The 57,671-nt window shown below is 41.8% G+C and carries 46 protein-coding genes, 2 pseudogenes and 2 riboswitches (1 of these 50 cut by a window edge); of the genes and pseudogenes, 32 read left to right on the top strand and 16 right to left on the bottom strand.

Annotated features, from left to right (window positions below; genetic code table 11):
• Positions 1-595 precede the first annotated feature (595 nt).
• The 5 genes from qoxA to ACQKFG_RS17935 all read left to right on the top strand — a co-directional run bounded on the left by qoxA (position 596) and on the right by ACQKFG_RS17935 (position 5,184).
• Positions 596-1,525, top strand: coding sequence for a cytochrome aa3 quinol oxidase subunit II (gene qoxA / locus ACQKFG_RS17955; protein ID WP_192207718.1), 930 nt, complete (start codon positions 596-598; stop codon positions 1,523-1,525).
• A 73-nt stretch (positions 1,526-1,598) separates the two neighbouring features.
• The gene (gene qoxB / locus ACQKFG_RS17950) at positions 1,599-3,545 is read left to right on the top strand and encodes a cytochrome aa3 quinol oxidase subunit I (RefSeq protein ID WP_427561240.1); all 1,947 of its coding nucleotides are present in this window, start codon (positions 1,599-1,601) and stop codon (positions 3,543-3,545) included.
• Positions 3,545-4,141 (top strand): cytochrome aa3 quinol oxidase subunit III, encoded by a 597-nt coding sequence (qoxC, locus tag ACQKFG_RS17945; protein WP_141992696.1) that lies wholly within the window; start codon positions 3,545-3,547, stop codon positions 4,139-4,141. Before qoxB ends, qoxC begins: the two co-directional genes overlap by 1 nt.
• A gap of 1 nt (position 4,142) precedes the next feature.
• Positions 4,143-4,427: a cytochrome aa3 quinol oxidase subunit IV gene (gene qoxD, locus ACQKFG_RS17940; protein WP_076370787.1), complete on the top strand. Its 285-nt coding sequence runs from the start codon at positions 4,143-4,145 to the stop codon at positions 4,425-4,427.
• A 307-nt stretch (positions 4,428-4,734) separates the two neighbouring features.
• Complete coding sequence (locus ACQKFG_RS17935) at positions 4,735-5,184, top strand: YfmQ family protein (RefSeq protein ID WP_427561235.1); 450 nt, start codon at positions 4,735-4,737, stop codon at positions 5,182-5,184.
• A gap of 368 nt (positions 5,185-5,552) precedes the next feature.
• Here ACQKFG_RS17935 and ACQKFG_RS17930 read toward each other — a convergent pair whose 3' ends face one another.
• On the bottom strand, positions 5,553-5,843 hold the full coding sequence (locus ACQKFG_RS17930; RefSeq protein WP_427561232.1) for a BA3454 family stress response protein: 291 nt from the start codon (positions 5,841-5,843) through the stop codon (positions 5,553-5,555).
• Positions 5,844-5,935: 92 nt separating this feature from the next.
• The gene (locus ACQKFG_RS17925) at positions 5,936-6,793 is read right to left on the bottom strand and encodes an EamA family transporter (protein ID WP_228467604.1); all 858 of its coding nucleotides are present in this window, start codon (positions 6,791-6,793) and stop codon (positions 5,936-5,938) included.
• A 130-nt stretch (positions 6,794-6,923) separates the two neighbouring features.
• Positions 6,924-6,969: riboswitch (PreQ1 riboswitch) on the top strand.
• 104 nt (positions 6,970-7,073) lie between these two features.
• Between ACQKFG_RS17925 and queF the strand changes: the two genes are divergently transcribed.
• Together queF and ACQKFG_RS17915 are read left to right on the top strand one after the other, a co-directional pair.
• Positions 7,074-7,574, top strand: a complete 501-nt coding sequence (gene queF / locus ACQKFG_RS17920; RefSeq protein ID WP_061461394.1) for a preQ(1) synthase — start codon at positions 7,074-7,076, stop codon at positions 7,572-7,574.
• A 203-nt stretch (positions 7,575-7,777) separates the two neighbouring features.
• Positions 7,778-9,124, top strand: a complete 1,347-nt coding sequence (locus ACQKFG_RS17915) for an aspartate kinase (RefSeq protein ID WP_349729788.1) — start codon at positions 7,778-7,780, stop codon at positions 9,122-9,124.
• 670 nt (positions 9,125-9,794) lie between these two features.
• Here ACQKFG_RS17915 and ACQKFG_RS17910 read toward each other — a convergent pair.
• Complete coding sequence (locus tag ACQKFG_RS17910) at positions 9,795-10,355, bottom strand: nitroreductase family protein (protein WP_192207723.1); 561 nt, start codon at positions 10,353-10,355, stop codon at positions 9,795-9,797.
• 450 nt (positions 10,356-10,805) lie between these two features.
• Here ACQKFG_RS17910 and ACQKFG_RS17905 point away from each other — a divergent pair, with 450 nt between their 5' ends.
• From ACQKFG_RS17905 to ACQKFG_RS17860, 10 genes are all read left to right on the top strand, one after another.
• A complete protein-coding gene (locus tag ACQKFG_RS17905) occupies positions 10,806-12,554 on the top strand; it encodes an ABC transporter ATP-binding protein (RefSeq protein WP_427561228.1) in 1,749 nt (582 codons plus the stop codon).
• Positions 12,529-14,319, top strand: coding sequence for an ABC transporter ATP-binding protein (locus ACQKFG_RS17900; protein WP_427561225.1), 1,791 nt, complete (start codon positions 12,529-12,531; stop codon positions 14,317-14,319). Before ACQKFG_RS17905 ends, ACQKFG_RS17900 begins: the two co-directional genes overlap by 26 nt.
• Positions 14,320-14,658: 339 nt before the next feature.
• Positions 14,659-16,713: a carbon starvation CstA family protein gene (locus ACQKFG_RS17895; RefSeq protein ID WP_427561222.1), complete on the top strand. Its 2,055-nt coding sequence runs from the start codon at positions 14,659-14,661 to the stop codon at positions 16,711-16,713.
• A 13-nt stretch (positions 16,714-16,726) separates the two neighbouring features.
• On the top strand, positions 16,727-16,930 hold the full coding sequence (locus ACQKFG_RS17890) for a YbdD/YjiX family protein (protein ID WP_342615002.1): 204 nt from the start codon (positions 16,727-16,729) through the stop codon (positions 16,928-16,930).
• A gap of 304 nt (positions 16,931-17,234) precedes the next feature.
• Entirely contained in the window at positions 17,235-18,449 is a 1,215-nt protein-coding gene (locus tag ACQKFG_RS17885; RefSeq protein ID WP_427561219.1) for an ammonium transporter, read from the top strand.
• A gap of 13 nt (positions 18,450-18,462) precedes the next feature.
• On the top strand, positions 18,463-18,825 hold the full coding sequence (locus tag ACQKFG_RS17880; RefSeq protein ID WP_192207727.1) for a P-II family nitrogen regulator: 363 nt from the start codon (positions 18,463-18,465) through the stop codon (positions 18,823-18,825).
• Positions 18,826-18,885: 60 nt separating this feature from the next.
• Positions 18,886-19,068 carry a hypothetical protein gene (locus tag ACQKFG_RS17875; protein ID WP_260286534.1) on the top strand — a complete coding sequence of 61 codons (183 nt, stop codon included), beginning with the start codon at positions 18,886-18,888 and terminating at the stop codon, positions 19,066-19,068.
• Between the two features lie 340 nt (positions 19,069-19,408).
• Positions 19,409-20,059, top strand: a complete 651-nt coding sequence (locus ACQKFG_RS17870; protein WP_192207728.1) for a LytTR family DNA-binding domain-containing protein — start codon at positions 19,409-19,411, stop codon at positions 20,057-20,059.
• A gap of 131 nt (positions 20,060-20,190) precedes the next feature.
• Positions 20,191-21,717 (top strand): acetyl-CoA hydrolase/transferase family protein, encoded by a 1,527-nt coding sequence (locus ACQKFG_RS17865; RefSeq protein ID WP_260286537.1) that lies wholly within the window; start codon positions 20,191-20,193, stop codon positions 21,715-21,717.
• A gap of 316 nt (positions 21,718-22,033) precedes the next feature.
• Positions 22,034-23,140, top strand: coding sequence for an AI-2E family transporter (locus ACQKFG_RS17860; protein ID WP_192207730.1), 1,107 nt, complete (start codon positions 22,034-22,036; stop codon positions 23,138-23,140).
• A gap of 68 nt (positions 23,141-23,208) precedes the next feature.
• Here the strand turns inward: ACQKFG_RS17860 and ACQKFG_RS17855 are convergent, their stop codons facing one another.
• The 5 genes from ACQKFG_RS17855 to ACQKFG_RS17835 form a co-directional block, all read right to left on the bottom strand.
• Positions 23,209-24,627, bottom strand: a complete 1,419-nt coding sequence (locus ACQKFG_RS17855; protein WP_427561212.1) for an NAD-dependent succinate-semialdehyde dehydrogenase — start codon at positions 24,625-24,627, stop codon at positions 23,209-23,211.
• A gap of 209 nt (positions 24,628-24,836) precedes the next feature.
• Positions 24,837-26,105: a dicarboxylate/amino acid:cation symporter gene (locus ACQKFG_RS17850; protein WP_427561210.1), complete on the bottom strand. Its 1,269-nt coding sequence runs from the start codon at positions 26,103-26,105 to the stop codon at positions 24,837-24,839.
• 188 nt (positions 26,106-26,293) lie between these two features.
• Positions 26,294-27,205, bottom strand: a complete 912-nt coding sequence (locus tag ACQKFG_RS17845; protein WP_349729781.1) for a 2-dehydropantoate 2-reductase — start codon at positions 27,203-27,205, stop codon at positions 26,294-26,296.
• 158 nt (positions 27,206-27,363) lie between these two features.
• A complete protein-coding gene (locus ACQKFG_RS17840) occupies positions 27,364-27,924 on the bottom strand; it encodes a 3D domain-containing protein (protein ID WP_427561205.1) in 561 nt (186 codons plus the stop codon).
• Positions 27,925-28,573: 649 nt separating this feature from the next.
• Positions 28,574-29,638, bottom strand: a complete 1,065-nt coding sequence (locus tag ACQKFG_RS17835; RefSeq protein WP_427561203.1) for a M20 family metallopeptidase — start codon at positions 29,636-29,638, stop codon at positions 28,574-28,576.
• A 124-nt stretch (positions 29,639-29,762) separates the two neighbouring features.
• Between ACQKFG_RS17835 and ACQKFG_RS17830 the strand changes: the two genes are divergently transcribed.
• On the top strand, positions 29,763-30,308 hold the full coding sequence (locus ACQKFG_RS17830) for a general stress protein (protein ID WP_427561200.1): 546 nt from the start codon (positions 29,763-29,765) through the stop codon (positions 30,306-30,308).
• Positions 30,309-30,358: 50 nt separating this feature from the next.
• Here ACQKFG_RS17830 and ACQKFG_RS17825 read toward each other — a convergent pair whose 3' ends face one another.
• The 3 genes from ACQKFG_RS17825 to ACQKFG_RS17815 form a co-directional block, all read right to left on the bottom strand.
• Complete coding sequence (locus ACQKFG_RS17825; protein ID WP_427561197.1) at positions 30,359-32,353, bottom strand: methyl-accepting chemotaxis protein; 1,995 nt, start codon at positions 32,351-32,353, stop codon at positions 30,359-30,361.
• A gap of 209 nt (positions 32,354-32,562) precedes the next feature.
• Positions 32,563-34,026, bottom strand: a complete 1,464-nt coding sequence (locus tag ACQKFG_RS17820; RefSeq protein ID WP_342615006.1) for a PH domain-containing protein — start codon at positions 34,024-34,026, stop codon at positions 32,563-32,565.
• The gene (locus ACQKFG_RS17815; RefSeq protein WP_349729777.1) at positions 34,026-34,520 is read right to left on the bottom strand and encodes a PH domain-containing protein; all 495 of its coding nucleotides are present in this window, start codon (positions 34,518-34,520) and stop codon (positions 34,026-34,028) included. The genes ACQKFG_RS17820 and ACQKFG_RS17815 overlap by 1 nt, the downstream gene beginning before the upstream one ends.
• Before the next feature lie 313 nt (positions 34,521-34,833).
• Between ACQKFG_RS17815 and dacB the strand changes: the two genes are divergently transcribed.
• Entirely contained in the window at positions 34,834-36,255 is a 1,422-nt protein-coding gene (dacB, locus tag ACQKFG_RS17810; RefSeq protein ID WP_427561278.1) for a D-alanyl-D-alanine carboxypeptidase/D-alanyl-D-alanine endopeptidase, read from the top strand.
• A gap of 21 nt (positions 36,256-36,276) precedes the next feature.
• On the opposite strand, the gene ACQKFG_RS17805 is transcribed toward dacB, so the two are convergent.
• Positions 36,277-36,456, bottom strand: coding sequence for a hypothetical protein (locus ACQKFG_RS17805; protein WP_427561193.1), 180 nt, complete (start codon positions 36,454-36,456; stop codon positions 36,277-36,279).
• 67 nt (positions 36,457-36,523) lie between these two features.
• On the opposite strand from ACQKFG_RS17805, the gene ACQKFG_RS17800 reads away from it, so the two are divergent.
• Together ACQKFG_RS17800 and bluB are read left to right on the top strand one after the other, a co-directional pair.
• Positions 36,524-37,129 (top strand): uridine kinase family protein, encoded by a 606-nt coding sequence (locus ACQKFG_RS17800; protein ID WP_427561190.1) that lies wholly within the window; start codon positions 36,524-36,526, stop codon positions 37,127-37,129.
• A gap of 94 nt (positions 37,130-37,223) precedes the next feature.
• Positions 37,224-37,865 carry a 5,6-dimethylbenzimidazole synthase gene (gene bluB / locus ACQKFG_RS17795; protein WP_427561187.1) on the top strand — a complete coding sequence of 214 codons (642 nt, stop codon included), beginning with the start codon at positions 37,224-37,226 and terminating at the stop codon, positions 37,863-37,865.
• A 180-nt stretch (positions 37,866-38,045) separates the two neighbouring features.
• Here the strand turns inward: bluB and rpoN are convergent, their stop codons facing one another.
• Positions 38,046-39,407 (bottom strand): RNA polymerase factor sigma-54, encoded by a 1,362-nt coding sequence (gene rpoN / locus ACQKFG_RS17790; protein WP_427561184.1) that lies wholly within the window; start codon positions 39,405-39,407, stop codon positions 38,046-38,048.
• Positions 39,408-39,772: 365 nt separating this feature from the next.
• Between rpoN and ACQKFG_RS17785 the strand changes: the two genes are divergently transcribed.
• The 3 genes from ACQKFG_RS17785 to ACQKFG_RS17775 all read left to right on the top strand — a co-directional run bounded on the left by ACQKFG_RS17785 (position 39,773) and on the right by ACQKFG_RS17775 (position 44,316).
• Positions 39,773-41,098 (top strand): aspartate aminotransferase family protein, encoded by a 1,326-nt coding sequence (locus ACQKFG_RS17785; protein ID WP_427561181.1) that lies wholly within the window; start codon positions 39,773-39,775, stop codon positions 41,096-41,098.
• A gap of 18 nt (positions 41,099-41,116) precedes the next feature.
• Positions 41,117-42,550, top strand: coding sequence for an aldehyde dehydrogenase family protein (locus ACQKFG_RS17780; protein ID WP_192208138.1), 1,434 nt, complete (start codon positions 41,117-41,119; stop codon positions 42,548-42,550).
• 245 nt (positions 42,551-42,795) lie between these two features.
• Complete coding sequence (locus ACQKFG_RS17775) at positions 42,796-44,316, top strand: aldehyde dehydrogenase family protein (protein WP_192207745.1); 1,521 nt, start codon at positions 42,796-42,798, stop codon at positions 44,314-44,316.
• 145 nt (positions 44,317-44,461) lie between these two features.
• On the opposite strand, the gene ACQKFG_RS17770 is transcribed toward ACQKFG_RS17775, so the two are convergent.
• Entirely contained in the window at positions 44,462-46,510 is a 2,049-nt protein-coding gene (locus ACQKFG_RS17770; protein ID WP_427561178.1) for a molybdopterin oxidoreductase family protein, read from the bottom strand.
• A 156-nt stretch (positions 46,511-46,666) separates the two neighbouring features.
• Here ACQKFG_RS17770 and putP point away from each other — a divergent pair, with 156 nt between their 5' ends.
• The 4 genes and pseudogenes from putP to megL all read left to right on the top strand — a co-directional run bounded on the left by putP (position 46,667) and on the right by megL (position 52,285).
• Positions 46,667-48,136, top strand: coding sequence for a sodium/proline symporter PutP (gene putP / locus ACQKFG_RS17765; RefSeq protein WP_192207747.1), 1,470 nt, complete (start codon positions 46,667-46,669; stop codon positions 48,134-48,136).
• A 252-nt stretch (positions 48,137-48,388) separates the two neighbouring features.
• Positions 48,389-49,576, top strand: a complete 1,188-nt coding sequence (locus ACQKFG_RS17760; RefSeq protein ID WP_427561174.1) for an ATP-binding protein — start codon at positions 48,389-48,391, stop codon at positions 49,574-49,576.
• A gap of 47 nt (positions 49,577-49,623) precedes the next feature.
• On the top strand, positions 49,624-50,760 hold the full coding sequence (locus tag ACQKFG_RS17755) for a DEAD/DEAH box helicase (protein ID WP_192207749.1): 1,137 nt from the start codon (positions 49,624-49,626) through the stop codon (positions 50,758-50,760).
• A gap of 348 nt (positions 50,761-51,108) precedes the next feature.
• Positions 51,109-52,285, top strand: a pseudogene (gene megL / locus ACQKFG_RS17750) (methionine gamma-lyase).
• Between the two features lie 13 nt (positions 52,286-52,298).
• Here the strand turns inward: megL and ACQKFG_RS17745 are convergent.
• Positions 52,299-53,030, bottom strand: coding sequence for a TspO/MBR family protein (locus ACQKFG_RS17745; RefSeq protein WP_427561170.1), 732 nt, complete (start codon positions 53,028-53,030; stop codon positions 52,299-52,301).
• A gap of 202 nt (positions 53,031-53,232) precedes the next feature.
• Positions 53,233-53,363, top strand: a riboswitch (FMN riboswitch).
• Positions 53,364-53,509: 146 nt separating this feature from the next.
• On the opposite strand from ACQKFG_RS17745, the gene ribE reads away from it, so the two are divergent.
• The 4 genes and pseudogenes from ribE (at position 53,510) to ACQKFG_RS17725 (ending at position 56,797) form a co-directional block, all read left to right on the top strand.
• The gene (ribE, locus tag ACQKFG_RS17740; RefSeq protein ID WP_342615015.1) at positions 53,510-54,148 is read left to right on the top strand and encodes a riboflavin synthase; all 639 of its coding nucleotides are present in this window, start codon (positions 53,510-53,512) and stop codon (positions 54,146-54,148) included.
• An 18-nt stretch (positions 54,149-54,166) separates the two neighbouring features.
• Positions 54,167-54,805, top strand: a pseudogene (gene ribB, locus ACQKFG_RS17735) (3,4-dihydroxy-2-butanone-4-phosphate synthase); the annotation flags it as partial.
• A 79-nt stretch (positions 54,806-54,884) separates the two neighbouring features.
• A complete protein-coding gene (gene ribH, locus ACQKFG_RS17730; RefSeq protein WP_048685088.1) occupies positions 54,885-55,355 on the top strand; it encodes a 6,7-dimethyl-8-ribityllumazine synthase in 471 nt (156 codons plus the stop codon).
• A gap of 275 nt (positions 55,356-55,630) precedes the next feature.
• Complete coding sequence (locus tag ACQKFG_RS17725) at positions 55,631-56,797, top strand: oligoribonuclease (RefSeq protein ID WP_349729761.1); 1,167 nt, start codon at positions 55,631-55,633, stop codon at positions 56,795-56,797.
• Between the two features lie 61 nt (positions 56,798-56,858).
• Here the strand turns inward: ACQKFG_RS17725 and ACQKFG_RS17720 are convergent, their stop codons facing one another.
• Positions 56,859-57,671, bottom strand: the 3' portion of a protein-coding gene (locus ACQKFG_RS17720; protein ID WP_427561165.1) for a YihY/virulence factor BrkB family protein. The gene runs 54 nt beyond the window's last position; the window shows 813 of its 867 coding nt (coding positions 55-867); its start codon lies off the right edge, out of view — the gene reads right to left on this strand; it ends in the stop codon at positions 56,859-56,861.

Here is a 57,671-nt window from a genome sequence, read left to right as displayed (position 1 = left end):
AAAAGTATTGGGAGGAGAAAAAACACAATTACATTTCACACACGTTGTTTCCTTATATATATATAATATTGACCAGTGTTGGATCATAAGGGTATTGAAGCATGATAAAAACATCGTGTACAAGGCGGCTACCATTTATCAGCTTCCATGGCCGAGTGAAAAAAATCCGCTATAAATCATGTTTTTCAACGAAAGATAACTAATTAACAGGATAGGTAATATAATTCATATTCTTTAGAAGTTTTGAGGCAATATAAGTGGTGAATATAATGTGAAGATTTTATTTCATTATACTAGAGTAATATTAAACGGAAAGTGACCGGTATTATCTGCAATCCTGTACGGATAAGTGAATTATCCAAAGGTAATTTATTAAACAATTATTATATTTCATTTGCTGGAGATTTTCGAACATTTCTGTTCATTTACCATCTTCTTACTGCTCTTTATTGAACTTTATGTGACAGATGTCACTTTATATTGTCTTTTTTTACACTTGGGATTAATATTGGTATGTCGGGGTTTGTGAACATGGTAACACTTTGTCCGAATAATTACCAATTGGAATTTTATTATGTAAGAAAGGGGTAGTACTATGAAAATAAAATGGGCTCTATTAACTATACTTTTTACAATTGCCACTGTGCTAACCGGTTGCGATAACCCATTAATGGTCTTGGACCCTAAAGGGCCAGTAGCTGCAACACAAGCAGATGTTATTATGATTTCGATATGGACAATGTCCTTTGTCGTCCTTGTCGTTATGGTACTGTATATCGTCATGATAATGAAATATCGTGCTTCCAAACAGCGTGATGATTATGAACCACCTCATATTGAAGGAAGTAAGGTTCTTGAAATAATTTGGGTTGCAATCCCGATTTTGATCGTCGCTTTCCTATCCGTTGTTACTGTTAAAACAACAAATGAAGTTGAGGCAACACCTAAAGGGTACGGAGATCAAGAACCTTTAGTTATCTACGCTTCATCTTCCAACTGGAAATGGCATTTTAGTTATCCGGAAGAAGATATCGAAACGGTCAACTATCTGTTTATACCGACTAACCGACCAATTGAATTTAAACTTTACTCATTCGGTCCAATCTCAAGTTTCTGGATTCCACAACTTGGAGGACAAAAATACGCGATGTCGGACATGGTTAATACGTTGCACTTAGCAGCTGATGTACCAGGTGAATATATGGGTCGAAATTCAAACTTCAGTGGTTCAGGTTTTGCTCAGCAAACGTTCAATGTTAATGCATTGTCAGCAAAAGATTACGATAAGTGGGTAGATGAAATTAAAGCTACTGCTAAACCGATTACTGAGGAAAAATTCAATGAATTATTAAAACCTGGTCATGTGGGACAATCCACTTACACTGGAACTCACTTAGAGTTCTCACCAGCTCCTGAAGGGGAAAATGCTGGTCATGACCACGGATCTTCTGATACTGAAGAAAATGATTCCAAGGATTCACACGAGGAACATTCAGAACACAGCAACATGAATCATGATCACTAAGAATTAATTTCGTTCGATAAAACAACTAGGTTTACAAGATAAGGAATATTTTCCTGAAAGGAGTCACAAAAGTATGGATTACTTTGATCGATTTGCCGTACCTCATCCAAGTCCTGCGATTTATGCATCCATGGTTGCCATTGGTTTAACCATGATTGCGGTTGTTGCCGGAATTACCTATTTTAAAAAATGGGGTTACTTATGGCGTGAGTGGTTAACAACGGTTGACCATAAACGTATTGGTATCATGTACATCTTGTCAGCACTGCTTATGCTTTTCCGTGGTGGCGTCGATGCTCTTATGATGCGTGCTCAAACGGCTATTCCAGATAACGGTCTTTTGGATGGACAGCATTATAATGAGGTATTTACAACACACGGGGTCGTCATGATCCTGTTCATGGCTATGCCATTTATCATTGGGTTAATGAACATTGTTACACCATTACAAATTGGAGCGCGTGACGTAGCATTCCCACGTCTGAACGCAGTAAGCTTCTGGTTATTCTTCATGGGGGCAATGCTATTTAACATCTCTTTCGTAGTCGGTGGTTCTCCTGATGCAGGCTGGACATCTTACTTCCCGCTGGCAAGTAACGATTTCAGTGAATCAGTAGGTTCGAACTATTACGCGATTGCAATTCAAATCGCTGGTATTGGTACATTAATGACTGGTATCAACTTTATCGTAACCATCTTGAAAATGAGAGCACCTGGCATGAACTTAATGAAAATGCCAATGTTCACATGGTCTATCTTGATCACAAACTTCATCATCGTTTTCGCTTTCCCTGTATTGACAGTGGCACTTGCGTTGATGACAATGGATCGTCTATTCGGAACTCAATTCTTTACGATGGCCAATGGCGGTAGCGATATGCTTTGGGCGAACTTGTTCTGGGTTTGGGGACATCCTGAAGTTTATATAGTAATTCTTCCAGCTTTCGGTATTTACAGTGAAATCATTTCGACATTTGCACGTCGTAACCTGTACGGGTATAATTCGATGGTTATCTCCATGGTAGCTATTTCTACACTATCTTTCATTGTATGGGCTCACCATTTCTATACAATGGGTCACGGTGCAATGGTTAATGGTATCTTCTCGATTACCACGATGGCAATTGCCGTCCCGACTGGTGTTAAGATCTTCAACTGGTTGTTCACACTTTGGAAAGGTAAAATCGTATTTACCGTTCCAATGCTATACTCTTTAGCCTTCATTCCGATTTTCACGCTCGGTGGGGTAACAGGGGTAATGCTTGCCATGGCAAGTGCTGACTACCAATACCATAATACAATGTTCTTAGTAGCTCACTTCCACTACGTTTTAATCCCTGGTACTGTATTTGCCGTACTTGCCGGTTTTACGTACTGGTGGCCAAAAATGTTCGGTTTCATGTTGAGCGAAAAAATTGGGAAATGGTCGTTCTGGTTCATTACAATCGGCTTTAATGTAACATTCTTCCCGATGTTCATCACTGGTTTAGATGGGCAGGCACGTCGTATGTATACGTACTCTGAATCAACAGGGTATGGTCCATTGAATATGCTCTCTTTCGTTGGAGCGATTGGTTTAGCAATAGGTTTTGCACTTATTGTGTACAATATCTATTGGAGTACTCGTTATGCATCAAGAAATATCTCGAACGATCCATGGGATGCACGTTCTCTAGAGTGGGCTACACATACACCAATCCCTGAATATAACTTTGCAATTGTACCAACAGTTGATTCTACAGAAGCATTCTGGGATTCAAAGAAAAAAGGCTTCAAATTATTTGGCGGTAAAGTAGAAAAGATTCATATGCCAAATAACAGTGGCGTGCCGTTTATCATGAGCTGTATCTTCTTCGTTTGGGGCTTTGCATTGGTATTCAGCATGTGGATCATTGCAATCATTGCAACGATCGGTATCTTTGCTTGTATGATTCACCGTTCATTCGAAAAAGATCACGGACGTTATATCTCTGTTGAAGAGATCGAAGAAACTGAAAATAAATTGCGAGGTGCTAAGTAATGAAAATAGATAACTCGCTGCCACTAGAATATAGCACGGAAGAAAATCGCTTAAAGATTTTTGGATTCTGGATTTTCCTAGGAGCAGAAATAGCTCTTTTCGCTACACTGTTCGCCACTTATTTTGTCTTAGTTGATGGTACTGGAAATGGTCCAACAGGGGAACATCTTTTTAAAGTCCCTACACTAATGTTTCAAACAATCTTTCTTTTAACTAGTAGTTTTACCATAGGTCTTGGAATCAATGCAATGAGACTTGGCAGGCAGAAAGCAACGATTGGTTTCTTCATTATCACCCTTATTCTTGGTTTAGGCTTCTTAGGAGTCGAAATTTATGAATTCGTGGAGTATGTACATGAAGGAGCAACGATTCAAACAAGTGCTTTCTTATCTAGTTTGTTCACATTACTAGGTACGCATGGAGCTCACGTTACACTTGGTTTATTCTGGGGAACCTTCATCGTCATGCAGATTAAAAAGCGCGGTATGACTCCACAGACAACAAACAAGGCTTTCATCTTTTCACTTTACTGGCATTTCTTGGACGTTGTCTGGATTTTCATCTTCAGTTTCGTCTACCTGAAAGGAATGATGTAATATGAAAGAATTATTCCCACGGGGCCAAGTTATGGGATTTGCCTTTTCGCTAGTCCTGACTTTGGTCGCACTATCAGTTATTGTGTTTGATCTCTCGCTTAAAATGGCTGTGATCATCCTACTTGTTACAGCTTTCATGCAAGCTGCACTTCAATTTGTTATGTTCATGCATGCAGGAGAGTCTGAAGATAAAGCTTCGATTTACACAAACGTTTATTACGGATTGTTCGTTGCATTGGTTACAATTTTCGGTACATTGCTTACAATGGTTTGGGGATATCAATAATCCATTCCAGAAAAACTGGGCGTCTTGATGACGCCCGGTTTTTTTTGTATTTAATTAATAATATATCGCTCTATCCACTTCATACTTTTAAGATGGGGATGAACCCATTTTGTTTAGTATAACCATTTCGGAACATTATATGTATAAACGAAAAATTTTCCCTTTCGAAGCGCGGCCGTGTATTCAAGTACAATGTTGTACAAAAGTAAAACGTTAATAGAACGTACACATTTTCAAAGAAAAACTGTCGGACCTTTTGATATAATAAGCGATATAAGTATTTATAAACGCAGCGGAGATGATGAAATTGACATTGCCGGTCTTGATTTTGACCATTATCTTAAGTTTGTTAAAATTATTGGTTACCTGCCTTCCAACCGATGCAGTTAATTGGATTATCAACAAATTTAAAATACACTCAGAAATTAGTGACGAGAATGCGATCGTTACCTTTGACGGAAAACGTTTGGAAGGTGAGGAAAAAATTCAAGTCATTAATTATTTTAATAACGCTAGATTTTTGAAAAAAAATCATATATTCCCAGGTAACGAGCAATTATTTTTACATCCAGAGAACAGTGGGATTCCATTGGTCATTGATACTAAAAGAAGTAAAAAGGATGTTAGGTTATTTGTATACATTTACAATGACCACGTCGATGTAGTTAAACAGTACAAGAAGAAAGTCATTTCTTATAGTCTGCTTTCAGATAGTCTCCAAGAGTGTTCTGTGCCATTAATAAGTAAATTAGTTTAATAGAAAAAGACGGTCTCTTTAAGGACCGTCTTAGACTTCCAGGCACTCGCTTTCCGCGGGCGGTCCCCGTTGAGCCTCCTCGGCGCCTTTGCGCCTGCGGGGTCTCCCTTGGACTCGCTTTTCTAAGCAGGAGTCTCGTACCCTCCGTTCCAATTAACGTTATATAGAACCCTTTTGTCTACAAACTGAGAGCGGTTTTTAATGAATTTTTAAAAAAATCTAGTACACAAACTGACGTCTTAATTTTAGTTTCTTTTGGAAAATGCAATTAAAAGTGAGGGAATTGCTGTAAGAGGTTCTTTCATCGTGCATATGAAATTATTTAAATGGTAATAAAAAAGCAGGTATCTATTGCGATGCCTGCCTTTTTATGCTTTCCATTGTTTTTCAACTTGATGAAGCGCTTGTTGTAAAATTACTTCATGATCTGTATCCGGTTTAGTAAGGACGTTAGTTTGATAAGACTTTCCTTGAAAATCAACCGTTACCGTAACTTTTACCATTATGCATCTTTCCTTTCCTAATTCAGAATTAAATGGGGTGGTTGTACCTATTTCTTTAATACCCGTGACAGAGGATATTTCAAACATTTCAAAAGTAGTGAAACGTAAAGAATTAATATTCAAAATTATCTGATATTTTCGAGGGTGTGTCAACACTTTTTTTTGACCACCCTATTTCCCGGCATAATAAAAAAAACGGCCTGGCTTGTACTCATGGCTGCCAGGTCGTTTTTGTAAATGAACTATATTCATATTTTAGTCAAGATAATGCCGATTAATGCTGCAAGTACGCCGGCAACTTGATAGTTTTTTAGTTTTTCCTTGAATAAATAACATCCTGCGAAAACGACAACTAAACAGTTCAGGCTGACGACAGGGAAGATGATGCTTGCGATGCCAGTGTTCAACGCAAAGAAATAACATCCATAGCCTATAGTGCTTAAAAGGCCTACCAAGGAACCGATTTTGACTTCCTTTAGCTTGATTTTTTCCTTTTTAAAGGCCAGAGCCGAAAGAAGATAAAGAGTTCCCCCTCCATACATTGATACCAGGATATCAAGGGAATTTAAATGAAGACGTGTTGATGTCGTCATAAGAATGCCTAGCACACCAAAAGATAAAATGGATAATAATGTGTGCATCATCCAAGGGACATATTGATGGTTGCCTTTAGCATTAGGTGTATACTGAATGACTAATGTAGCGAGAAACATGCAGACGATTCCAGTCCACTGCAAAGTAGAAATATGTTCGTGAAAAATTAAAGCTGCACAGAGAATGGGGAATATTGCATTCGCTGCGATTAAAGGAGATGTCAAGCTTGCCGGTCCTTTTTCAAAGGCGCTTGCCATCTGGATATTACCATTAGCGTTCAGTACCCCAATGGCTCCACCAAGCATGATGGACAGCCAGTTAAACTGTAAACCATCCACAGATACTCCATAAGATATGGCCAAAATAAAAGCTGAAAAATAAAAGAAAAATTGGATATGTACTTTTGAGTAACCCTTTCCGCTACTCCATTTAAAAATGCTGTTATTGATTCCAAAACATAAACTCGTGATGAGGGCTGCAAAAATCCACATTGACGTAATCTCTTCCTTCATGTAGGATAAACTTCTTCTACATTTTAAGCTGAATACATGCAGGAATCAAACCAAATTTTAGAAGTATGATTGACAGATTAGATATTTTTTTCTATATTTACTAAGACAATTTTAAAATATTTCCCGATAAACGGGAGAGGTTCATAGCATCACCCTCTTAAAAAAACTATGGCTTTGATATTTTTCGCGAATCAACCATATCTTTGAGGAGATATGGTTTTTGTTATATAGAGGCCTATTTTATGAATCTCCCTGAAACGTGGGATTAGGAGGACTTTCAATGTCTGGAAGAAAAGAAGAAGAGTTAAAAAAAGATATCACACTGCTTGGGAATCAAGGAACAAAATATACATTCGACTATGCGCCTGAAATCCTTGAGTCATTCGATAACAAACATCCGAACCGGGATTATTTCGTCAAATTCAATTGCCCGGAATTCACTAGCTTATGTCCGATAACGGGCCAGCCGGACTTTGCGACCATTTACATCAGCTATATTCCAAGTGTGAAAATGGTGGAAAGCAAATCATTGAAACTTTATTTATTCAGCTTCCGCAATCACGGTGATTTCCATGAAGACTGCATGAACATCATCATGAATGATTTAATCGAATTGATGGATCCTAAATATATTGAAGTCTGGGGCAAGTTTACACCTAGGGGCGGAATTTCCATCGACCCTTACACGAATTATGGGAAACCAGGTACGAAGTATGAGGAAATGGCGGATTACCGCTTGATGAACCATGACTTATATCCTGAAACCGTGGATAATCGCTAAAGAATAGGAGAGACAATGGGCAAATGCCCGTTGTCTTTTTTAGTTTTTTAGCTATTATCGATTAGTGGTCTTGTCGTTTTGTCCTTTTTAAAAATACAATTGTCCTTCAGTAACGGAATTTCCACTTGATTGTTTCGAGAAAAAGCGTAATAATAGGGAGAGTTAATTTTGACAGAATATTTACGAAAATAGGGGTTGTCGAGATGAAAGTTGCAAAGTTTGGTGGAAGTTCACTTGCGTCAGGTGAACAGTTGAGAAAGGTATTCGAAATTGTTGTTTCTGATCCAGAGAGGAAGATTGTAGTCGTTTCGGCTCCAGGGAAACGCAATTCCGATGATATAAAGGTGACGGATTTATTGATTGAAGCTGCGGAACAGCAGCTGCGCGGGGATAACGGAGAGCATTTGATAGAAGATGTCGTATCCCGCTATGCGAGCATTGCTGAAGAACTGGATATATCCGAGAGTGTCGTCACTGGGATCCGCGAAAATTTAATGGCGCTGTTGCATGCAGACCAAACTAACCCGAAGCGCTATTTGGATACTTTGAAGGCCAGTGGCGAGGATAATAATGCAAAGCTGGTCGCAGGTTATTTCCAAAGCCTTGGAGTAGAGGCGCAGTATATAAATCCGAAGAAGGCTGGCTTGATCGTATCGGATGAAGGTGGTTTTACCAAGGTGCTGCCAGAATCTTATGATCGGTTATATGCTCTGCGTGATGAGCCTGGAATCGTAGTATTCCCAGGGTTCTTCGGTTATACGTTAGATGGTGATGTTTTAACCTTCTCAAGAAGCGGTTCCGATATTACGGGTTCGATTCTTGCGAATGGGGTCAAAGCTGATCTGTATGAGAACTTTACGGACGTGGATGCCGTTTATGCGGTGAATCCAAATGTGGTTTCCAACCCAAAGGGAATCCGGGAATTAACTTATCGTGAAATGCGTGAACTTTCTTATGCAGGTTTCTCGGTATTTCATGATGAGGCGCTGATTCCAGCATTCCGAGCGGGAATACCTGTCCATATCCAGAATACGAACAATCCGGCGGCACAAGGTACCCGCATTGTAAGTACACGGGATAATACGAACGGACCGGTTATTGGCATTGCAAGTGATAAAGGATTTTGCAGCATTTACATTAGCAAATATTTGATGAACAGGGAAGTTGGTTTTGGCCGGAAACTGCTGCACATCCTCGAAGATTATGGAGTTTCATATGAACATATTCCATCAGGCATCGATGATGTGACGCTTATTCTAAGACAGGACCAGATGAAGGGTGAAGCCGAGAAGAAAATCATTTCACGAATCAAGAAAGAGCTTCATGCTGATGAAGTGAATGTGGAGCATGATCTTGCCTTGATCATGGTTGTAGGGGAAGGAATGCGCCATAATGTCGGTACAACGGCAAGAGCGTCAAAAGCCTTGGCCGAAGCGAAGGTGAATATTGAGATGATCAATCAAGGCTCTTCGGAGGTAAGCATGATGTTCGGTGTGAAAGGGCATAACGAAGAGACGGCAATTCAGGCATTATATCACGAGTTCTTTTGAGAATAATAGTTCAAAGACCTCCTTTTAGAAGGGGGTTTTTGTGATTAATCATTTAGTCACTATACATACGCTGGATTTTTCATCGGGTTCTTTATGATAGTGACAATGACCGTTTGGGGGTAATCATTCCAAGCTAACAGACACGCTGTAGGGCTCAGGCTGTCTGTTAATTTAATGCCCATTTATCAAGTGGCTAAAGCAATTGGAGGAGAACGGAGTTGATGCTCTTGAAACGGATAAAAAGGGGGCTTCCAACCTCTAAATCATAAATGAAAGAGATGTCAATGGCAGCATCAAGATTAAGAGCAAAATGATTCACTGGCACCAATTGATTTAAAATAATCAATTCGAGTCGATCTTGCTGAATAGCATCATGCTTAGAAGCATCCTTATCACCTCAAGTTTAATACTTCTATATAATAAAAAGAATGTAGGAATGAGTTCTATCTTTATATTAAACAAAGTTGATTGGAGTGTAAGGTTGCTAGGGGAGACACCTCAGGCGTAAGACGAGGGTCTCCCGGAATGCCCGCGGAAATCGAGAGCCCTACGTTACAAACAACCGTCAAATTGTAAAAGCCATAAAAAAACTGTAGACAAACTCGATTTACATCGAGAGTTTGTCTACAGTCTGACCCTCCGATTGAGGATTGGTGGTTTTTCTTTTATATTAGTCCAAGATGGTCAGTATTTGATCGATCTCTTTCCTTGGACGTGGAGTGGGGATCATATCGGGATAGCCGACGTGAAGGCTGCCGACGATCTTCTCTCCTGGTTTCACGCCCAATGCTTCACGAAACTCCATGCTGTGTATCATGCCGTATGTTTCCCATATCATCCCGATTCCTTGTTCCCAGGCAAGCAGACTGAAATTCTGGATCAAGGCACTTGTGGCCGCATAATCTTCTTCACGTGTCATGGGATTCGGATTCTCTTCCATGATCACCGCGACAAACATCGGTACACCTATAAGTTTATTATATCCTCGCTGTCCGGCGGCTTTTTTCTTTTCAGGGTCCTTCTCTTTGCCTGACATGAATGCACTGGTTGCTTCCGCGAGTTTTAAACGGCTATCACCATGCACCACGACGAAGCGCCATGGTTGGGTCATTTTATGGTTCGGTGCCCATGTCGCAGTTTCCAATAATGATTGGATGGTATCAATAGGAACAGGAATGTCCTTAAATCGTTTGATGCTGCGCCGCTCTTTAATGATATCTTCTAGTTTCATGATCATCCTGCTCCTTTAAATCATATATGTAAGTTTAATAGTTTTAAAAAATAATCCCCGGCTGCCTAATATGCTTCCAACGTGAATAAATTACTTGAATAAAGAGGGGGCAATATTCCAGTGACTTGCATTCGCTAATGAGCATATAATTTTACTAGGCACAGAGAAGCCGGGGCGACATTGTAGCTATGTACAATATCAAAAGGGTACGATAAAAGAATATCGTAATTGCTTATCAAATTTCAGAGATTGATAATGAAATTGAAAATCATTATCAATTAGAATTTTCGCTTATTTCCTGTAATTTGTCAAGGGCATTTATTAAAAAAAATTCAACATATTTACCAATCCTTTATAATAGTTAAATTCTTTTAAAAAATCTGTATAAAAATGTATAATGAGAGGATGAAAAGATGCTATCTACATATGAAGAATCGAAGGGTGTCATAGATGAAAAATTTGTCCTCATTTCTTAAGCCATACTGGCTTTTGATCATTCTTGCTTTATCCTTAATGATTGTCGAGCTCGGGGTAGAGTTGTTACAGCCTCTATTTATAGCAAAAATAATTGATGATGGCATTTTGCAGAAAGATTTATCGGTGGTGATTAAATGGGGAAGTGTCATGGTTGGACTTTCCGTTTTTTCATTCCTTGGCGGGATCGTTAATTCCTTTACGGCATCACATGTAAGTCAAAGCTTTGGACATGATGTAAGGAAAAGTCTTTTTGGTAAAATACAGGCGTTCTCTTTTGCGAATTTGAATAATATCCCGACTTCCTCGTTGATAACAAGGATGACGAATGATGTGACCCAACTTCAAAATACGGTTTTTATGGGCTTGCGCATCATGGCAAGGGCGCCTTTGATCGTAATCGGCGGGGCGATAATGGCAATTACGGTCGATTTGAAGCTATCCCTAGTTTTGGTCATTTCAATTCCGGTTCTTGTCTTCTTCCTTAGATGGGTGATGAAAAGAGCGGCCAAGCTGTTTAAGCTCGTGCAGAATAAACTAGATAACGTCAATGGCGTCATGAGGGAAAACCTGATAGGCATGCGCTTGATCAAAGCTTTTCTTCGTAAGGAGCATGAGATCGGCCGATTTGACGATGCGAATGAAGAGTTAAAAAGAAAGACTATGGCTTCCCTTCGTTTAATTGAAACGACGATGCCTGTGTTGATGCTTGTCATGAATGTGGCGATTCTGATCATTCTCTGGCTTGGAAGCGAATTTATAACAACGGGAGATATACAGGTAGGGGAGGTTGTGGCGATCGTTAACTATGCCACGAGGATTGCGGCATCCCTTTCCGTTTTTTCATGGCTGATCATGGTCATTTCCCGTGCGAAGGCTTCAGCGGAACGTGTGACGGAAATATTCGAAACCCCGATAGACATTGATGAAGGCAAGGCGGAAAGCAAGAGTGGGGCCGTCAATGGGGGAGGCATCGAGTTTCTGGATGTATCTTTCCGCTATCCTGGAACCGAAACCCCGATATTGAAAAACTTGAGCTTCTCCATCGATCCGGGAGAATCGCTTGCCATCATAGGAGCTACGGGATCTGGGAAAACATCCCTGTTTCAGCTGATTCCAAGATTATACGAAGTTGAAAGCGGCTCCATTCGAATTGATGACCAGGATGTGAGAGATATTCCCTTGAATTCGCTGCGGAAAAGGATTGGTTATGTTCCGCAAGAGGCCCTGCTTTTTTCAGGAACCATAAAAAATAATGTCGCTTGGGGAAAAGAAGATGCCTCGATGGAGGAAATCGTGACAGCGGCCATGCATGCTCAGGTACATGAGACCGTAATGAAACTTCCGAAACAATATGAAACCCAGTTAGGGCAAAAAGGTGTGAATCTGTCCGGAGGGCAAAAACAGCGCTTATCGATAGCAAGGGCATTGGTGCGCAGACCAAAAATTCTCCTTCTGGATGATAGTACGAGCGCGCTGGATTTGAAAACGGAAAGTAAATTGCTTGCCGCTTTAAAGGAATATACATGCACAACGCTCATCATTACACAAAAAATCAGTACTGCCATGGAGGCGGACAAAATATTGTTGTTGGAAAGCGGTCAAGTGCTTGCGCTGGGGAAACATCAGGATTTGATGAAAACAAGCGATCTTTATCGAAAAATCGTTCACTCACAGTTTGGGGAGGAGGGGATTTCTCTTGAGTCGAAGAATATCTCCCGATAAGGCAAGGACTAAACCGGTCAACTCCTGGAATACGATAAAAAGGGTCATTCCCTACTTAGCAACGAATAAAAGCCTGCTATTTTGTGTTCTTTTCATGGTACTGATAAGCTCGGTTTTGGGATTGCTTGGCCCTTTTCTTGTTGGGATGGCCATTGATGATTATATTGTCACAAGAGATAGCGGGGGGCTGATCAGCCTTCTTTTCGGACTTCTTGGAGTCTATATATTCTATTCGCTATCCATGTGGCTTCAGAATTATTGGATGATCGGAATCGCACAGGATACGGTTTATGCAATGCGCAATCAATTGTTCAAAAAGCTTCACCAGTTGTCCATCCCCTTTTTTGACCGGCGTCAGCATGGGGAATTGATGAGCAGGGTCACGAATGATATAGAAAATGTCAGTTCAACTTTGAATAGTTCTGTCATCCAGATTTTTTCCAGTGTGCTGACACTGGTCGGGACAATCGGAGTTATGCTGTATTTGAGCCCTTTATTAACTGTTCTAACATTATTAATCGTTCCTCTTATGTTCTTCGGTCTGAGGTGGATAACGAACCGGACGGGAAAGCTGTTTAAAGAACAGCAGAAGAATCTTGGAGAACTGAATGGGTTTATAGAAGAAACGATTTCCGGACAACGGATCGTAAAGGCTTTTTCACAGGAAGATAAAGTGATCCGTGATTTTGTCATCCGGAGTGAAAACCTAAAGAAAGCTGGGTTCCTATCACAATCATACTCGGGGCTGATTCCGAAATTGATGAATTTGCTGAATAACTTAAGCTTCACGGTAATAGCAGCTGTCGGGGGATTTTTGGCGCTGAGTGGCATAGGGACGGTTTCCATCGGGGTCATTGTCATTTTCACCGAGTATTCAAGGCAATTCACCCGTCCGCTCAATGATCTCGCTAACCAATTCAATACACTACTCTCGGCTGTTGCCGGTGCGGAGCGGGTTTTCACCATACTTGATGAAAAAGAAGAGGAAGTGGATGAGGAACAGGCCTCTGAACTTCGTGATGTCCGTGGTGAGGTGGAATTTAAGGGTGTTTCCTTTTCGTATAATGATGAGGAGCAAACGATATATGATGTTGATTTCCGTGCGGAAAAAGGGGAGACCATCGCGCTTGTAGGTCCCACTGGGGCAGGTAAGACTACGATCATTAATCTTCTAGCCCGTTTTTACGAGCCGAACAGCGGCCGGATATTGATTGATGGCCAGGATATCCAACAGGTGACGAGGTCTAGTCTCCGTAAGCATATGGGATTCGTTCTACAGGATTCATTTTTGTTTCAAGGTACGATTCGTGAAAATATCCGCTACGGCCGGCTGGATGCCGAAGATGAAGAAGTGGTGGATGCAGCCAAGCTTGCCAATGCCCATTCCTTTATCATGAAACTGCCAAATCGGTATGATACCATCCTGAATCAGGATGGCGGTGGAATAAGCCAGGGACAGCGCCAGCTATTATCGATTGCCAGGGCTATACTAGCCGATCCCGTCCTCTTGATTTTGGATGAAGCGACAAGTAGCATAGATACGATTACAGAGCTTAAAATCCAGGAGGCTTTACACCGTTTGATGGAGGGAAGGACAAGTTTTGTCATTGCCCACAGATTGAATACAATTCAGCAAAGTGACCAAATCCTTGTACTTGATGAAGGAAGGATCATTGAAAAGGGATCCCATGAAGAATTGTTGCGGCAGAGGGGTTTTTATTACGAACTGTTTCGCAGTTCATTAAGGGGAAACCAGATTGGATGAAGAAAGAATGTGTGCCGTCAGGGCGCACATTTTTTGTGTTGGTCCCCTTATTAGGACATTAAACCTGGGGGGAAATGTAGAGTTTTCACCAAAGGCGGTTTTATTAAGAGTGAAAACACCTTGGTGGGAACAGAGAGAATTATCGACAAAATAATGGAAAATACTTTACAAATTGACTGATTTGCTATTGCTAAAAAACCTTAAGGTAACATATAATTCAGAATATATATAAAATTCTTTAAATTTAATGGGTAAGAGGAGGAATAAAGCCCTAGCCCCTTATAAATGAAGTTTTTTATAGTTGCACACCAGTTCAAAATAGAGAGGAGATGGAAAGAAATGAAAGCGCTTAAGTCAGTCTTTCTTTGGGGGATCATATCTGCGTTGGGTGCGGTGAGTTTTGGTTTCGTCGCGCTAAACCGGGGGGAAAGCATCAATGCCATGTGGATTGTCACTGCAGCACTCTGTGTTTATTCAATTGCATACCGCTTTTATAGTAAATTCATTGCACGGAAAGTGTTTGAGCTAGATGACAATCGCCAGACTCCATCGGAAGCGAATAATGATGGGAAAGATTATGTTCCTACAAACAAATGGGTGTTGTTTGGCCACCATTTTGCAGCGATTGCCGGGGCTGGCCCTCTCGTTGGTCCCATCCTTGCAGCGCAGATGGGATATCTGCCAGGGACACTATGGCTTGTAGTCGGGGTTGTATTGGCTGGTGCCGTACAGGATTTCATCATTCTTTTTGGTTCGATGCGCCGTAACGGCAAATCATTGGGAGAGATGATCAAGGAGGAAATTGGACCGATTACAGGCTTGATAGCGATGATCGGTATTCTGGGTATCATGATTATTTTATTAGCGGTACTTGCCCTGGTTGTCGTAAAGGCGCTCGTGGGAAGTCCATGGGGGATGTTCACGATTGCCTCGACCATACCAATCGCTGTGCTTATGGGCATTTACATGCGCTATATAAGGCCTGGACGGGTTGGCGAAGGATCGATTATCGGAATCATACTATTGATGCTCGCGTTATATTTCGGTCGCTTTGTATCAGAGAGCGCAACATTGGCGCCAATGTTCACTTTCAGTGGGGAAACGATTGCCATCATGTTGATTGTATACGGATTCGTTGCCTCCGTTTTGCCTGTATGGATGTTATTGGCACCGCGTGATTACTTGAGTACATTCTTGAAAATCGGTACGATCATCGGACTTGCACTTGGAATCTTTATTGTCATGCCGAGCCTTGAAATGCCTGCCGTCACTCAATTCATCGATGGAACAGGACCTGTATTTTCCGGAAACTTATTCCCGTTCCTATTCATTACGATCGCTTGTGGGGCGGTATCAGGTTTCCATGCACTCGTTTCTTCAGGAACAACTCCTAAAATGATCGAACGCGAATCCCATTCACGTCCAATCGGATACGGGGCGATGCTGACTGAATCCTTTGTAGCCATCATGGCGATGATAGCAGCTTGTGTACTGACTCCTGGTATCTATTTTGCCATTAATAGCCCGGGTGCCGTTGTGGGAACGGAGCCAGCTCAAGTGGCCGCTACGATATCCGATTGGGGTTTCATTTTGACACCTGAGATGATTACCGGCCTTGCAGACGATGTTGGGGAAGAGACCATTATATCCCGCACTGGAGGAGCTCCAACCTTTGCTATCGGCATGGCCCATATCTTTTCGCAGGTGATTGGCGGAGCGTCCCTGATGGCGTTCTGGTATCATTTCGCGATCCTGTTCGAGGCATTGTTCATATTGACCACCATTGATGCTGGAACCAGGGTAGGGCGTTTTATGATACAGGATATAATCGGGACCTTTTACAAACCTTTTGCCGAAACGAATAAATGGCTGCCCAATATTATTGCTACTGCCATTTGTGTAATCGGCTGGGGGTACTTCCTTTATCAAGGGGTCATTGATCCTCTTGGGGGAATCAACACCCTTTGGCCATTGTTTGGAATTGCGAATCAAATGCTTTCCGCCATTGCGTTGCTGCTTGGGACGACGGTCCTTTTCAAAATGGGCAAAAAAGCGTACACATGGGTCACTCTTGTACCTACAACATTCTTGTTGATAGTGACCATGACGGCTGGGTGGCAAAAGCTGTTCCACGAAAACCCGGCTATTGGCTTTTTGGCACATAAGGATAAGTTTAAAGCGGCCTATGATAATGGGGAAATTCTTGCTCCGGCAGCTAACCTTACCGAGATGAAACGGGTTATCGTCAATGATTATGTGGATGCTGCCCTGTGTGCCATCTTCATGATCGTGGTGATCACGGTCTTGATTTCCGCAATTAGGTTATGGATAAAAGTCTTGAAGAATCAAAAAATAGATTTACATGAAACACCTTATGTATCAAGGACATCATAAGGGAGGGAAGGCAATGTTGAAAAGATTGATTAAAATTCTCAGCTACAGAAAACAATTCGTCAGTTTGCTGGTCGGCGTGCCAAGTTATGATACTTATGTGGCGCATATGAAAATGCATCATCCTGAAGATCCTGTGAAAACCAGGAAAGAATTTTTCTGTGAAGCCCAGAATGAGCGGTATAATGCAAAGGGTGGGAAAGTGTCTCGTTGCTGCTAACTGAATATCTTTTGAAGGGCCCTCAATAAAAGGGCCCTTTTTTTAATGGATTTTTTAGAACGGGACATAAGTAGAGGGGGAAAAGTAATGGGAAGGGATTCGTGAAATTGGTGAAAAGTATTTTCAAAACGAAAAAACCCATTTTTTTTGATCCTTTATTCATAAGAGATGTTATATAACTTCACACGTTTTAACAGAAAATAAAAATTTGGTTGAATTTTTAGAAAACTGAGTATATGATAAAAAATATAACATATTAATGTTAAAAAACATAACATATACAAAAAAGGGGGAAAAAAACAGTATGCAAATGGCGGATTCGGTATTCATGTTTTTGGCGACGATGATGGTTTGGCTAATGACACCAGGGATTGCACTATTTTATGGAGGGATGGTAAAGAGTAAAAATGTCCTGAATACGGCAATGCATAGTTACATGCCACTGGCTGTCATTTCGATTCTTTGGGTGCTGATTGGGTATTCAGTATCATTTTCACCTGGTAATGCATTTCTAGGCGGTCTGGACTGGGTTGGTTTAAAGGATGTAGGCTTTGCACCTGGACCATACAGCGAAACAATTCCTCATAGTTTGTTCATGTTATTCCAAATGACTTTTGCCGTGTTAACAGTCTCGATCATTGCAGGTGGCATTGCCGAGCGGATGAAGTTTTCAGCATTCCTGATTTTTACGATCCTTTGGTCTTTATTCGTATACGCTCCTGTTGCACACTGGGTTTGGGGAGGCGGCTGGTTAGCGGAATTGGGTGCACTTGACTTTGCAGGAGGAAACGTCGTCCATATTTCTTCAGGGGTTGCGGGTCTGGTTTTGGCGGTCATGTTAGGTAAAAGAAAAGAGTCGGGTGATAGTGCACCACATAATCTTCCTTTAACATTCCTTGGAGGTTCATTAATTTGGTTCGGGTGGTACGGCTTCAACGTCGGAAGTACATTGACAATCAATGAAGTGGCGATGAATGTATTCGTTAATACAGCAGTTGCAGCGGCGGCTGGTATCATTGGCTGGCTGATCGTTGAGTATATGGCTAATAAAAAGGCAACATTGCTGGGTGCGGTATCCGGAGCTATTTCAGGCTTGGTAGCCATTACACCTGCTTGTGGATTCGTAACCACTGCCTCTTCCATCATCATCGGTGTCGTCGGCGGTGCCGTATGTTTCTGGGGCGTATTCTTTCTGAAGAATAGACTGGGTTACGACGATGCACTTGATGCATTCGGATTACATGGGATCGGTGGGACATGGGGGGGCATCGCGACAGGTTTGTTCGCTACCACTTCGGTAAATGAAAGCGGGGCAAATGGTTTATTCTATGGCGACTTCAACTTGTTGTGGAAGCAGCTTGTAGCGATCGTCGCGACATATATTTTCGTTTCCGTGGTCACTTATATCGTTGCGAAAGTCATTAATTTTTTCGTGCCGTTGCGTGTCAGTGAAGAAGATGAGTCAATGGGGCTTGATCTTACACTTCATGGAGAAAAGGCTTATCACGAATCAATTTAAAGGGGGGGCTCATATGTCAGAGGTTTTAACGAAAATAGAAATCATTACACGTCCTATCAAGTTTGAACAATTCAAAGCGGAACTTGCAAAAATTGGGGTGAGCGGAATGACTGTTTCGGAAGTAAAAGGAACGGGTCTTCAGAAGAGTTATGTGGAAACATATAGAGGCAGAAATCGTGAAATGTCATTGCATGACAGGATGAAAATCGAAATCGTCGTGTGTGAGGTGCCAGTTCAGGATATTGTGGATGTAGCAAGGAAGTTCTTGAGTACCGGTAAGCCTGGTGACGGTAAAATCTTCATTTATGAATTGGCGAATGTTGTGAATATCCGGACCGGAAAAGAAGGTCATGATGCGTTAAAGAATGACATCTGATGCTGTGATTAATTCGGCCGAATATGCCGGATACAGTCGATTAAGGAAAGGGAGCTGAAAATGGGGAGACTGGTCCGAATTGTTAATGCGAAAAAACAGAAGATCGTTAATACGCTCATTTCAGAGGGTGTATATCAACCTGATGACCGATCCTTTTTATTGGAATTGCCATTGAAAAACTTAGAAGAGATATTATCCCTTCGAATAAAATCCTCGTTTCAAAATCCCCGTTTAAAAAAATAACCTTTCAGCCGTTATCCAATATGGGGAGAGCGGCTTCTTTTATGCGTTTGTTGCCAACTTCGGCTTTGGAGTATGAATGTTAGGTAAAAGGAAACTTTTTTCTAGAATCCCCCATGGAAATCGGGGAGCTTTCCAACTATAATGAATAAGGATATAAATTTAAATACGATTTTTTTGCTTTTTTTGACGTTATTCGCTTAGTTACTTCCATATTTCTTTATTTTACGAAAACCAAATTCAAAAAAATGTAAGTTTTCCAGAAAACGATGAATTATTTCATGAATGCCCTGTTTAATAAATAGGGAAATTATTAATATGTTCTTTTAAGAGGTGAAAGGAAATGGATCAATTTACAGTCGAATCCGTTTTGAATATCATCAGGGAGTTTGTACCGAAGGATGCTTCAATTTCTGTGGCTGATTCTGAAAAATACATTTATTATCAACCGAGCAAACAAGTTGACTTAAGAATAAAACCGGGTGATTTAATCAGTGAAAAAACGGCGACATATAAAGCGTTGAGTGTTCGAAAAAAAATAGGGGTGCAAGTGGAAAGTAATGTATTTGGCGTACCTTACTATGGGCTGAGTGTTCCTATCATGGACGAGGACAATCCTTTAGGGGCGGTAACGGCCATTTTGCCGTCAAAGCCATTAATTTTACCGACATCATTCTTGACCATTAAAACAGATGACCGCTGGATACCGCTTCCATATGATGAAATTATGTATTTGGAAGCTCAAAATAGGAAAACTAAGATTCAGTCCGAACGTGTGAGTGGATTTCATAAAATGAACTTAAGTGAATTGGAATTCATTTTACCTAGTGATTTATTCATTCGTGTGCATCGTTCGTACATCGTCAATATCAACTATATACAGGAGATCCTTCCTGATTTTCATTCTACATTTTTACTCATAATGAAAGACCATTCCAAAATCCAGGTCAGTCAAACATATGCAAGTCAATTTAGAAGGGCTTTGGGATTTTAGTGATTCTCCTTTATGTAAAAAAAATGCTGGTTTATGCTCTATTTAAGGCTTTTCATTCAGAATCGAATGTGATGATTACACAGGATTGATAAAATTAAGTGTAAGAAAAGCGAAAAATGGGGGTCTTTTGTATGAACGAAAGCGTTTTCAAAAAAATTCGCAACGAACAGTTTAAGGGGAAAGTAGTTACAGCGGAAGAGGCAGCTTCATGGATTAAAGATGGGATGAAACTCGGTATGAGTGGTTTTACTCGTGCTGGAGATGCTAAAGTTATTCCGATGGCTCTAGTTGAAAGAGCTAAAACTGAAAAATTCAAAGTTGACGTATTTACAGGTGCCTCATTAGGGCCGGAAGTCGACCAACATATGGCGGAAGCGGGTATCATAAACAAACGTTTGCCGTTCCAAGCGGATAAAGGTATTCGCAATAAAATCAATGCTGATGAAGTCACTTATGTAGATCAGCATTTATCTCATACAGCTGAACAAGTTCGTCAAGGCATTGTCGGGCCTATAGATTTTGCAATCATCGAAGCATTGGCGATTACGGAAGATGGATTAATCATCCCGACGACTTCTGTAGGAAACTCAGCCATATTCGTTCAAGAAGCTAAACATGTAATCATTGAATTGAACGTGTCCCATCCAGAAGGATTGGAAGGGATGCATGATATATATACACCAGCAAACCAAGGAGAACGTGAACCGATTCCTATGACTAAAGCGAGTGATCGCCTTGGATCGATCGGTATTGCGGTTGATCCTGAAAAAGTAATGGGAATCGTCGTTTCCACAGATCTTGATGCACCTTCTACAATCGTGCCGCCGGATGAAGAAACTGCAACAATCGCCAACCACCTTATTAACTTCCTTCGTGAAGAAATCAAGGCAGGCCGTTTAACTGAAAGCCTTGCTCCGCTTCAGTCGGGAGTAGGTTCAGTTGCAAATGCAGTATTCGCTGGCTTCCTTGATTCTGAATTTAAAGATTTGGAAGTATATTCAGAAGTGCTGCAAGATGCGGTGTTTGATTTGATCGATGCTGGAAAAGTTAAATTCGCTTCAGGGTGTTCGATTACATTAGCTGAAGAAAAAGGTAAACAAGTTTACGGTGAGCTTGAAAAATACCGTGATAAACTAGTTCTTCGTCCACAAGAAATATCTAACCATCCTGAAATCATCCGTCGCCTTGGCTTGATTTCAATCAATACAGCGTTAGAGTGTGATATCTATGGTAACGTGAACTCGACACATGTTTCTGGGACAAGAATGATGAATGGAATCGGTGGATCGGGAGATTTTGCCCGTAACTCACGCCTAGGCATTTTCGTAACGAAATCATATGCGAAAGGCGGCAAAATTTCTAGTATCGTTCCTTTTGTTTCACATGTGGATCATACTGAACATGATGTGGATGTATTAGTGACAGAGCAAGGGATCGCTGATTTACGTGGTTTGGCACCAAAAGAGCGCGTAGAGTTAATCATAGAAAACTGTGCGCATCCTGACTACCGTCCACAGCTTCGTGCGTACTTCACTGAAGCTGTTGCGCAAACTGGCGGGCATCAAACTCCACACATTCTTGAAAAAGCATTTTCATGGCATACAAACCTAGCTAAAAATGGTACGATGCTTGAAGCAGTACTACAAGATCAAAAATAAACAGAAAACCACCCCGCCAATACAGCGGGGTTTTTTTATTTGGGTCCGTATCCCTTATTGGTGATAATAAACACATGAACCTTTCGGCACCGCTGGAAATAGAATATTTTAAAATGAAGCTTAACCATCAAAATGATAGGGAACTGTATCTTTAGGCTTTTTCTTTTATTTTTGTATATAATTATTCATTCAAGTTATGGAAATATGGTAAACTGCTAACAATGAGAGATTATCATACATAGGATTTTTCGTATTTATGATGTTGTTTCCTTAGAAATAGGGAGTTAAATAGAATGGTTATAGTGGAGGAGATAATTTGTTCAAGACAAAATTACATTTTTGGACGTTAGAGTTATTACTATTGTCTTTACTTTTTTATGTTGGTACTAAGATTTCTTTTCTTTTTGAACCGATAGTCATCTTTACATCTACATTGTTCTTTCCAATCTTGATTTCAGGTTTTCTCTACTTTTTGTTCAACCCCACTGTTGATTTCCTGGTTAAAAGAAGGGTGCCTAGGGGATTATCGATATTATTGCTATATGTATTTTTCCTGGGATTGATTAGTTTGCTGGTCGGTCTGGTTGGCCCGTCACTGTCCAAACAGGTTACGGATTTAGTCAATAACCTCCCGGATTATTTCAATCAAGTAAGAAAGTTCATTGAAGACTCAGCTGAGTCAAAATGGTTTTTGTGGACGGTGGAACAAGATTATGTTCCTTTGCAAGAAGTAGGAGATTCGCTTCAAAAATATTTGACGAATTTACCGAGTAATATAACTAATAGTTTGTCTTCGGTTTTCAGTGTAGTGACGAATATTACGTTAGTGGTCGTGACGGTTCCTTTCATTCTGTTTTATATGTTGAAGGATGGAGATAAGCTTCCGGCTGCCATTATGAAATTCGTACCCGTTCGCTATAGAAAACCAGCTTTAACGGTACTTAAGGAAACGGGAGAGACGCTTGCTACTTATATTCAAGGACAGATGCTAGTTTGCATGTTTGTCGGAATTGGAACGTTCATTGGATATTTAATCATTGGTTTGCCTTACGCGTTCTTATTTGCGCTGATTGGTGCGGTAACCAATATCATTCCATATGTAGGTCCGTTTATCGGAGCAGCTCCTGCGGTCATTGTGGCGTTGATTCATTCACCGACCGAAGCGTTATTGGTCATTCTTGTTGTAACGGTCATTCAGCAACTGGATGGTAATGTCATTTCGCCGTTAGTCATCGGGAAGAAATTGAACACTCATCCGCTAACCATCATCATCCTTTTGCTCGTCGCCGGAAACATTGCTGGTATCATCGGTATGATTTTGGCCGTTCCGACTTATTCCGTTGTTAAAACGATTGTATTGAATATCGTAAAATTCATCAGGATCCGAAAAGAGGAAAAGCTTGAAGAAGATATATTGGAATGAAAAAATGGGCCCGACTCAATTAAGTCGGGCCCGTTTTCTTAGTGAAGGAGCAAAAGTGCCTAAATGGGTTACAAACCTAAGGAAATATATTTTACTTCCAGGAATTCTTCGATGCCTTGATGTCCACCTTCGCGGCCGAGCCCGCTTTGTTTGAATCCGCCAAATGGAGCTTGCGGAACGGAAGGAAGTCCATCGTTCAAGCCAACAATACCGAATTCAAGTGCCTCGGTGAATTTGATGCCCTTGGTGATATTTTCAGTGAAGACGTAAGCTGCCAAACCGAAGATGGAGTCATTTGCCCTTTTGATTGCCTCTTCATCAGTCTTGAAGGAGGCGATTGGAGCTAAAGGACCAAATGTTTCTTCATTCATGCAGAGCATGCTGTCATCAATGTTGGATAGTACGGTTGGTTCAAGAAAAAGGCCGCTTATTGATTTACCGCCAGCTTCGAGCTTAGCACCGCTGCTGATTGCTTCATCAATTTGTTTTTGAACCTTATCAACTGCATTTTGATCGATAAGCGGACCGATATCGACGCCATTCTCCAGTCCATTTCCTACCTTTAGTTCTTTGACCTTGGCAACGAGCTTTTTGATGAAGGCTTCTTGAATGGCTTCGTGGACATAAATGCGATTTGAACAGACGCATGTTTGTCCTGCATTACGGAATTTCGAACTGATGATGCCATCAACCGCTTTATTAAGGTCGGCATCCTCAAGAACGATTGCGGGTGCGTGACCCCCAAGTTCAAGCGAGATTTTCTTTACCGTTTCAGCTGAGCCTCTCATAAGGGTTTTACCGACTTCTGTAGAACCGGTGAACGTCAATTTACGAACCCTTGTATCTTGAAGCCAAGTTTCGCCGATTTCTGATGATTTTCCTGTCACGACATTGATGACTCCTTTTGGAATGCCAGCTTCTTCAGCCAATTCAGCCATTTTTAGAGCTGTTATGGGAGTCAGGTTTGCCGGTTTAATGACGACTGTGCAGCCGACTGCAAGTGCCGGTGCAACTTTTCTTGTAATCATGGCTGCAGGAAAGTTCCAAGGCGTAATGACAGCTACAACTCCGACAGGTTGTTTTGTCACGAAAAGCCGCTTATTGGATACGGAAGCAGGAATCGTTTCGCCATACACCCGTTTTCCTTCTTCGGCAAACCAAGATAAAAAGCCATTTGCATATGTCATTTCACCAAGAGCCTCTTTAAGAGGCTTGCCTTGCTCTTCAGTCATGATTTTGGCTAGTTCTTCTTTATTATCATCAATCAATCGATGCCATTTCCAAATAAGTTCAGCACGTTCATAGACCGAGAGTGCAGCCCAGCCCGTAAAGGCTTCATATGCGGCATCTGCAGCCTTCGCCGCTTCAGTTGCACCGCCTTTAGGAACGGTGGCAACAACTTCATCTGTTGCCGGGTTTCTCACTTCAATTTTATCCAATCCAAAATCCGACCACTCACCGTTAATAAATAATCCGTAATCCTTCATGATAAAACCTCCTAATTTGGTTAAATCCATCAAACTACTAAAACTTTTAACTATATACTTTTACCTTTATATAAAAGTATAAACACTTTTCAGTAATTCTGAAATTTATTTGATTGGCTATTTATAGAAAATCGGCTATTCATTGATAGAAAGGGAGCAAGACATAAAAAAAGAGGTGCAAGTTGCACACCTCTTCATTCAAGATTCGCTTATTTTTCCGATGAGACGGCCACTTCACGCAGATCACCTGAGATGGCTTGATTAGAATTGAATTCACCTTCCGATTTAGAAATGACCACTGTAGCAACACTGTTACCGATTAGATTAGTGATGGCGCGTGCTTCAGACATGAAGCGGTCGACTCCCAGCAGTAATGCCATTCCTTCAACTGGAATCATTGGGAAGGCAGCTAAGGTTGCAGCAAGTGTAATGAAACCGGATCCCGTTACACCGGCAGCTCCTTTGGATGTTAACATCAAGATTCCTAGAAGGGTCAATTCCTGCCAGATGCTTAAATCGACACCATAGGCTTGGGCGATGAAAATCGCTGCCATGGATAAGTAGATGGATGTGCCATCAAGGTTGAAAGAATAACCCGTTGGGACAACTAAACCGACTACCGATTTTGAGCAACCGTATTTTTCGAGTTTTTTCATCACGCTTGGTAGAGCGGATTCCGACGAAGATGTTCCTAAAACTAAGAGGATTTCTTCTTTTAAATAGGCTATGAACTTGAAAATATTAAAGCCGTAGATTTTTGCGATCGAGCCAAGGATAAGAACGATGAATAGTGCCATTGTGATATATACACTACCCATTAATTGTCCTAAAGAGCTTAGAGAACCAAGGCCAAACTTACCGATTGTATAAGCCATTGCTCCAAAAGCCGCCAATGGAGATACTTTCATGATCATGCTGACGATGCCGAAGAAAATATCGGCAATATGCTGAAAGAAAGAAACGACTGGCTGCACTCTCGGTCCCATTGCCGCCATTGATAATCCGAATAATACGGCAAAGAATAGAATAGGGAGTAAGTCTCCGCCAGCAAGTGCGGCAACGGCATTATCAGGAATGATATTAGAAATGAAAGCAAGGGCGCCATGTTCCGTTTCGGAAGCGGCTGTTGTATATTGTGATACATCTCCGCCCTCGACTGAATCGATGTTAAAGCCTTTACCAGGTCCCAGCAGATTGACTACGATGATTCCGATGGCAAGTGCGAAAGTGGTAACGATTTCAAAATAGAGCAGTGCCTTTCCGCCGATGCGGCCAACCTTTTTCATATCACCCATACCGCCAATTCCGATTACGACGGTTAAGAAGATGATTGGTGCAATGACCATTTTAATCATTTTAATAAATAAATCAGCTAATATCTTCAGCTGTTCACCGAAAGCAGGGAAGAAGAAACCGACTGTTATACCCAGAATGATACCGATGATGACCTGAACTGTAAGATTTTTTAATATTTTCAAGGTGCATTCTCCTTTGTTATATGATAGCGCTTTCTTAACTTGGTTATAGTGTAACAGAAGGAAGAGTCAGAATATTCTTTTGGTGATATTGTTTTCTTTTTGTTCTTTTTGGTCATGGGATTAGGGGGCATGATAGATTGATAAACTGCAATAAAAAAATACCGGTGGGGTTCCGGTATTGGGGAAAATCAATTTTCGAATGGTTTTATGAGTGCATATAGGGTTCCAATCACAGGAAGTTTCAATCCGGCCTTGTCGGCAAGGCGCAGTGCACCGCCCTGTAAATGTTCCACTTCTAGGGTTAGGCCCTTCCGGCGGTCCTGGTGCATGGAAGAGGTGGATTCATCAGGTAAGCCTGCCATGTTTTCCAACGCCTGTGCAATATTCTCCACAGTAATTCCGACGCCATAGGCATTCGCAAGCTCCTTCATTTCAACAAGGACCTTTTCCAGCAATCCATTGGTTTCAGGGAATCTCCGTATCGTGCCGATAGGGAGGTTGGAGGCGGTTGTCACACCGGAGAAAGCGGTGATGAACATGTATTTGATCCACATCCTGATCAATATGTTTTCCGTTCTGCCAGTCTTCATGATAGCTGATCCGGCTGCCTGCTCGAATTCATCACAAATCTTTTCTTGTGACGGATGAAGCGGGCCATAGATTAAATCGTGATTATCATTGGAGTGAATGACATGACCTTTTTCATCAAGAGTGGCGATGATGAAGGCACTTCCTCCCAAGACGGCTTCATCGCCCAGTTCGTCCTGCAAAATGGATACATGTTCCAACCCGTTCAAAAGCGGGAGGACCTTTGCGCCTTTTTCGACAAGGACCTTTAAATCTGTAAGGGTGCCTTGCAGATGCTGGCCTTTTACGGCGAGAATCACAAGGTCGACCTTTTCAATATCATTTACGTTCTCTGTGATATGAAGGTCGTTAAATTGGTAGTTTCCATGAGGGCTGGTTATGCTGATGCCGTTTTCTTTCAATTGTTTGGCGCGGTTTTTTCGGACAAGGTATTGAACATGCTGCCCGGCCTGCTGCAGCCTGCCTCCAAAGTAGGAGCCGAGTGCCCCGGCCCCTATAATGACAATATTCAATGTGCACACTCCTCTTTTGATTAAGATGTACTAATCATAACATTTACTGAAATTTCAGTAAATATTCCCGTTTGAAGGGAAACTGGTTGTTTAGGTGTTTGTAAGAATGGGGAAAACAAAAAACCAGCCTGAATTTGGTTTCAGGCTGGCACTTATCATTATTTATAGATTTTTACTTTAACGGTTTTTCTGCCCCAATTGATAGCTTTTGAGTGAGAAGAGTAGAAGACGTCAATTTTATTCCCTTTGATTGCGCCGCCTTTATCTGCCGCAATGGCATCCCCGTATCCTTCTACATGAACTTTTGTTCCTAGTGGAATGACCTTAGGGTCAACTGAGATGGCTTTTGCGTTAGGGTTTTTCTTTAAGTTAAGACCTGATGCTGTAATACCGCTGCAACCTTTGCAGTTCGCAGTGTAAGCTGTTGCCTTCACGGTGATCGTTTTATATTTCTTGGATGATGATGTTTTAGCTTTAGGTTTAGGTTTAGCAGATGTCGATGTTTTCTTGACCTTTAAAACTTGTTTTGGGTGGATGTTATCTTTTTTCAGGTTGTTCCAACTTTTGAGTTGATTGACTGTTATATTATGTTTATTGGCGATACCCCATAGTGTGTCGCCGCTTTTAACTTTGTATGTAGTAGTAGCAGCCGATGAAACTCCGGAAAAACTAAATACCAAAAAGAAAGCAGTGAATAGTGGAAGTAGTATTTTTTTCAAAATGAATAGTCTCCTTTGTTTTAAATCGTAGACTTAGAATAACAGGTCTTTATGACAACAATGTTTCGCTGGAATAGTAATTGTGTTACAAAAAGGTTTCCTTTGATAAATAAATGTAATATAAACTAGGACAAAAGGACTTATCTATTGAATGTAAATATATTATTTATTATGTCAGTATAAGCGTATATTTGGTAAATAATGTTGGTTTTATGGCGTATCCTGTTTAATGAGGTAAAATACGGATACACGTTCCCTGGTTTTAAAGTCCTGTATATTTTGTAAAAAAGCTATGAAATATTGAACGATTGAGTGGGGTTTATTTTAGTAGGAAAGGATATTCGAAGCATGAAAAAAAGCCGGCATCTATGTGATGCCGGCTCAAACTGTAGACAACTCGATGAAACTACAGTATTTTTGAGAGTATGTAAAAATCCGAACGTTGATTTCCATTCCAGGCACTCGCTTTCCGCGGGCGGTCCGGGAGCCTCCTCGGCGCTTTTGCGCCTGTGGGGTCTCTCTTGAACGCGCTTTTCCCGCAGGAGTCTCGCACCTTCCGTTCCAATCAACTGTGTTTTATAATTGAATTCATTTTGTCTATAAACTGAGCCGACATCTATGTGATGCCGGCTTTTTTTCATGCTTTGGATTAATTTAATACAAATTCAGAAGCGAAATCGACTAGCATTTTTTGATAGACTGCCACTGATTCAAGGTTGACGCATTCCCTATCTCCATGCCAGTTCTCACCTTTCGGACCGAATTCAATGGCTGGGATATCATATGCCGCAAAAAACACGGTATCTGCGGATCCGTGCTGCCCAAAAATGACAGCATCCTGCTTGGTGTTGCTTTCGATAATCGGGCGAAGCATAGCGATGAATGGGTCTGACTCTTCGGTTTTTACAGGTTTACTGTACATATTAAGGTGGACATTATTTCCTGTCACACTTTCGATCTGAGCAATGATATCTTCCATTGTTTGCGTAGGAAGGTAGCGTATATCAAGGCTTAGCAAACAGGCATCCGGTACCTTATTATAAACATCCCCGCCTTTAATTTTTGCTAGGTTAAGTGAAGGGGAGTCGTAAAGGGGGGTGTGATCCCTGGTGAAAGGAAGTTCCTTTATTTTTTGATAGAGATCATAGGCCTTTTCAATTGCATTCACGCCTTCCCATGGACGGCTTCCGTGTGCAGATTTGCCGGATACTTCAATATCGAGACGAAGGGCACCCTTTGCCTGGAGTCCGATTCCCAATTGCGTAGGTTCAGCACAGATTACAAAGTCCCCTCTATAACCATGTTTCGCTAAATATCCGGAACAATTCAACCCGCCAATCTCTTCATCCGATACGATCTGTAGCTGGATTTTCAAACCTAAGTCCTTATCTTTCAGTTCGGTAAATGCACACATCATCCCTGCAACTCCAGCTTTCATATCGGCTGTCCCGCGTCCATATAAGTTTCCTTCATGAACCTCTGGGAAAAATTGATCCGGCGTTCCGCTGACAACATCGACATGGCCATTCCAAATTACCGTTTTTTCTCCGCTGCCAATCTCGCTAACAAGCATTTTATAACCGTTATTTACGATCACATTCACAGTAATACCTTGTTTTTTAAGCCAGTCCGCACAGTAATCAACTGCTTGGTTAGCTCCTTCTTTCGTTGAACTGTCAATAGATACTAAATCTTTAAGTAACTCGATGAGCAAAAAGAAAACCCCCTAAAAATTTGCATATTATTATTATATATACCCTTTCTAAGTAAGGGTTAACTCAAAAATATTTTCCTGTTAAATAACGTTTAGCCTTTTCATCCCCAGGGGTATGTAAAGGATGAGCGACAATTTACATTCTTTAAGGAGGATGATAGATATGGATAAACGTATAATTGGTGTATATGAAACTGGAGAAGAAGCCATAAAGGCTGTGGAGTCATTACAGGCCCAAGGGTATGATCGTGAAGATATTTCGGTGGTAGCTAAAGATAAAGAAGAATTAAATACAGTGAATGAAGAAACGGGTACAAAGGTTGAGGAGGGGCTCGCAGCTGGTGCGGCGACCGGAGGTATTTTGGGCGGTACTGCCGGATTATTGGCTGGTGTGGGTGCATTGGCGATTCCGGGAATCGGACCGGTACTGGCAGCTGGACCGCTTGCTGCAACATTAGCCGGAGCGGCAGTAGGTGCTGGTACCGGAGGATTGGCCGGTACATTAATCGGAATGGGTATACCTGAAGACGAAGCTAATCGATATGAAGCGGATGTAAAGAGTGGCAAGCTGCTTGTGTTGGTCGATTCGAATGCAAGAAAATCCAGTTCTTCTTACTCAGGAATAACTGAAACGGATGAAACGCTTACGAACAGTAGAAGAACCCTATGAATCGTAAGGTAGAAAAGGACGGATCCCTTAGGACCCGTCCTTTCTTTTGATTAGAATGTGAATTTCTTTATTTCTTTGTGCATTTCCTGGGATAGGGCATCCAACTCACTAGCCAGGGCATTTAATTGTTCCATGGAAGCATTCGTTTGTTCTACGGAAGCTGATACTTCTTCAGTTCCTGCTGCAGTTTCCTGACTGATCGAATTTAAGCTTTCTGCATTGCTCGCCATTCGTGTGACCTCTTTTACCATATCGTTCATCATCTTTTTTATTTCGTCGAAATTGCTGAATGTGTTCGCTATAATGGATGCAATGTGACTGAAGGCATTTTCCGTATCCGATACAGAAGTATCCTGAAGATGGATTTTTTGATTGACTTGATCAATCAAATGAACGGTATTAGTTGTATCGGTTTGCATGGCTTGAATGATTTCAGAGATTTCTTTAAGTGAGTTTTCCGTCTGTTGGGCCAATTTCTTCACTTCATCGGCTACAACTGCAAACCCCTTTCCGTGCTCACCGGCCCTGGCTGCTTCGATGGCGGCATTCAGGGCGAGTAAATTCGTTTGTCCTGCAATCCCGCTTATGGTCTTTACGATTGCACTAATATCATTGGAGCGTGCATCCAATGATTTGACTGCCGTACTCATCTTACTGGAAATCAGGGATGTTTCATTGAATTGCTGTTTTAGGCCTTGCACTTGAGTGATTCCGTCTTCGGAAGCCTTGAACATATTTTCGGATTCCGTGGCCATTTTGCTCGCTTGCGATTCAAGATCATGGATTTTATCAGCCAATAGCTTTACAGCCATTTCGTTATTCTGCCCGACTTCAATTTGGTCTATGGCACCGGCCGCTATTTGTTCCATCGTCATGGCCACCTCGTTAGCCGCCGCTGAATTTTCATCTGCACTAGCCACTAGCGTCATGGAGGATTCCGATACTTTATCGGAAAGGTTGTTGACAACGCCTAACATATGGCTCATATTCCTGGTCATTAAGTTGGTGTCTTCTGCAAGTTGCCCAATCTCGTCTTTCCTGGAAATGGAATTATTGGTTGTGAAATCGCCTTCAGCCATTTTCCGTATGGATTCCTGCAGCTTTTTAATGGGATTCGTTAGCGAACGGGTGATGAAGATGGCAGACAGTGCAGTGACAGTAAAGACGATCAGCAGTGTGATGATATTATCGATTACCATCGGGCTTGCACGGACTTTCACTTCATTTTCATCCATTACCCCTGTTATTCTCCATCCAGTTGTCGGATTGGTGGCGTATCCGATGATCCGGCTTTGCCCTTCGTATTCCTCGATCATTGAACCGGATGCACCTTTCATTTTTCTGAACATATTTTCCTTTGATATATCTTGTTGGATTTTTTCCTTGTCTGGATGTGTAACGAATGCCCCTTTCTTATCCAGCAAAACCGTATAGCCCGTTTCACCGAATTTAGTTTGATTGACCATCGTGATCAATGTATCAATCGAGATGTCGACACCAATCACGCCTATTAATTCGTCACGATCATCATATATTGCTTTTGCTGCCGTAATGACCAGTGCATTCGTCGCCTGATCCGTATAAGGTTCCGTCCAAATGGTCTTGTTTTTTTGTTTCAGAGCCGATTGATACCAATCCCTTTGTCTTGAATCAAAGTCAGCAGGCAATTCAGCTTTTGGGAATATCAATGTTTTTCCGTCTTTCTCTGTGCCAAGGTATAAACCATTTATTTCAGAGCTGCTTGACTGTGTATGGGAAAACTCATCCATTATCGATTCGGGATTCTTATCATAAGTACCCATGATAGGGTACTTACCGATCCTATCCAATTGATTTTCCGTTTTTTGAAAGAAGATTTCGAAAGAATCGTTCATTGACTTGACTTGTTCTTCCGTCGTTCCGGTAAGTTCTTGAGTCGTCAACTCGATACTATTTTTATAGCTCATATAAGAGATGGCCATTCCGCTTATCATGATCAAAGCTAAAAAAGGGATCAAAATTTGTTTTTTTAGCGAATTAAAATACCAGTCTGTCAGTCTTTTCATTTTGGACAATTCTCCTTATATTCCTCAAATTGATTTAGGTTCTATAAGATATTTCGGTCTGCTTTGACTTTTTTGAAGTTTCAAGTTAGAAAATTCCCAATATTAGTTTTGACTTGAGTGGGCTTACAAATATTCTAGGTCTGAGAGGGGGGATAAAGTAGATAAAAAAAGAGCTGACCGCCACGGTCAACTCTTTTATTCATTCATTGCTATTCGACTTGGATATTTTTTGTCCTGCCCATATACCATGTGTAAAACTCGTCTGCATAATCAACGGATACATCTTGGAGCTTAGTATGGTGTACCGGCTTGGAGCGGTTGATCGTTTCAATTGTGGCAAGACCGAAAAGCTTTTGCAACTTTGTACGTTCCACCTCAATTTGAATGACCTTGCTTCTTTTGGTAATGAATAGTGATGTTTCCAAACTTCCGGATTTGAACTGAATGAACTCATCATTTAACAAGTAACGGCTATTTTTGTAATCCATTATTCTCAATGAATAAATGAGGACGAGTAAAATCAGCGAGATATACCATAGGGAGGGTTTAAAATAATAAATCGCCAATGTTGTGAGAATCCAGAAAAAGCTGGGCCGCAGCATTCGAATCTTGAAGGCCTGTTTCGATAGGGGCTTCATTGACTGTTCCACTTTGTAAGCGGGTAAAATCTCTTCTACCATCCCATATGCCCGTTCAATTGATAAAAAAGGATAGAGTGTATTCGTTTCCAGCTCTTCATCGCCCGTATTTCCTGCACTGACCAGTTTCACTTCTGCCAAGCCTAGCAATCTTTTAATGATGGATTGGGTGATTTCTACAGCTTGTACTTTTTCTTTCTGAATGGAAAAAGCGGATTCATCCAATACACCTTTCTTGATATATATACGCTCGTGATCGGATGAAATTTCATATTTTCCATATTTGACGAAAGTGGAAACGATTCCGAAGGCGACGGCGACACATATGAGGCCTGCAAGAACGATGGTTATGATCCACCACGTATCCAATAACTTGGCAAGAAACCCTTCGGCATTCTCCAAATTGATAAAATCATCGAGTGTATTATATAACGTAGCCAATATCGGGATAAGAGCCAGGAAGCTGAGTGATGTAAAGGAAGCTTTAAGCACATCTTGTTTGGTTGGTGTGAAATGGATCGTTTTCCCATTGATTGGTTCTGTTATACGCTCTTCGGGAATTTCCACTTCGATAACCGTAATTTCCTGTTTTGAAGCATATTCCCCCTCCAGCCGTTCGGCCTCTTTTCGGGAAATCACCTCAAAAGGTACGGTACCCTGATTGCCAGTCATCCCCGTTTCGAATGTTATAGAGGTTAAACTGAAAATTTTATGAAATAACGTCGTGCGTTGCTGAACATTCTGTACCTTATGAAGAGGGATCGTTCGATACGACTTCGAGATAAGGCCTGAAGTAATATATATGGTTCCTTCTTTGATTTGGTATGTATACGTATACCATTTTAGGATGATGGAAATGACTTTCCAAATCAAATAAACTAGAAAACCGATTTGAAGTACCTTCATATACATCTTTTCAGAACCGAAGTTCAGGACATAAAGCATGATGATGAAAAACGCATTTCCTTTCAGCAATTTCCAAAACTCGAAGGGGATTTTGAAAGGGTGTAATCGTTTTGCATGTTCTTCCATCATTAATCCACTTCCTTAATTTTTGCGAAATGTGCAATTTTATCTCGTAATTCATAAGCCTCTTTCTCGGGGATGGCAGGTATGTCATGAGAGTCCCCCATTGTTCCAATGCTCAGGGAGTAAAGGTTATATTTTCGCAAAAACGGTCCTTGGTTCAATTTGACGGATTGGACCTTCGTCATCGGAATGAGTTCATGCGTTTCACTCCAGGCTCCACGTTTTGTTTGAATGAATTCTTCGTTCACGTCGTAACGCCAATACTTTTGCAACAAGATCGGTTCAATGAAGATGGACCAGATTGCATGAAAAAAAGATAATGTGATAAGTCCGTTTAAAATCCATCCAATCCATTCTTTCCAAGTGAAATAATCATCAATAAATAATAGGATGCCAAGGACAGCGAAGATAATGAGATTGGTAATGGCTTCAGTCATCCGCCAAACCTTCACTGATTCTTTGGAAATTTTCTTGGTTGGTGGCTGTATCTTTGAATACATATATTCACTCCTTACTATGTCTTTATACTTATACGGATTAGCCGACAAGAAAGTTCCCTATTATCCTTTTGTGACAAGAAATCATGAAGTCGGGGTCCCTATCGGTTCCGTGGAGTGGCGGACGAATAATCCTCCAGTTTCCTGAGTATGTATAAATAAAGAACTCTAGTGGATCTTTTCTTTTTATATGATTGTAAATTGGACAAGATAGAAGTGGTGAGCTTTTAGAGTGGGAGTGATAGGTTTGACATACAAAAGGAAGTTGAGTTTTATATTCTTCCTGTTTTTGATCTGTTTTTTTAATGGAGAATCGATGCAGGCTGCGAATGATGATGCAAACCTAGGGCAGGAAATTCAACAAATATTGGATGAATCGCCGGGGTTGGCTGGCGCGTTAACGGGAATTTCCATCCGTTCAGCAGAAACGGGGGAAATGATTTATGAACGGGGGGCGCAAACAAGATTACGGCCTGCTTCGAACCTTAAGCTATTGACTGCAGCAGCTGCGCTGGAAACTTTAGGGGAAGATCATGCTTTTCAAACGGAACTATACATAAAAGGAGTGCAAGTTGGCCATGTTCTGCAGGGCGATGTGTACCTGAAGGGAAAAGGGGATCCGACGTTATTGGAAAAGGATTTCGATGAGCTTGCAGCTTCACTGAAGCACAAACAAGTTAAGGTGGTTCATGGGGATCTTATAGGCGATGATTCTTGGTATGACGATGTTCGTTATTCCCAAGATTTAGTTTGGAGCGATGAACAGGAATATTACGGGGCGGCCGTTTCAGCTTTAACGGCTTCCCCGAATGAAGACTACGATACCGGAACCATCATCGTGGAGATATCCCCAGGGAAAAAGGCTGGTAAAAGGGCAACGGTGAAGCTGAAGCCGGAAACGGATTATGTGAAGGTCATCAACAAAACAAAAACCGAATCGGAAGATGGCAATAAGAAAATTGAAGTCGAACGGTCTCATGGCACACAAGTCATTACGGTGACCGGAACCATTCCGGAGCATGCCGGGGTGACCAAAGAGTGGATCTCGGTGAAAGATCCCACAGAATATGCCTTAAGCCTATTTGAAAACTCAATGAACAAACATGGAATTAAAGTGTTGGGAAAAAGGAAAAAAGGGAAAACGCCAGTAGGGGCGGACATGATTGCCACTCATCGGTCCATGCCGCTTTCACAACTGCTTATACCTTTCATGAAATTGAGCAATAACAGCCATGCCGAGGTTTTGGTGAAAGAAATGGGCAAAGAGGCAGAAGGGGAGGGAAGTTGGAAGGATGGTTTGAAGGTTGCTCGAAATCAGCTGAAGAGCATGGGTCTTGATATGCAAACGATCATGATGCGTGATGGATCTGGAATTTCCCAAGTCAATATGATTCCAGCGAATGAAATAACGAAACTGCTGTATGCCGTACAGGAAAAAACGTGGTTTCCTGCATACTTGAACGCTTTGCCGATTGCAGGCAACGAAAATCGGATGGTGGGCGGTACGCTAAGGAAGAGGATGAAAGGGACTTATGCAGCCGGGAATGTTCGAGCTAAAACAGGGACGATTTCAGGAACGAGCTCCTTATCAGGTTATGTTACGACCAAACGAGGGGAAAAAGTCATATTTTCGATCATCTTGAATAATTTTGTAGAAGAAAAAGGCATTACGGCAACCCAGGATAAGATAGCCGTGATGCTCGCAGAAAAGGAAATCCGGTTGGGGATTGGCCTTTAGTATCCATTTGGAAAACAAAGTCTAGAAACGGATCGTCATCTGCCAATTCATTTTTTTTCGGCAAATCCGAATTGGCAGCATACTGCAGATGAGCCATTTTATTGCTGACTCGATATCGGCTTTGATCGTAAATCCGAATGGCGGGTTCAATTCAATGGTCATTCGATAACATTGCCAGCACCTCCTTCTAGTTTTTTTCATTTTAATCCTCTCAAGGAAGGAATTTGAGGGAGGATGAATAGAAATAAGTAGTATAGGAGGAATGCTCATGAATTTTCCAACACTTGCTGGACAGTATACAATTAGCAGTCTTATAGCTGAAATTCACGAAATTTCCAATAAACGATCTCCATATATATTGGCCATAGACGGACGGGGAGGATCTGGAAAAAGTACACTCGCTTCCCGTATCCAAGCTGAGTGTCCGGGTAGCGCGGTCGTTCATATGGACGATTTTTATTTGCCATCATCGAATAGGTTCCAACTGCCTCCATCCCGAAAGCAGGTTGGTGCGGATTATGATTGGGAGCGGGTGTTTAATCAAATTCTGAAACCGCTTATAAATGGACGGGAAGCAAGGTATCAAAGGTATGATTGGGAAACGGACACTTTGGCAGAATGGCATGATGTTCCTGCTGAAGGCCTTGTTATTATAGAAGGCACATATTCCATCCGTAAAGAATTGGCAGGGTACCATGATTTCACGATTTGGGTGGAATGTCCCCGTGATCAGCGTTTGAAACGGGGGCTTGAGCGGGATGGTGAAGAAACGCGGCAAATGTGGGAGGATAATTGGATGGTGCATGAAGACCTTTATGTGGGTGCACAAAGGCCTCAAGAAAGGGCGGATCTTGTTGTGGACGGAACGAACTGAATCCGTGGATTTCTGGAACTTGCTTTTAATTGTAAGGGTTTACCTATAAAATTATATGTATGTTTAGATAATGCCGGAAACTTGGGGGGAAACTATGTTTACTAATGAAGAACAATCTGCCGTATATAAAGCCATTTATAACCGAAGGGATATCAGGAGTTTTTTGCCTAAGCCCATTTCAAAGGATATACTCCGCAGAATTTTGGATGCTGCACATCATGCGCCGTCTGTGGGATTCATGCAACCTTGGAGTTTCATCGTGATTTCATCTCAGGAAACCAAGAACAGTTTGGCATGGGCAGCGGATAAAGAAAGAAGGGCACTCGCCATTCATTATGAAGGCGATAAAGAAAATAAGTTTCTTAGTTTGAAAGTGGAAGGGTTAAAAGAAGCACCTTACACCATTTGTGTTACATGCGACCCGACACGGGGCGGCTCCCATGTTTTAGGGAGGAATTCCATTCCGGAAACGGATATCCTATCCACAGCCTGCGCGATTCAAAATATGTGGCTGGCTGCCTGTGCGGAAGGATTGGCAATGGGATGGGTAAGCTTTTATAAGAAAAATGATATTCGTGATATTTTGGAGATTCCGCCGCATGTAGAACCCGTCGCACTTTTGTCGATTGGCTATACGGATCAATATCCGGATAAACCCATTCTTGAACTTGCTAATTGGGAAAAAAGAAGGCCGATGGATGAACTTATTTTCAAAGATAAATGGGGTAATAAATAAAACGATATATTATGATTCTAGCCCCTGTATCAGGGGTTTTTTGTTTAGAGTCATGACTTTTTTACAAAAAATAGAAGTGGAGCAATGGAAAAATAGAGGACCCTTACGATGGATACATCTTTAGTAAGAGTCTTTTAAAATGCGTCATTCCGTAATATGGACACAAAATTTGGTTTGGTTTTAAAATCTGCGCCGTTTTGAAGATCCCGGTATACCGAGATCTTCACGATATTTTGCAATAGTGCGGCGGGAGATCTTCATCCCTTCATTTTCGAATATTTGACAAAGTTTCTGATCTGAAAAAGGCTTTATCTTATCTTCAGCGGCAATCAAGACCTTTATTTTTTCTTTGATGGTGGTCGTTGATTCGGTTACTTGGCTGTTCACGCGATTAACCCCTCTAGTAAAGAAGTTCCTAAGTTTAAAGAGGCCATGCGGTGTCTGGATATATTTATTGCTCGTCGCCCTGCTGATTGTTGATTCATGAACCTGAAGTTTTTCCGAAATGTCTTTCAGTGTCATAGGTTTTAACCCCGTAATTCCCTTCATGAAAAACTCTTGCTGCTCACCCACTATTGCCGCTGCCACTTTGTAAAGAGTCATTTGCCTTTGTTCGAGCCCTTTTAAAAGTAATTGGGCATCATTTATGTGCCCTTTTATATAATCTTTAGCTGGATTGACAGGATTCAGAGCGATGTGGTCCTTGTAGATAGGACTGATGGAAAGCTTAGGTGTGCAGCTATCATTGACCGTTATCAGAAAACCTTCTTTTTCTTTTTCCACGTAAACGTCCGGAATGATGTAATGAGTCGAATCAATGGAAAAGTGACTGATGGGACGCGGGTTTAACGTACGGATGAAATCCGCCGCTTCTTGTACTTCCTGAATGGTCACTTTGTATAGGGCGGCAATTTTTCTGTAGCGTTTTTCTGCTATGTCCGTTAAGTGCTTTCCAACGATCTTATACGCCAGTTCATTGCAATTCTCATGCTCACGCAGCTGAATGAGTAAGCAATCGGTCAGATCTTTAGCCCCGACTCCAATCGGGTCAAGGGATTGCAAAACTTGAATCATTTTTTCTATTTCTTCGACGGACACGGAAAAATGCGAGGCAGTCCAATTGGCATCCAATTCAAGAAACCCATATTCATTTAAGTTTCCAATTAAAAATTTGAGAACCTTCCTTTCCATTGCTTTCAACGAACTTAGTAAACTCAACTGTTCCAGCAAATGGCTTTCCAGTGTTTCTGTGTTGATTGAATAATTGTTGATAGGGTTGTAATCATTGTCTCCGTTGAAACTTTTACTTTTAGAGGACCGTTTCAGAGAATTTATTTTAGATATACGAATGCTGGAATCAGAAAGTGATGCGAGGGGGTCTTCAAAGCTTATTTCGAGAACGGGATTTTCGTAAGCCTGTCGGTTTAGGAAATCTATTAGTTCATGGGTCGAATATTGAAGGATCTTTATCGATTGCTGTAATTCAGGGGTTAATGACAATTTCAAGGTTTGTTTTTGGTACAGTTCAAATCCTACCTGCATATATATCAACTTCTTTCGTTTAGATTAACATGGCGGCTCAAGAGGGATGGGGAAAATATTAACATGATAATAATACAAATCTTCCAAAAATTCAATGTTTTGTGTCAGGTTTTATAACATCAACTGGGGGACTTGTAATTTAGTATTTATTCTAATGAATGGGCGTTGGGCGATTCAAATACGAATCAAATGATTTATATATGAATCAAAGCGACCCCCTAATGATTTATATATGAATCGTTTTAACTTGAATACCTTTAATATAAGGCACATATAATTTGGCATGCATCTTGCTATATCTAAATATATAAATAAAAAATAAACTAGCTTGAAAAAATCCACTACAAGAGAAGGGTGTTTTTTACATGATAAAAGAAACGACGGGTATTCAGGAATTAATCGATTTGGATAAAAAGCATTTTATTCATCCGACTACGGCAATCCAGCAACAGCAGGCAGATGGTCCAAGTTTCATCTTTAAGGAAGGGAAGGGAATATATCTTACGGATGTCACGGGCAGGACTGTCATTGATGGCATGGCTTCACTTTGGAATGTGAATATTGGACATGGACAAGAAGAGTTGGCTGAAGTAGCGAAGGAACAAATGACGAAGCTAGCTTTCACCTCAAGTTTCGCAACTTTCAGCAATGAGCCGGCAATCCGGTTGGCGGCCAAAATCGCTTCCATTGCTCCTGGGGATCTGAATGCGGTTTTCTTCACTTCAGGTGGATCGGAGTCGAATGATACGGCCATTAAACTTGCTCGTCATTACTGGCTTTTGAAAGGGCAGCCTAATCGTCAAAAAATCATTTCCCGCTCGAAATCCTATCATGGAGTGGCAATGGGAGCTACAAGTGCGACTGGACTGAAGCCGTTCCGAGACTTCACGAATTCAATCGCACCGGATTTTTACCATGTGGACGGTTCTTCCATTGAGGAGTTGCGTAAGGTCATAGAACAGGAAGGGCCGGAAACGATTGCAGCATTTATTGCTGAACCGATTCAAGGTGCTGGTGGCGTGAACCTTCCTCCAGAAGGCTATTTTAAGGAAGTAAGAGAGATTTGTGATGAATACGGCATTTTAATGGTGACGGATGAAGTCATAACAGGTTTCGGAAGAACAGGGACTTATTTTGGGATTGAACACTTTGGTGTTGTACCTGATATGATGTGCTTCGCAAAAGGTGTGACGAGCGGATATGCACAGTTAGGCGGGGTCGTCCTGAATGATAAGATGCATCAGGATTTCATTGCCCTTTCAAAAGGCACGCTTTTACACGGCTACACATACAGTGGCCATCCTATGGCATGTGCGGTTGCTTTGAAAAATATTGAAATAATTGAACGTGAAAATTTGATAGAAAACTCGAAACAGCGTGGTGAAGAGTTGCTTGCCGGCTTTAAGAAGCTTCAAAGCAAACACCCGATTATTGGTGATGTCAGGGCACTTGGATTAATTGGAGGCATCTCCATCGTAAAGGACAAACAAACAGGCGAAGGCTTTGAGACACAGCTTGCTCCAAGACTGGTTGCAGAAGCGGCAAAGAATGGTTTGATTTGCCGGTCTGTTACGTTTGACCAAGATACACTCGTATTCTCACCGCCTTTAATCATTACTAAATCGGAAGTCGAAAGAATAATTGAAATCCTTGATGAGACATTTACTGCTGTCGAAAAAGAAATTTTATAAGAGGTGAAAGTGATGGTCATGACGGAAACGCTGAAAAAGAAATTATTCATTAATGGTAAATGGCAAGAAGCTGAAAAGTTCACGACACTAAAGTCTCCCTATAGCGGGGAAGTTCTGGCGGAGATTCCTTCTGCAAGCCTAGAAGATGTAGAGTTGGCAATAGAATCAGCCTACCAAGCTAGAAAAACAATGGCAGCTTTACCTAGCCATAAACGCGCTGCAATACTTGAAAAACTTGCAAGCCTTTTGGAGAGCCGCAAAGATGAGGCAGCTGAAATTATTGCTAAAGAGGCAGCGAAACCGATCAAAACGGCAATGGTTGAAGTATCCCGGACAATTGCTACATATAAATTTGCAGCAGAGGAAGCAAAAAGGATTCATGGGGAAACATTGACGATGGATGCTACAGCTGACGGAGAAGGAAGGATAGGATACACAGTCCGTGAGCCTCTAGGCGTTGTGGGTGCGATTACCCCTTTTAATTTTCCGATGAACTTGGTTGCCCATAAAGTAGGCCCGGCCATTGCTGCCGGAAATACACTTGTCCTGAAACCTGCGAGCCAAACACCGCTATCTTCGCTATTTCTTGCTGAACTATTAGCCGAAACTGATTTGCCGGCAGGTGCGTTTAATTTAATTACCGGAAGCGGTTCGGTTATTGGTGATAAATTAGTCACCGATTCACGGGTGAAGAGCATTTCATTTACTGGAAGTCCGGCTGTCGGAATCGGAATCCGTAATAAGGCAGGATTAAAGAAAGTGAGTCTTGAATTAGGTTCGAATGCGGCTGTCATCGTTGATAAAGGGATCAATATCGATAAAATCATTCAACGCTGTGTATCGGCAGCATTCGCTTTTCAAGGGCAGGTCTGTATTTCCTTACAGCGCGCATATGTTCATGAAGAGGTATATGATGAGTTTGTCAAAAAATTCATAGAAGCAACGAATGGCTTGAAACTAGGAGATTCTTTGGACCCGTCTGTGGATATTTCGGCATTAATCAGTGCTGGTGATGTACAGCGAAGCCTGGATTGGATTGGTGAAGCTAAACAACACGGTGCGATCGTTGCTGCAGGAGGTAAATCTGAAGGGAATATCCTGCATCCGACTGTGTTGCTGGAGGTGGATGCAATGCTTAAGGTATCTTGCCAGGAAGTCTTCGCTCCCATTGTTTTGATCAATAAGGTTTCTTCTGTTGAGGAAGCGATTGACTTGGTCAACGATTCCGAGTTCGGATTGCAGGCCGGGATTTACACGGAAAATATCAATCTGGCTCTTTCTGCCGCAGAAAAGTTGGAAGTCGGCGGTGTTATCATTAACGATATCCCAACTTACCGTGTCGACAACATGCCGTATGGCGGAGTCAAAAAAAGCGGGACGGGCCGCGAAGGGTTAAAATATGCCATTGAAGAAATGACGGAAATGAAACTGATCATTATTAACCGAAATTAATCAGAAAAGAGGTGAGCATCTGCTCATCTCTTTTTTTTGAGCTGAATTTTTCTATGTATCTTGATAGAGGTTAAGATGAAGGATTTCTCATAGGTTATGCAAAAATGAATAGGTAATTCACGATTGAATTTAAATGAGACAGGAAAGAGTAAAAAAAACGTGTGTTACCTATTATTTCAAGCTGGCATGAATCTTGCTCATATCTTATATATAGGTAGATAACTTAAAACCGAGGAGGAATTTACATGCAGGAAACTTTGCAAAATAATACGAAAAAAGAAGGAACGGGAGCACTGGACTTAAAAATGTTCATCAATGGGGAATGGGTGAATTCGACTTCAGGGGAGAAGAGGGACGTATTGAATCCGGCTACGGGGGAAATTATTGCCAAAGCTGCGGAAGGAACACAGGAAGATGTGGATGCAGCGGTCGAGGCAGCAAAATATGCTTTCTATGAAGGTGGTTGGTGGGGAACTCCTGCAGTGGAAAGAGCTCGCATTTTATTCAAAATAGCCGACAAAATAGAAGAAAAAGCTGAAGAATTAGCTGCGTTGGAAACATTGGATAATGGGAAACCATTGCGTGAGGCCCGTTATGATATAGCAGATTCAGCAGCCTGTTTTAGATATTATGCAGGATTGGCTACTAAACCGACTGGTCAAACTTTTGAAGTTCCTGACGGTCAGCAAGCGATGGTCGTAAGGGAACCGATCGGTGTATGCGGGCAGATCGTACCATGGAATTTTCCGCTAATGATGTCAGCGTGGAAACTCGCCCCGGCGCTTGCTGCAGGAAATTCCGTTGTGTTCAAACCATCTGAGATCACCCCTGTGACAGCGGTCAAACTATTCGAAATCATGGATGAAGTCGGATTGCCTAAAGGTGTCGCAAACCTTGTGTTAGGAGCAGGCCCAGTTGTCGGACAAGCCATTGCCGAACATGAGGAAATCGATAAAGTGGCCTTTACAGGAGGAACGGCAACAGGACGTAAGATCATGGAGGCATCACTGGGTAACCTAAAGAAAGTGACATTGGAGCTCGGCGGGAAATCTCCTAATATCGTATTTGCGGACTCTGACTTTGAGACGGCTGTTGATTATGCTCTATACGGGATTTTCTGCAATCAAGGACAAGTGTGTTCAGCAGGCTCTCGTTTACTGTTGGAAGAGTCCATATACGATCAGTTCATTGCAAGTCTTACTGCGAAGGCGAAAAAGATCAAAGTAGGTTCAGGTTCTGATGAAAGCAGCCAGATGGGACCTATCGTTTCAGAAGCCCATATGAACAAAATATTATCGTATATCCAAATCGGAAAAGAAGAAGGTGCCAAAATAATCGTCGGTGGAAATCGAATGAAAGAAGAAGGCTTGGATAAAGGTTACTTTGTCGAACCTACTATTTTTGTTGATACGACACCGGACATGCGGATTGTGCAGGAAGAAATTTTTGGACCGGTGCTTGTCGTTCAAAAGTTCAAGGATGAAGCGGAAGCACTTCGACTGGCAAATGATACGAAATATGGTTTAGCGGGAGCGGTGTTCACGAATGATATCGCAAAGGCGTACCGTGTCATTAAAAAAGTGCGTGCCGGCATCACGTGGATAAACTCATATCATCCGACTTATAACGAAGCTCCGTGGGGAGGATTCAAGCAAAGCGGAAATGGACGCGAACTGGGAACTTTCGGTTATGAGGCTTACACTGAAGTGAAGCAAATCAATAACAACTTGGATATCCAGCCAACAGGCTGGTTTGATGAAGAATAAATGGCTTGACGAAAAGGCTGTTCCTTGTGGAACAGCCTTTTTTTGTGGAAGCGCAGATAAATATCAAAAATCGGAGATATAACTCCGAAAATCGCAGATAAAATGCCGGAAGCGCAGATATATTCAAAGATTGCTATACATTGATTTACTTTTGGTGGACTTTTTCAAGATCAACCCGTCCCGAAAAGAAAACGGCGCCATTACCCATATCTGAGAGGCGATCTGGGGTAAGGGAATTGATGTGCTGTTTTGTTTCAGGTGTATTCTGCCACAAGCCTTGGCTGACAAGAACGCCTGGTAACACATTTTCACCGGGAGCAGCGGTAAGTAAACATTCACCGCGACCGTTCCAGATTTTAACCATATCTCCAGAGGATATTCCCATTGTTTTGGCATCGGCGGCATTCATGTGCAGCTTCGGTTCCTTTTCCAAGGAGATATGTTTGGCATTATTCGAAAAGGTTGAATTCAAGAAATTGTGATTAGGTGCCGGAATGAATAAAAATGGCAGGTCGCTGTCTTTTATGATTGGCGTATATGTTGGCAAAGGCTCGTATCCATCCAGCTTCATCCGTTCGGAATAAAGTTCGATCTTACCGCTTGGTGTCGGGAGTTTTCCTGGGAACATCGGCCGCATCTTGGCTTTGACAAATTGATTCCTTGAAAGGGAGTCATAGGTGATGCCTTCTAAATGAGGGTTTTCGGAAAAATCCAGCGCCTGACGTATCATATCTTCCTCTGAATCTCTAAATGCTTGTTCCCCAAATCCCATTCCAGCAGCTAACAGTTTGAACACTTCAACATTCGATTTCGACTTGCCATATTTTTCGACTACAGGTTTTTGTATTTGCACGTAATTATGCCAGTATGAATTATAAAAATCCTCCGTTTCATAAGATGATGTGGCAGGGAGGACGAGGTCGGCAAACATGGCCGTTTCGGTTAAGAATAGATCATGTACAACTGTGAATAGATCTTCCCGCATTAGGCCTTCCTGCACCTTATTAGCATTCGGAGCGACAAGTGCTGGGTTGGATCCGTATACAAACATGGAGCGAATCGGGTTTTCTTTTTCCAGAAGTGCTTGACCGATTTGGTTCATATTAATGGTCCGGGTAGCTTTATTATGCAATAAATCAGGACGTCTCAAGGCATTTGTATTAAAAGCCAGATATCCAGAATTCCCTTTGATGGCTCCGCCGCCTTCGGTCATCCATTGGCCGGTAAGTGCAGGCAGGCAGGCAATGGTACGTACCGCCATGCCGCCATTGTCATGGTGCTGCAGGCCATTGCCTATCCGAACGAATGATGGACTTATGGTGCCATACATCCTGGCTAATTCATATAAGTCTTCAATTGGAACGCCAGTGATCGCGGAGACGGTCGCAGGGTCATATTGTCGGACGTGTTCCCGCAATTCGGCAGCACCCACTGTGTATTCATCGAGAAAGGGCTGGTCGACTAGATTCTCAGCATATAGTATATACATCAATCCGAGGGCAAGCGCACTATCGGTGCCAGGCAGAATCGGAATGAACCAATCTGCCCACCTGCCGGTTTGGTTTTTATGTACGTCAATGACAACTACTTTGGCCCCGTTTTTTCGGGCTTGCTGGGCAAACGTTACTTGGTGCATATTTGTGCTCACAGCGTTAATGCCCCACATGATGAAAAGCTTTGTATGAATCGTTTCTTCTGGATCGATGCCGAATGAACCACCCATTGTATAGTTGTATCCGACTGAGCCTGCCGCGTTACATATGGAACGCTCGAGCATGCTTGCACCGAGTTTGTGGAAAAAACGGCGATCCATCCCCTCAGCACTGAGGTTGCCCATGTTTCCGTAAAAGCTGTAGGGAAGTATGCTTTCCGGTCCGTGCATTTCAATCAGGTCTTTCCATTTGGAAGTGATTTTGTCAATGGCCTCTTCCCAGCTGATTGGAGCAAATTTCCCTTCTCCTTTCGGCCCGATGCGCTTTAATGGCTGTTTTAAGCGATTGGGGTCATATAGGCGGGCAGTCATGTTTCGGACTTTGTTGCAAATATTCCCTTTTGTGACTGGATGATCGGGATCCCCTTGAACTTTAATGATTTTCCCGTTTTTTTTGTGCAACAGTAAACCGCATTGATCAGGACAGTCTAGAGAGCAAACAGAGGGAAAGACTCCATCTGGCTGATTGATATAGGATTGCATGGCGTATTCCTCCTAATAATTTAATCTAATAAAATGAATTTTCTTAATTATATTGAAAGTGAAATCGTTCAAAGGTGCAAGAACTTCTTAACATATGTTTTTTTTTCTGATAAGCTTACAAGATGAAAATTAACCTATAAATAGGAGGATTCATTTTTGGATTATGGAATTATAATATCAATAGGAATATACATGGCAGGCATGCTGTTAATTGGTTATTTTGCTTATCGGAAAACGGCCAACTTAACCGATTACATGCTTGGCGGCCGGAACTTGGGCCCGGCTGTAACTGCATTAAGTGCAGGGGCTTCCGATATGAGCGGCTGGCTGTTGATGGGTCTTCCCGGTGCTATGTACATAAGCGGGTTAAGTGCTGGCTGGATTGTCATCGGCCTGTGTACGGGATCTTATTTAAACTGGTTATTCGTGGCACCAAGACTTCGGACATACACGGAAGTGGCCGGCAATTCGATTACGATTCCGGACTTTTTGGGAAATCGGTTTAAAGATGGCTCCAGGGTCTTAAAAGTGGTATCAGCATCGGTCATTTTAATTTTCTTCACCTTTTACACATCTTCAGGCATGGTAGCGGGCGGTGAGCTTTTCCGCTCCGCTTTCAATTTGGATTATCGGTGGGGCATCTGGCTGACGGCGAGCGTCGTTATTCTTTATACATTATTTGGCGGATTCCTGGCTGTTAGCTGGACCGACTTCGTACAAGGTACAATTATGTTCATCGCCTTAATTCTAGTACCAGTTGTCACGATTGTAAATATTGGTGGCTGGGACCCTACCTTCAATGAAATAAAATCGATCAACCCGAATTTATTGCATGTCTTTGAAGGAACATCAACCATTGGAATCATATCTCTTCTGGCATGGGGGCTTGGTTATTTCGGGCAGCCTCATATTATCGTTCGATTCATGGCGGTTTCATCTGTTAAAGAATTGAAAAGTGCACGCCGGATCGGTATGAGCTGGATGATTTTTGCTATCGTCGGAGCGATGTTCACCGGATTGGTGGGGATAGCTTATTTTAACCTGGCAAATAGCCCTTTAGGGGAAAAAAATGCTGAGTCCGTATTCATCATTTTATCTAAAGAACTGTTTCCTTCTTTAATTACAGGCTTCTTGTTGGCTGCTATTTTAGCAGCGGTCATGAGTACGATTGCATCACAGCTGTTAGTATCGGCAAGTGCTTTGACCGATGATTTCTATAAGCAGTTCATTCGGCCGAATGCATCTGATAAGGAATTAGTGCTGGTAGGTCGGTTTGGTGTGTTGGCGATTTCCGCCATTGCCCTATTATTGGCTTTTAATCCAAGCGGCACGATCCTTAAATTGGTGGGTTATGCATGGGCTGGCTTTGGAGCGGCCTTCGGTCCTGTCATTCTGTTAAGCCTGTACTGGAAACGGATGACGAAATGGGGAGCCCTGGCGGGAATGATTGTCGGTACGGCAACCGTGATCATCTGGGATATGATCGATAAGTTCGCTGAAGTATACGAAATCATTCCTGGATTCATCGCTGGTTCAATAGCGGTAGTCGTTTTCAGCTTATTATCGGCCAAGCCTACAAAAGATATAGAAGAAGAATTCAATCAAGCCATTAAGAACCTCTCTTGATCATTGAAGGTCGTTAAAATGGTGCTGTTTTTTTTAGCTATATAAAACAATGAATGTAATATATATGGTACAATACCGATAGAGTCCTTATGTTGAAAACATGAGGGCTTTTTTTGAGTGATTTGGGAATAATAAACCAAAAAACAATACAAAGGAAAAAATATGAACCAATCTCATAAAATTGCATGTAAAGTGGCTTTTATATATATAATCATTGGGGTCTTATGGATTTTCGTTACGGATTACATCTCTATGACACAGGCAAGGGCAGATGTTCAGAGATATGCAATGTTTCAACATTCGAAAGGGTGGATGTTCATTTTCATAACCGGGATTTTCCTATACTTCATAATCAGGTATTGGACGGGGAAAATGTTAAGGTCCCAACAGGATTTCGTTCTGAAGGATGAACAGTATCGGTCGCTGTTCAAGCATAACCCGGATTGTGTCCTTGAGCTGGATCTCGAAGGAAATGTCGTTTCGATAAACCCTGAAGCTGAAAAACTATTAGGTCATAACAGTGACAATTTGAAAGGCAAGAATGCGAATCATCTCCTCAACTGGAATGAGAGTGATAAAGTATCTGTATTCTTTAAAAGGTCCCTTCAAGGGGAGGCTGTAAAGTTCGAAACGACCATCCAGAATGGCAGTGATGAAGAGCGGATAATCCGTGTAACCTTTTTACCGATCATCGTTCACACGGAAATGCTTGGTGTATATGCAATCGTTCGGGATATTACTGAATTGCGGCGCGAAGAGGAATTGATGATCATGTCTGAAAAGCTATCTGTAATCGGACATCTGGCTGCAGCGGTCGCACATGAGATACGGAATCCCCTGACATCGTTAAAAGGATTCGTACAGTTAATGGATATGACGCAGGAGGTGAACCCGCTGCATTCTGATATCATGTTGAAGGAAATTGACCGAATTAATATTATCTCAAGTGAACTTTTGATTCTTGGGAAGAAACAGGATGTAGCATACCGCAGGATCGATCTTGCCGACAGTTTACAACAGGTATTCACGTTGATGAAAGCGGAAACGAATTTGAATAATATCGAAATGGGTTTCAGGGTTAAAACCGCCGAACCGATCTATATTATGGCTGATCCAATTGAAATTAAACAGTTGATAATCAATATCGTCAAGAACAGCATTGAAGCGATTGAGGATAATGGGAAAATTGATATATCGCTGCAAACCGTCGATGGACAAGCAATGGTCAGCGTGAGTGATAATGGAATGGGAATGGTGCCCGAGCGTCTTGAACGGATTGGTGAGCCTTTTTATTCGACGAAAGAAAAGGGCACAGGGATCGGGCTAGCAATTTGCCGGAAAATCGTTCATCGGCTTCACGGGGAAATGCATTTTGAAAGTGAGGTAAACAAAGGGACGACGGTTACAATTCGTATTCCATTGGCTACTGGACAAGAATAAATGGTACTATGAAAGATAGGAAAAGTTATATTTTAAAGGAGAAAGATATGAGCGAATTACCTGAATTAGTGAACGATAGAAAAGCATATATACAAGAGGTCTGGAAAAAGTCCGGATTCGGGCAACTTACCCCGATTCAAACGAAAGCGATACCGGTGATTGTCGAGGGAAAAGACATCATGGCCGAATCACCGACTGGTACGGGAAAAACATTAGCATATTTACTGCCATTGCTAGAAAAGGTAGACCCTGAAAAGAAATCGCCCCAAGCTTTGATTTTGGCATCATCACGAGAGCTGGTCATGCAAATCAATGAAGAGATTCGCATTTGGTCAGAGGGAAGCGGCATTACGGGTGCAGCATTCATCGGCGGTGCAAATGTGAAAAGGCAGTTGGACAAACTGAAGAAGCGTCCCCAGGTGATTGCGGGAACACCGGGGCGTATTTACGAATTGATTGCCCAAAAGAAATTGAAGATGCATGAAGTTAAGACGATAGTACTTGATGAAGGTGACCAATTGATCACTCCAGAGCATATGGGAACGATCAATAATATTATCAAAACAACGCTAAAAGACCGGCAAATCATGGTATTTTCAGCGACCTTGCCGGAGGAAACGGAAAAAGCGGCCCGTGGATTCATGAATGAACCCGTAATGATCAAGGTAGATAAGCATGAAAAAATGGAATCAAAGGTGGACCATCTTTACTTTGTTGTTGAGAGACGGGAAAAGTCCAAGATTCTCGAGAAAATCACAAGAATTAAAGATGTGAAGGCCCTTGCCTTCCTGAATGATATAGCAGAGCTGAGCGTCCTACATGAAAAGCTGAGCTATAAAGGTATTGAAATGGGCGTGCTTCATGGTGAATCCAATAAAGTCGACAGGGAGAAAGCGTTGCGGAAGCTTCGTTCGGGAAAATCCCCAATGCTGATAGCAACGGATGTAGCGGCAAGGGGGCTTGATATTAAAGGCCTTACTGCGGTCGTTCATATTGATATGGCCGACAACATCGAACAATATATCCATAGATCTGGGAGAACTGGTCGTGCAGGTGCAGATGGCACTGTCATTTCAATCGTAACGGAAAGAGAAGAGCGAGAGTTGAAAAAAATGGCCCGTGAACTGGAGATTCCATTAACGAGAGTAACCTTCTATGGTGGAAACATTGTAGTAGATGAATGATACGAAAAAAGGGACGGCCATGGCGGCTGTCTTTTTTTTTCGCAAATGCCCGCTAAGATATAAAAATTAAAACGTTGCTCATTGTGCAGAATTCCCAGTAGAAAAGTGCCTGTTATTGCTGAATAAATTGAACCATGGGTGCCTCGGCAAATGGGCCGTTCAAAAAGAAATGATCCAATAAGGATCAGGATATTATCACCTAAAAGCATTTGATATTATAAAAATTGGATTTTGAAATGATTCTAAATTCAGGAGTTCATTAATGGGGGATAAACATGCATGAAAACGCTTCCTTTATATGGTTTTTTGACATATGATAGCAATAGACATAGGTTAGGAGGAGACGGTATGACAGGAAAGTATAAACAGTTTGAAACGGCAGTCATCCATGAAGGATATGACTCGAAGAAGCATTTAGGAAGCTTGGCAACACCCTTATTCCAAACCTCAACATTCACTTTCGAAAATGCCGAGCAAGGGGAAAGGCGTTTTGCCGGTATGGAAGATGGATATATTTATTCTCGCCTTGGAAATCCAACGGTACAAGTACTTGAAGAAAAGATTGCCGCTTTGGAAGGAGGGGAAGCTGGCCTTGCTTTCGGTTCAGGTATGGCTGCCGTTTCAGCAGTGCTTTTTGCGTTAACAAAAACAGATGACCACATCCTGTGCTCACAGGGGCTATATGGTTGTACATTTGGCCTCCTTCAGCTAATGAAAAATAAATACCGCATCACACATGATTTTTGTGAAATGGATTCAGAAGAACAGGTAAGGAAAATGATCCGGCCGGAAACGACCTGCATATATGTGGAAACCCCTATCAATCCGACGATGAAAATGATTGACTTACAGATGGTGGTGAGAGTTGCGAAGGAATATAATGTGACGGTCGTAGTCGATAATACGTTTGCGACTCCCTACCTACAGAGACCGCTTGAAATATGGCTGTGATATCGTCCTTCATAGCGCTACGAAATATCTTTGCGGGCATGGTGATGTCGTTGCAGGCCTTGTCGTCGGTAAGAAGGAATTCATGAATCAAGTAGCCGGGACTACACAGAAGGATATCGGTGGAATCATTTCACCATTCGATGCCTGGTTACTATTACGGGGGCTGAAGACCTTGCCTGTCAGGATGGACCGTCATTCGGCCAATGCAATGGCAATCTTTCAAGAACTTAAGAAACATCCAAAGGTGAAAAAGGTATATTATCCAGGTGATGTAGCTTCACCGGATCATTATATAATGCAAAAACAAATGAAACATGGCGGCGGCCTTATCTCTTTCGAACTGCATGGCACAAAACAGGATGCACAGGAATTCCTCAATAAATTGAAACTTATCAAAATTGCCGTAAGTCTAGGTGATGCTGAAACATTGATCCAGCATCCCGCTACCATGACGCACTCTGCCGTTCCTGAAGATTCACGGGAACAAATGGGCATCAGTGACCAGCTGGTCCGTCTCTCAGTTGGCCTTGAGGCTTGGGAGGATATCTGGCAAGATCTTCAGCAAGCATTTTAGGGTAACATATACCTTATTTGTTCTTCCTATTTTGAATGAAGATGGTGATGGATACGATAAAAGTGATGGCAGCCAGGATATAAGAAATGTCTGTGATTATCGGATAGGCGTCGCTATTTCGTATCCCGATGCCTATGAATGCCCAAACGAATACGAGAGGATAGCACCAATCCCGGTTTTTACCTGCAAAGACAAAGGCCAAGGCTGTTGCTGCAATCAGCAGGACGATCGTCCAGGTTATACGGGAAGCCCCAAAACCGTCCCATTTGATATAGGTGAGGTAATAAGAAATGTCAGCTATGGTTGCAACACTTACCCAGCCTGTATATACGGAAAACGGAAATAGGTCAAAAGTATCATGATCCACTTTTTTCATTCTTGTATATATGACCATTAAAGTAGCCAATAGAGCAATGATAATGAATACGGATAACAAAAAGCGTTCATAGTGCCAAGCCAAAAGCCAAGCGCCATTCAAGACACAGCTTAAAGCAAACCAAGGATAGGATGCCTTATATGCAGGGCTTTTTTGATGTTTACTTAAAAACTGCCTGAATACCCAGATGGCGAGCAGGAAATAGATCAAGCCCCATATGGAAAATACATAACCGGCAGGAGTGAAAAGGACATCCAGTTTATCGGAAATCTCTCCTGATGTTTGGCCGTTCAATGGCAGGAAATTGGCTAAAAAATTCATCGTGACGACGAATAGATAGAAAATCAAGTTAATGATGGAAATAATCATCGGCTTCCTCCTTGTATGAATGGTGATCCTTCTAACCTTATTCCACATATTCAGCCTGGTTAACCTTTTCGGAGCACATCGGGGGTACTTGGAGACATTTTTCCATAAAAAGAGGAAGTTCCTGTAACAATGGAACCATTTAAGGTTAGAAATTTTACTTCTTCACTTTATGGTGATAAAATATTCAAAGATTCATATTATTTTAGTCCTTCGGGGTCGGGTGAAAATCCCAACCGGCGGTGATGAAGAAATTCTAAGCCCGCGAGCCTGATAAAGGCAGGATTTGGTGAGATTCCAAAGCCGACAGTACAGTCTGGATGGGAGAAGGACGTGTGGAACCCAAGTGTATACGTATGCCTAATTTTTCGAAAATGAAAATATTAGGCTTTTTAGGTATACAATTTTTTTCACTCATTTCTCCTGCTAACTCCTTAGGTCATCCTATGGGGTTTTTTATATTTTATAAAAGGGGGAAAAACATGTTTACGGGAATCATTGAGGATATCGGTACCGTGCATTCCTTAAAAAAAGGAAAAAGCAGTATGGAGTTATCGATTCGTTCTGAAAAAATCCTTGAAGATGTGCAACTGGGGGATAGCATTTCAGTCAACGGGGTCTGCTTAACGGTAACATCCTTCACGAAAAGTTTGTTTACGGTCGACGTGATGCCGGAAACGGTCAAAGCTTCCACGATCCGGACATTGAAATTGGGATCACCTGTTAATCTCGAACGAGCAATGAGTGCACAGGGGAGGTTTGGCGGTCATTTTGTTTCAGGTCATATCGACGGAACCGGAACGATCATAAAAAAAGAACGGAAAGAAAATGCCGTATATTATGTAATCCAATTGGATGATGGGCTTGGTACCTTCTGCATTCCAAAAGGTTCCGTGGCCATTGATGGAACAAGCTTGACGATATTTGGGATCGAAAGGAACCTTTTGACTGTATCACTGATTCCATTGACTCATCAGGACACCATATTGGGACAAAAAGCGGCTGGCGATATCGTTAACATCGAAAACGACATGATAGGGAAATATATAATACATCAAATGAAAAATGGCAATCCGAAACCAGGACTGAATTTAGAGTTTTTGGCAGAGCATGGATTCTAATAAAAGGGCGGTGTAATGATGTTCCATACAATAGAAGAGGCAATAGAAGATTTGAAGGCTGGCAAGGTAGTAATCGTATCCGATGATGAAGACCGTGAAAATGAAGGGGATTTTGTAGTGTTGGCCGAAAAGGCGACACCGGAAGCGATTAATTTCATGGCGACCCATGGACGTGGTTTGATTTGTACCACCATCACTGAAGAACTGGCAGCGAAATTGAAACTGCATCCTATGGTAGGTGAAAATACCGACCATCATGGCACTGCTTTTACGGTAAGTGTCGATCATAAAAGCACCTCTACAGGAATCAGTGCTTTTGAACGGTCCTTGACCATCCTTGAACTTCTTAATGAAGATTCTGTCGCTGAAGATTTCCAAAGGCCTGGTCACACTTTTCCGATAGTCGCTAAAGAAGGCGGCGTATTAAGTAGGGCAGGACATACGGAGGCATCGGTGGACTTGGCAAAGTTATGCGGTGCCGCTCCAGCTGGTGTCATTTGTGAAATCATGAATGAAGATGGGTCAATGGCCCGCGTATCCGATTTAGAAGTCATCGCTGATAAATTTAACCTGAAATTCATTACGATAGCCGATTTGATTCGGTATCTTGAACAAAATGATTCAATTGGGAAACAGGAACTTGAACTGAACATCCCTAAAGCTTGAATGATTATTAGAAATTAAATCTTAACGTGAAAGAAATGATATTGTTTTTTAAAATTAGGAGGAATTAGACATGGGGAAAACTATTGAAGCACAATTAATCGGATCAGGATTGAAAGTCGGAATCGTGGTAGGAAGATTTAATGAGTTTATCACAAGCAAGCTTTTAGGAGGGGCATTGGATGGCCTTAAGCGTCATGGCGTTGATGAGAATGATGTTGACATCGCGTGGGTCCCGGGTGCATTTGAACTACCGTTAATTGCTAAGAAACTTGTGAATACAGGTAAATATGATGCTGTAATCGGTCTTGGAACGGTAATCAGGGGTGCCACTTCACATTATGATTATGTCTGCAACGAAGCAGCTAAAGGCATGGCTTCCGTTTCATTGGAAACAGGTGTACCGGTTATCTTTGGTTTGCTGACAACTGAGAATATTGAACAAGCCATTGAACGTGCAGGAACAAAATCAGGTAACAAAGGATATGAAGCTGCGGTTAGTGCCATTGAAATGGCCAACCTCGGAAAATTAATCGAACAATGATTTCACATAAGGAAGCCACAGGGAATAACATTCCTGTGGCTTTTTTTAGTTGTCCAGTTGAAAATACCTTTATTTCAGAGTAATGTGTTTTTAAGTATAAATCATGGAAAATAAAGAACAATTAGGGAATTTCAAAAAAAAAAACGAACAAAAGCATCACGTAATGGAAGCATGATAAAATATGCGGATATGATTATGCTACAATTGTAAAGATTGCAATTGAAATTCATGACTTTAGGGAAAAGTAATTTTATTAGTTATTAGGAGGGGTTTGTGTGTACCATCTCTTTACACATAATGATTTAGATGGAGTCGGCTGTGGCATTGTAGCTAAGCTGGCATTCGGAGAAGATGTAGTGGTCAGTTATAATTCAATTGGGCGCCTTAACCAGAATGTAGGAGCATTTCTTGAGCAGGCTAAGATTGAAGATACATTGATTGTTACTGATCTATCGGTTGATGAAGATAACGAAAAAATGATTACTCAGTTTGTGGAAGATGGAGGAAAGGCACTGCTGATTGATCATCATAAGTCAGCACTGCATTTGAACGAACATGATTGGGCATCTGTAACTGTGGAACAGGAAGATGGTAAACAGACGGCAGCGACATCTCTATTCTATCAGTATGCAGTTGAAAATAAATTGCTGGAACCTTCAAGCATTGTCGCTGAATTCGTTGAATTGGTTCGTCAATACGATACTTGGGAATGGGAAGTCAATAAAAATACAACGGCAAAACGATTGAATGACCTGTTTTTCATGATTCCGATAGAGGAATTCGAAATGAAAATCGCAAATAAGCTGTCCACGGCTGAAAGCTTTACTTTTGACGAAGTGGAGCAAACCCTTCTTAATGTTGAAGAGAGTCGAGTAGATCGGTACATAAACAGGAAAAAAAGAGAAGTCTATCAGGCTACGGTCGGTCCCCATACAGCTGGTGTGGTCCATGCAGAGTCATACCACTCGGAATTGGGTAATGAACTGTCGAAAGAGTTCTCGCATCTGGATTATATAGCCATTCTGATGGTAGGAAGTAAGAGAATCAGCTTCCGGACAATCCACGATGATATAGATGTTTCTGAGGTTGCCGGCAAGTACGATGGGGGCGGTCACCAAAAAGCCGCCGGTTGCACCATGTCCGAAAAGGCATATAGCCAATATGTTGAAAAGACCTTCCATGCCGAGCCCCTTAAACGAGACGCACATAAGAATCAATTGAATGTAAAGGAGTCCCCAGAGGGTTGCCTATATTCAACGAGGGACAAACAGGACATATTCATCTATGAAGATGAAGAAGAGGAATGGATTGTTGAAATCAACGGAAAACAACAGAAAAAAACATTCGATACTTTTGCGGAAGCGGAAAAATACATGAAGCGGAAACACGCTGCATGGCTGGCCCATGATGAAAGGTATGAAGAGTTCGTCAATAAAGGTTGAATAAGAAAGCGGCTGTCCGAATGGGACAGCCGCTTTTCAATCTTCCATTGTCATTCATGATTTACCTTTTAAGCGGGACAGGATGAACGATCGTGCGGGACTGTTTTTTCGGAATGGAATTTTGGCGATGTAGAATTGCATTGATTTCACCGCCGATTACAAAAATCAGACCACTCAAATACAGCCATAGCATCAAGATGATCACGCCTCCCAAACTGCCGTAAGTGGAAGAGTAGTTGGAAAAGTTACTGACATAGAATGAAAATCCAAGTGATATTCCCAGCCAAAGTACAGTTGCGGTCACTGCCCCTGGGATGACATGTTTAATGGGAAAACTTTTATTCGGTGCAAAGCGATATAAAAAGGCCAGGACAAGTGAGATGACCACAACCGCGATGACCCACCGTAATAAGCTGAATAATATTTGCGTTTCCTCAGGGATCGGAATGACCTGCTGTAATAAATCGATGATGACTTTTCCGAAGACGGGGAGACCCAACATGACGATGAATGCTACAACCAGGCCTAATGTCAATACAATGGAAATGATGCGGGCTTTGATGAAATTCCTTGTTTCTTCTACATCATAGGCGATATTCATGGAATGGATGAACGCATTCATTCCGTTGGAAGCCGACCAAATGGTCCCAAGGAAACCAAAAGTCAGTAAGCCGCCGTTCCGTTCAGATAATATGTTGATGATATTTTTCTCGACGACTTCCATCGTTTCCGCAGGCATGAAGGTTTTTATCGTGTCAAGGGCTGTCTGAATATCGATGTTCAGATAAGGTAATATGGACAGAAGTAAAATGAGCAAAGGGAATAGTGCCAGTAAATAGTAATAAGCTTGTTCTGCCGCCAGCCCTGTAATACG

It is taken from the genome of Peribacillus sp. NPDC076916, from assembly GCF_050269675.1.
Taxonomy (GTDB): domain Bacteria; phylum Bacillota; class Bacilli; order Bacillales; family DSM-1321; genus Peribacillus; species Peribacillus aracenensis.
The sequence above is the reverse complement of the archived record's forward strand: the minus strand, read 5'-3'. Positions and strand labels throughout refer to the sequence as shown.

Coding starts and splice junctions, on each gene's coding strand:
- ACQKFG_RS17755 (WP_192207749.1), top strand. CDS start 49,624: ATGAGCGAATTACCTGAATTAGTGAACGATAGAAAAGCATATATACAA.
- ribE (WP_342615015.1), top strand. CDS start 53,510: ATGTTTACGGGAATCATTGAGGATATCGGTACCGTGCATTCCTTAAAA.
- ACQKFG_RS17925 (WP_228467604.1), bottom strand. CDS start 6,793: ATGAAGGAAGAGATTACGTCAATGTGGATTTTTGCAGCCCTCATCACG.
- ACQKFG_RS17890 (WP_342615002.1), top strand. CDS start 16,727: ATGTTGAAAAGATTGATTAAAATTCTCAGCTACAGAAAACAATTCGTC.
- ACQKFG_RS17770 (WP_427561178.1), bottom strand. CDS start 46,510: ATGCAATCCTATATCAATCAGCCAGATGGAGTCTTTCCCTCTGTTTGC.
- dacB (WP_427561278.1), top strand. CDS start 34,834: ATGCAGGCTGCGAATGATGATGCAAACCTAGGGCAGGAAATTCAACAA.
- ACQKFG_RS17830 (WP_427561200.1), top strand. CDS start 29,763: ATGAGCGACAATTTACATTCTTTAAGGAGGATGATAGATATGGATAAA.
- ACQKFG_RS17785 (WP_427561181.1), top strand. CDS start 39,773: ATGATAAAAGAAACGACGGGTATTCAGGAATTAATCGATTTGGATAAA.
- ACQKFG_RS17855 (WP_427561212.1), bottom strand. CDS start 24,627: ATGAAGGATTACGGATTATTTATTAACGGTGAGTGGTCGGATTTTGGA.
- ACQKFG_RS17805 (WP_427561193.1), bottom strand. CDS start 36,456: ATGAAAAAAACTAGAAGGAGGTGCTGGCAATGTTATCGAATGACCATT.
- ACQKFG_RS17910 (WP_192207723.1), bottom strand. CDS start 10,355: ATGAAACTAGAAGATATCATTAAAGAGCGGCGCAGCATCAAACGATTT.
- ACQKFG_RS17885 (WP_427561219.1), top strand. CDS start 17,235: ATGCAAATGGCGGATTCGGTATTCATGTTTTTGGCGACGATGATGGTT.
- qoxC (WP_141992696.1), top strand. CDS start 3,545: ATGAAAATAGATAACTCGCTGCCACTAGAATATAGCACGGAAGAAAAT.
- rpoN (WP_427561184.1), bottom strand. CDS start 39,407: ATGCAGGTAGGATTTGAACTGTACCAAAAACAAACCTTGAAATTGTCA.
- ACQKFG_RS17820 (WP_342615006.1), bottom strand. CDS start 34,026: ATGATGGAAGAACATGCAAAACGATTACACCCTTTCAAAATCCCCTTC.
- ACQKFG_RS17780 (WP_192208138.1), top strand. CDS start 41,117: ATGACGGAAACGCTGAAAAAGAAATTATTCATTAATGGTAAATGGCAA.
- ACQKFG_RS17825 (WP_427561197.1), bottom strand. CDS start 32,353: ATGAAAAGACTGACAGACTGGTATTTTAATTCGCTAAAAAAACAAATT.
- qoxA (WP_192207718.1), top strand. CDS start 596: ATGAAAATAAAATGGGCTCTATTAACTATACTTTTTACAATTGCCACT.
- ACQKFG_RS17815 (WP_349729777.1), bottom strand. CDS start 34,520: ATGTATTCAAAGATACAGCCACCAACCAAGAAAATTTCCAAAGAATCA.
- ribH (WP_048685088.1), top strand. CDS start 54,885: ATGGGGAAAACTATTGAAGCACAATTAATCGGATCAGGATTGAAAGTC.
- ACQKFG_RS17915 (WP_349729788.1), top strand. CDS start 7,778: ATGAAAGTTGCAAAGTTTGGTGGAAGTTCACTTGCGTCAGGTGAACAG.
- queF (WP_061461394.1), top strand. CDS start 7,074: ATGTCTGGAAGAAAAGAAGAAGAGTTAAAAAAAGATATCACACTGCTT.
- ACQKFG_RS17745 (WP_427561170.1), bottom strand. CDS start 53,030: ATGATTATTTCCATCATTAACTTGATTTTCTATCTATTCGTCGTCACG.
- ACQKFG_RS17875 (WP_260286534.1), top strand. CDS start 18,886: ATGGGGAGACTGGTCCGAATTGTTAATGCGAAAAAACAGAAGATCGTT.
- ACQKFG_RS17905 (WP_427561228.1), top strand. CDS start 10,806: ATGAAAAATTTGTCCTCATTTCTTAAGCCATACTGGCTTTTGATCATT.
- ACQKFG_RS17800 (WP_427561190.1), top strand. CDS start 36,524: ATGAATTTTCCAACACTTGCTGGACAGTATACAATTAGCAGTCTTATA.
- bluB (WP_427561187.1), top strand. CDS start 37,224: ATGTTTACTAATGAAGAACAATCTGCCGTATATAAAGCCATTTATAAC.
- ACQKFG_RS17895 (WP_427561222.1), top strand. CDS start 14,659: ATGAAAGCGCTTAAGTCAGTCTTTCTTTGGGGGATCATATCTGCGTTG.
- ACQKFG_RS17870 (WP_192207728.1), top strand. CDS start 19,409: ATGGATCAATTTACAGTCGAATCCGTTTTGAATATCATCAGGGAGTTT.
- ACQKFG_RS17880 (WP_192207727.1), top strand. CDS start 18,463: ATGTCAGAGGTTTTAACGAAAATAGAAATCATTACACGTCCTATCAAG.
- qoxD (WP_076370787.1), top strand. CDS start 4,143: ATGAAAGAATTATTCCCACGGGGCCAAGTTATGGGATTTGCCTTTTCG.
- ACQKFG_RS17775 (WP_192207745.1), top strand. CDS start 42,796: ATGCAGGAAACTTTGCAAAATAATACGAAAAAAGAAGGAACGGGAGCA.
- qoxB (WP_427561240.1), top strand. CDS start 1,599: ATGGATTACTTTGATCGATTTGCCGTACCTCATCCAAGTCCTGCGATT.
- ACQKFG_RS17760 (WP_427561174.1), top strand. CDS start 48,389: ATGACACAGGCAAGGGCAGATGTTCAGAGATATGCAATGTTTCAACAT.
- ACQKFG_RS17865 (WP_260286537.1), top strand. CDS start 20,191: ATGAACGAAAGCGTTTTCAAAAAAATTCGCAACGAACAGTTTAAGGGG.